Origin of the sequence: Streptomyces sp. B15, assembly GCF_018070605.1 — a bacterium.
GTDB lineage: Bacteria > Actinomycetota > Actinomycetes > Streptomycetales > Streptomycetaceae > Streptomyces > Streptomyces smyrnaeus.
The window spans coordinates 1-53875 of sequence record NZ_JAGPXJ010000051.1 but is presented as its reverse complement, the minus strand read 5'-3'; the positions used below and the strand labels follow the sequence as shown (position 1 = coordinate 53875).

At 71.7% G+C, this 53875-nt stretch carries 45 protein-coding genes, 2 tRNA genes and 3 pseudogenes; 34 read left to right on the top strand and 16 right to left on the bottom strand.

Features of this window, described 5'->3' with window-relative positions; translation table 11 throughout:
• From KBY19_RS22290 to KBY19_RS22265, 6 genes and pseudogenes are all read left to right on the top strand, one after another.
• Nucleotides 1–426 (top strand): alpha/beta hydrolase (locus tag KBY19_RS22290; RefSeq protein ID WP_247691277.1); only part of this gene is annotated, 426 nt, incomplete at its 5' end.
• Nucleotides 427–545: 119 nt separating this feature from the next.
• Nucleotides 546–1424 carry a DUF4429 domain-containing protein gene (locus tag KBY19_RS22285; protein ID WP_210966538.1) on the top strand — a complete coding sequence of 293 codons (879 nt, stop codon included), beginning with the start codon at nucleotides 546–548 and terminating at the stop codon, nucleotides 1422–1424.
• 11 nt (nucleotides 1425–1435) lie between these two features.
• Nucleotides 1436–2959, top strand: coding sequence for a sensor histidine kinase (locus KBY19_RS22280; protein WP_307843583.1), 1524 nt, complete (start codon nucleotides 1436–1438; stop codon nucleotides 2957–2959).
• Complete coding sequence (locus tag KBY19_RS22275) at nucleotides 2956–3690, top strand: response regulator transcription factor (RefSeq protein WP_180289628.1); 735 nt, start codon at nucleotides 2956–2958, stop codon at nucleotides 3688–3690. Before KBY19_RS22280 ends, KBY19_RS22275 begins: the two co-directional genes overlap by 4 nt.
• Nucleotides 3691–3888: 198 nt before the next feature.
• Entirely contained in the window at nucleotides 3889–5076 is a 1188-nt protein-coding gene (locus tag KBY19_RS22270; protein ID WP_210966536.1) for an alpha/beta hydrolase, read from the top strand.
• Nucleotides 5066–6404: pseudogene (locus KBY19_RS22265) on the top strand (acyltransferase). Before KBY19_RS22270 ends, KBY19_RS22265 begins: the two are co-directional and overlap by 11 nt.
• On the opposite strand, the gene KBY19_RS22260 reads toward KBY19_RS22265, so the two are convergent.
• Nucleotides 6383–6868 (bottom strand): MerR family transcriptional regulator, encoded by a 486-nt coding sequence (locus tag KBY19_RS22260; protein WP_245225378.1) that lies wholly within the window; start codon nucleotides 6866–6868, stop codon nucleotides 6383–6385. The pseudogene KBY19_RS22265 and the gene KBY19_RS22260 overlap by 22 nt on opposite strands.
• Before the next feature lie 123 nt (nucleotides 6869–6991).
• Here KBY19_RS22260 and KBY19_RS22255 point away from each other — a divergent pair, with 123 nt between their 5' ends.
• Nucleotides 6992–7807: a serine hydrolase gene (locus KBY19_RS22255; protein WP_210966535.1), complete on the top strand. Its 816-nt coding sequence runs from the start codon at nucleotides 6992–6994 to the stop codon at nucleotides 7805–7807.
• Between the two features lie 14 nt (nucleotides 7808–7821).
• On the opposite strand, the gene KBY19_RS22250 is transcribed toward KBY19_RS22255, so the two are convergent.
• Nucleotides 7822–8499 (bottom strand): pirin-like bicupin family protein, encoded by a 678-nt coding sequence (locus KBY19_RS22250; RefSeq protein WP_099880487.1) that lies wholly within the window; start codon nucleotides 8497–8499, stop codon nucleotides 7822–7824.
• 115 nt (nucleotides 8500–8614) lie between these two features.
• Between KBY19_RS22250 and KBY19_RS22245 the strand changes: the two genes are divergently transcribed.
• The 5 genes from KBY19_RS22245 (at nucleotide 8615) to KBY19_RS22225 (ending at nucleotide 13572) form a co-directional block, all read left to right on the top strand.
• Nucleotides 8615–9802, top strand: a complete 1188-nt coding sequence (locus KBY19_RS22245) for a CdaR family transcriptional regulator (protein WP_099880489.1) — start codon at nucleotides 8615–8617, stop codon at nucleotides 9800–9802.
• Nucleotides 9803–9902: 100 nt separating this feature from the next.
• Nucleotides 9903–10850, top strand: coding sequence for an ACP S-malonyltransferase (locus KBY19_RS22240; RefSeq protein WP_210955370.1), 948 nt, complete (start codon nucleotides 9903–9905; stop codon nucleotides 10848–10850).
• A 22-nt stretch (nucleotides 10851–10872) separates the two neighbouring features.
• Nucleotides 10873–11907 (top strand): ketoacyl-ACP synthase III, encoded by a 1035-nt coding sequence (locus tag KBY19_RS22235; protein ID WP_099880494.1) that lies wholly within the window; start codon nucleotides 10873–10875, stop codon nucleotides 11905–11907.
• 71 nt (nucleotides 11908–11978) lie between these two features.
• The gene (locus KBY19_RS22230; protein WP_099880496.1) at nucleotides 11979–12227 is read left to right on the top strand and encodes an acyl carrier protein; all 249 of its coding nucleotides are present in this window, start codon (nucleotides 11979–11981) and stop codon (nucleotides 12225–12227) included.
• 79 nt (nucleotides 12228–12306) lie between these two features.
• Complete coding sequence (locus tag KBY19_RS22225; protein ID WP_099880498.1) at nucleotides 12307–13572, top strand: beta-ketoacyl synthase; 1266 nt, start codon at nucleotides 12307–12309, stop codon at nucleotides 13570–13572.
• Between the two features lie 115 nt (nucleotides 13573–13687).
• On the opposite strand, the pseudogene KBY19_RS22220 reads toward KBY19_RS22225, so the two are convergent.
• Nucleotides 13688–14608, bottom strand: a pseudogene (locus KBY19_RS22220) (NAD(P)-dependent oxidoreductase); the annotation flags it as partial.
• 93 nt (nucleotides 14609–14701) lie between these two features.
• Nucleotides 14702–15196 (bottom strand): DUF3145 domain-containing protein, encoded by a 495-nt coding sequence (locus tag KBY19_RS22215; RefSeq protein WP_099880502.1) that lies wholly within the window; start codon nucleotides 15194–15196, stop codon nucleotides 14702–14704.
• Nucleotides 15197–15518: 322 nt separating this feature from the next.
• On the opposite strand from KBY19_RS22215, the gene KBY19_RS22210 reads away from it, so the two are divergent.
• On the top strand, nucleotides 15519–16487 hold the full coding sequence (locus KBY19_RS22210) for an SGNH/GDSL hydrolase family protein (RefSeq protein WP_180289629.1): 969 nt from the start codon (nucleotides 15519–15521) through the stop codon (nucleotides 16485–16487).
• A gap of 187 nt (nucleotides 16488–16674) precedes the next feature.
• On the opposite strand, the gene KBY19_RS22205 is transcribed toward KBY19_RS22210, so the two are convergent.
• Both KBY19_RS22205 and KBY19_RS22200 read right to left on the bottom strand, forming a co-directional pair.
• Nucleotides 16675–17103: an organic hydroperoxide resistance protein gene (locus KBY19_RS22205; protein ID WP_099880504.1), complete on the bottom strand. Its 429-nt coding sequence runs from the start codon at nucleotides 17101–17103 to the stop codon at nucleotides 16675–16677.
• A 119-nt stretch (nucleotides 17104–17222) separates the two neighbouring features.
• Nucleotides 17223–18272 (bottom strand): NADP-dependent oxidoreductase, encoded by a 1050-nt coding sequence (locus tag KBY19_RS22200; RefSeq protein WP_210966533.1) that lies wholly within the window; start codon nucleotides 18270–18272, stop codon nucleotides 17223–17225.
• 88 nt (nucleotides 18273–18360) lie between these two features.
• On the opposite strand from KBY19_RS22200, the gene KBY19_RS22195 reads away from it, so the two are divergent.
• Nucleotides 18361–18804 (top strand): MarR family winged helix-turn-helix transcriptional regulator, encoded by a 444-nt coding sequence (locus tag KBY19_RS22195; RefSeq protein ID WP_099880508.1) that lies wholly within the window; start codon nucleotides 18361–18363, stop codon nucleotides 18802–18804.
• Here the strand turns inward: KBY19_RS22195 and KBY19_RS22190 are convergent.
• Entirely contained in the window at nucleotides 18773–19423 is a 651-nt protein-coding gene (locus KBY19_RS22190; protein ID WP_099880510.1) for a TetR/AcrR family transcriptional regulator, read from the bottom strand. The genes KBY19_RS22195 and KBY19_RS22190 overlap by 32 nt on opposite strands.
• Nucleotides 19424–19549: 126 nt before the next feature.
• On the opposite strand from KBY19_RS22190, the gene KBY19_RS22185 reads away from it, so the two are divergent.
• Entirely contained in the window at nucleotides 19550–19942 is a 393-nt protein-coding gene (locus tag KBY19_RS22185; protein WP_210966532.1) for a cupin, read from the top strand.
• A gap of 38 nt (nucleotides 19943–19980) precedes the next feature.
• Here the strand turns inward: KBY19_RS22185 and KBY19_RS22180 are convergent, their stop codons facing one another.
• Both KBY19_RS22180 and KBY19_RS22175 read right to left on the bottom strand, forming a co-directional pair.
• Nucleotides 19981–21207 carry a PucR family transcriptional regulator gene (locus KBY19_RS22180; protein WP_307842307.1) on the bottom strand — a complete coding sequence of 409 codons (1227 nt, stop codon included), beginning with the start codon at nucleotides 21205–21207 and terminating at the stop codon, nucleotides 19981–19983.
• 2 nt (nucleotides 21208–21209) lie between these two features.
• Nucleotides 21210–21575: a hypothetical protein gene (locus tag KBY19_RS22175; RefSeq protein WP_185019674.1), complete on the bottom strand. Its 366-nt coding sequence runs from the start codon at nucleotides 21573–21575 to the stop codon at nucleotides 21210–21212.
• Nucleotides 21576–21884: 309 nt separating this feature from the next.
• Here KBY19_RS22175 and KBY19_RS22170 point away from each other — a divergent pair, with 309 nt between their 5' ends.
• The 9 genes from KBY19_RS22170 (at nucleotide 21885) to KBY19_RS22130 (ending at nucleotide 34435) form a co-directional block, all read left to right on the top strand.
• The gene (locus KBY19_RS22170; protein WP_099880517.1) at nucleotides 21885–22868 is read left to right on the top strand and encodes a DUF3068 domain-containing protein; all 984 of its coding nucleotides are present in this window, start codon (nucleotides 21885–21887) and stop codon (nucleotides 22866–22868) included.
• Between the two features lie 509 nt (nucleotides 22869–23377).
• Nucleotides 23378–24649: a glycosyltransferase family 4 protein gene (locus KBY19_RS22165; protein WP_210966531.1), complete on the top strand. Its 1272-nt coding sequence runs from the start codon at nucleotides 23378–23380 to the stop codon at nucleotides 24647–24649.
• Between the two features lie 6 nt (nucleotides 24650–24655).
• Nucleotides 24656–25384 (top strand): class I SAM-dependent methyltransferase, encoded by a 729-nt coding sequence (locus tag KBY19_RS22160; protein WP_099880521.1) that lies wholly within the window; start codon nucleotides 24656–24658, stop codon nucleotides 25382–25384.
• Nucleotides 25381–29943: an alpha-(1->3)-arabinofuranosyltransferase family protein gene (locus KBY19_RS22155; RefSeq protein ID WP_185016792.1), complete on the top strand. Its 4563-nt coding sequence runs from the start codon at nucleotides 25381–25383 to the stop codon at nucleotides 29941–29943. Before KBY19_RS22160 ends, KBY19_RS22155 begins: the two co-directional genes overlap by 4 nt.
• Nucleotides 29940–31556, top strand: a complete 1617-nt coding sequence (locus tag KBY19_RS22150) for a condensation protein (protein ID WP_099880525.1) — start codon at nucleotides 29940–29942, stop codon at nucleotides 31554–31556. Before KBY19_RS22155 ends, KBY19_RS22150 begins: the two co-directional genes overlap by 4 nt.
• Entirely contained in the window at nucleotides 31553–32377 is an 825-nt protein-coding gene (locus tag KBY19_RS22145; protein WP_099880527.1) for a bifunctional 2-polyprenyl-6-hydroxyphenol methylase/3-demethylubiquinol 3-O-methyltransferase UbiG, read from the top strand. Before KBY19_RS22150 ends, KBY19_RS22145 begins: the two co-directional genes overlap by 4 nt.
• Nucleotides 32377–33417 carry a DMT family transporter gene (locus KBY19_RS22140; protein ID WP_099880529.1) on the top strand — a complete coding sequence of 347 codons (1041 nt, stop codon included), beginning with the start codon at nucleotides 32377–32379 and terminating at the stop codon, nucleotides 33415–33417. Before KBY19_RS22145 ends, KBY19_RS22140 begins: the two co-directional genes overlap by 1 nt.
• 2 nt (nucleotides 33418–33419) lie before the next feature.
• On the top strand, nucleotides 33420–33653 hold the full coding sequence (locus KBY19_RS22135) for a Trm112 family protein (protein WP_099880531.1): 234 nt from the start codon (nucleotides 33420–33422) through the stop codon (nucleotides 33651–33653).
• Nucleotides 33653–34435 carry an FkbM family methyltransferase gene (locus KBY19_RS22130; protein WP_180289630.1) on the top strand — a complete coding sequence of 261 codons (783 nt, stop codon included), beginning with the start codon at nucleotides 33653–33655 and terminating at the stop codon, nucleotides 34433–34435. The genes KBY19_RS22135 and KBY19_RS22130 overlap by 1 nt, the downstream gene beginning before the upstream one ends.
• Before the next feature lie 126 nt (nucleotides 34436–34561).
• Here KBY19_RS22130 and KBY19_RS22125 read toward each other — a convergent pair whose 3' ends face one another.
• Entirely contained in the window at nucleotides 34562–35647 is a 1086-nt protein-coding gene (locus tag KBY19_RS22125; RefSeq protein ID WP_210966530.1) for a Ku protein, read from the bottom strand.
• Nucleotides 35648–35677: 30 nt separating this feature from the next.
• Here KBY19_RS22125 and ligD point away from each other — a divergent pair, with 30 nt between their 5' ends.
• The gene (gene ligD, locus KBY19_RS22120) at nucleotides 35678–36580 is read left to right on the top strand and encodes a non-homologous end-joining DNA ligase (RefSeq protein WP_185016794.1); all 903 of its coding nucleotides are present in this window, start codon (nucleotides 35678–35680) and stop codon (nucleotides 36578–36580) included.
• A 101-nt stretch (nucleotides 36581–36681) separates the two neighbouring features.
• Here ligD and KBY19_RS22115 read toward each other — a convergent pair whose 3' ends face one another.
• A complete protein-coding gene (locus KBY19_RS22115; protein ID WP_099880540.1) occupies nucleotides 36682–36972 on the bottom strand; it encodes a hypothetical protein in 291 nt (96 codons plus the stop codon).
• Between the two features lie 190 nt (nucleotides 36973–37162).
• Here KBY19_RS22115 and KBY19_RS22110 point away from each other — a divergent pair.
• The 9 genes and pseudogenes from KBY19_RS22110 (at nucleotide 37163) to KBY19_RS22070 (ending at nucleotide 45925) form a co-directional block, all read left to right on the top strand.
• Nucleotides 37163–37235, top strand: a tRNA-Asn gene (locus tag KBY19_RS22110).
• A gap of 232 nt (nucleotides 37236–37467) precedes the next feature.
• Nucleotides 37468–37541 (top strand) — tRNA-Ile (locus tag KBY19_RS22105).
• A 325-nt stretch (nucleotides 37542–37866) separates the two neighbouring features.
• Complete coding sequence (locus tag KBY19_RS22100; protein WP_247691276.1) at nucleotides 37867–38109, top strand: hypothetical protein; 243 nt, start codon at nucleotides 37867–37869, stop codon at nucleotides 38107–38109.
• Between the two features lie 5 nt (nucleotides 38110–38114).
• Entirely contained in the window at nucleotides 38115–38708 is a 594-nt protein-coding gene (locus tag KBY19_RS22095; protein WP_210955364.1) for a Clp protease N-terminal domain-containing protein, read from the top strand.
• A gap of 258 nt (nucleotides 38709–38966) precedes the next feature.
• Nucleotides 38967–39503, top strand: a complete 537-nt coding sequence (locus KBY19_RS22090; protein WP_099880547.1) for a hypothetical protein — start codon at nucleotides 38967–38969, stop codon at nucleotides 39501–39503.
• A 310-nt stretch (nucleotides 39504–39813) separates the two neighbouring features.
• Entirely contained in the window at nucleotides 39814–40350 is a 537-nt protein-coding gene (locus tag KBY19_RS22085; RefSeq protein ID WP_099880549.1) for a hypothetical protein, read from the top strand.
• A 127-nt stretch (nucleotides 40351–40477) separates the two neighbouring features.
• Complete coding sequence (locus KBY19_RS22080) at nucleotides 40478–41908, top strand: FGGY family carbohydrate kinase (protein WP_210966529.1); 1431 nt, start codon at nucleotides 40478–40480, stop codon at nucleotides 41906–41908.
• A 217-nt stretch (nucleotides 41909–42125) separates the two neighbouring features.
• Nucleotides 42126–43871: pseudogene (locus KBY19_RS22075) on the top strand (ABC transporter ATP-binding protein); the annotation flags it as partial.
• A gap of 92 nt (nucleotides 43872–43963) precedes the next feature.
• A complete protein-coding gene (locus KBY19_RS22070) occupies nucleotides 43964–45925 on the top strand; it encodes an ABC transporter ATP-binding protein (RefSeq protein ID WP_185016798.1) in 1962 nt (653 codons plus the stop codon).
• Between the two features lie 119 nt (nucleotides 45926–46044).
• Here KBY19_RS22070 and KBY19_RS22065 read toward each other — a convergent pair whose 3' ends face one another.
• From KBY19_RS22065 to KBY19_RS22045, 5 genes are all read right to left on the bottom strand, one after another.
• Nucleotides 46045–46866, bottom strand: a complete 822-nt coding sequence (locus KBY19_RS22065; RefSeq protein WP_210966528.1) for a trypsin-like serine protease — start codon at nucleotides 46864–46866, stop codon at nucleotides 46045–46047.
• A 232-nt stretch (nucleotides 46867–47098) separates the two neighbouring features.
• A complete protein-coding gene (locus tag KBY19_RS22060; protein ID WP_210966527.1) occupies nucleotides 47099–48514 on the bottom strand; it encodes an RNA polymerase sigma factor in 1416 nt (471 codons plus the stop codon).
• A 251-nt stretch (nucleotides 48515–48765) separates the two neighbouring features.
• Nucleotides 48766–50685, bottom strand: coding sequence for a DNA primase (dnaG, locus tag KBY19_RS22055; RefSeq protein WP_210955361.1), 1920 nt, complete (start codon nucleotides 50683–50685; stop codon nucleotides 48766–48768).
• 215 nt (nucleotides 50686–50900) lie between these two features.
• The gene (locus KBY19_RS22050) at nucleotides 50901–52643 is read right to left on the bottom strand and encodes a pyruvate dehydrogenase (RefSeq protein ID WP_099880561.1); all 1743 of its coding nucleotides are present in this window, start codon (nucleotides 52641–52643) and stop codon (nucleotides 50901–50903) included.
• A 157-nt stretch (nucleotides 52644–52800) separates the two neighbouring features.
• Nucleotides 52801–53850 carry an FAD-dependent oxidoreductase gene (locus KBY19_RS22045; protein ID WP_307843582.1) on the bottom strand — a complete coding sequence of 350 codons (1050 nt, stop codon included), beginning with the start codon at nucleotides 53848–53850 and terminating at the stop codon, nucleotides 52801–52803.
• Nucleotides 53851–53875 lie beyond the last annotated feature (25 nt).

The following is a 53875-nucleotide window of genomic DNA, read 5'->3' as shown; positions in this document are numbered from 1 at the left end:
GCCGCCGCCTCCCCCAAGGTGGCGCTGTTCTGCCACAGCTACGGCTCGGTGGTGTGCGGGGTGGCGGCACCCGAGCTGCCCGGCAGCGTCACCGACATCGCCGTCGCCGGCAGTCCCGGGATGCGCGCCGACAACGTGGCACAGCTCGGCACCCGCGCCCGCGTCTGGGCGATGCGGGACCGTGACGACTGGATCGCCGATGTGCCCCATATGGACGTAGGGGGGCTCGGACACGGTGCCGACCCCGTCGCGGACGCCTTCGGCGCCCGGCATCTGTCGGCCCGGGGCGCCGTCGGCCACACCGGCTACTTCGTGCCGCACACCCGCAGCCTCGACAACTTCGCCGCGATCGGCACCGGCTCCTACGAGGACATCACGTGCGACTCCTCCGACCCGCACTGCTCCTTCGTTCCTGGCGTTTCCTGACATCACGCCAAGGCGCCGGAGCGCTCCCGGGGCGCCGTACCCACCGAATCAGCGCGCGTAGCGTCACGGAGGGCGGCGGAGGGGGGACGGACAGGCGGCTGCCGCATACGATGACCCACATGGGTGACGTACTGGCTGGAATTCACTCCACCTGGGAGTTCGAATCGGACTCCGTGCTCATCCGCTTCGAACGGGGGATCCGCACACCGAAGCTCTTCCAGGTGCTCGGGGAACGGCGTATTCCGTACGAGGCGCTGAGCGCTGTCGAGCTGGCCCCGGGCGGCAAACGCGGCACCGTGGTGCTGCGTGCCGTGCCCCGCGAGGGCGCCGACCCGCTGCTGGAAGCGGCCGCCGGACAGCTCAAGGAAAGCAGCGACCCCTACCGCCTGGTGCTGCCCGCGGAGCGCGAGACACTGGCGGACTACTACGCGACCGAATTGCGGGCCGCGCTGCCCGAGGAGGCGGCCAAACCCGCCGAGCACCATCTGGTCGCCGCACCGGCGGCACCGCAGAGCTTCAAGGCGTACGACGGCAAGGCCTCCTTCGACGGCAAGGTCGTCGCCTTCCGCTGGTTCTGGACCGGCGCCTCCACCGCCAAATGGAAAGCCGGCGACCAGTTCTTCCCCGTGGGCGGAGCCGAAGACGTCGAATGGCGCTCCCCGGAGGGCCTCAGCGGCCACCTGCGGCTCCGCCCACGCGGGGCCGAGATGCTCGCGGAGGCCGACCAGGACCCGGCCTCCGTGGTGTTCGGTCTCGGCTACGGCCCCGTCTACGAATCGCTGCCCTTCGCCGCCTCGGTCCTGGAGGCGGTACGCGCGGCGGACCCGGTGCGGGAGCTGGAGAGCGTCCGTACGGCCCCGGCGGCACCGCAGCCGCACCGCTCGGACCCGGCCGACGTGGCCGAACGCATCCGGCACCTGGGCGAACTGCACGACGCCGGGCTGCTGACCGACGAGGAGTTCACCGCCAAGAAGGCCGAGCTGCTGGCGGAACTGTGACCCTACGCTCCGTGGTCCCCGACCTGCGGGACGGACTGCGCTCGCTGGGGACCGCACTGGCCACGCCCGCCGCCTCCCACGAGCCGCTGCTCGGCCATGCCTCGTCCCGACTTGTGCAGCGGCTGCCCTACGTGCTGGCCTTCGCCTTCACCGTCGTCCTCCTCCCGTCCACCGTCCAGTTGCTCACGAACGACTACAAGATGCCGGGCGGCCTGGCCGGTGCGCTCGGTGTCGCACAGACCGCACCGCTGCTGCTGGCCGTCACCAGGCCGCTGCCCTCCTGGTGGATCGTTTACACCGCCGACCTGGTGGGCGCCCTCACCCTGCTGGCGGCGGACGGGACCGCAGGCCGCCCCTGGCCGTGGCCGCCGACGGTGATCGTGGGCTATCTGGTGCTGTGCCTGGCGCTGGCACTGCGCGAGAGCCGCCGCACCCTGCTGGCCGTCTGGCTCGCCACGGTGACCGCGTCCATCACACTGGGGTTCGTCGCTCCTGAGCGCAGCGAGGGCACCAATGTCCTGCTGATCGTGCTGAGCGGTGCCGTGCTGCTGCTCGGCGCCACGCTGCGGGAGCGCGCGGAGGCGCAGCGGCGGCTGGCCGAGCAGGAGACCATCAGCGAGGCGGAACGCGCCCAGCGCACCCTGCTGGAGGAGCGCGCCCGTATCGCGCGGGAACTGCACGACGTCGTCGCGCACCATATGTCGGTCATCACCGTCCAGGCCGACAGCGCCCCCTACCGGATCGCCGAGATGTCCCCGGAAACCCGCGAGGAGTTCGGCTCCATCGCCGCCACGGCCCGCGAGTCGCTGACCGAGATGCGCCGCCTGCTGGGCGTTCTCCGGAGCGAGCACAGCCGCGGGGAGCGCGACCCCCAGCCCGGTCTGGAGAGGCTGGAGCAGCTGGTGGAGGCGACCGTACGGGCCGGCGTACCCACCGAGCTGAGCGTCTCCCTCCCCGGGGACGAGGGTGAGGACGGCACAACGGTCGGGGGCCCCGGGCCGGCGCCGGCCGTGACCCTGTCGGCGTACCGGATCGTGCAGGAGGCGCTCGCCAACGTCGTCAGGCACGCACCCGGTGCGCGGACCCGGATCTCGGTGACGGCACCGGAGGACCAGTTGTCCGTCCTGGTGGTCAACGGACCCTCTCCCGAACCGGAGGCCGCACCGCTGGAGACAGCCGGTACCGGACACGGGCTGGTGGGGATGCGGGAACGCGTGCGGCTGGTCGGCGGCAGCCTGGAGGTCGGCCCGCTGCCCGACGGGGGCTTCCGCGTCGCCGCCCGGCTCCCGTTGAACCCGCCCGTCACGGCCCTGGAAGAGCCGCAGGAGACCGCCGGGAACGGCACGGACGGTGCGGTCGGCACGGACGGTGCGGACGGCACGGACGGCGAGAACCCCGGGAACGCCGGGAACGAGAAAGCCGCGGACGCCGGCGAGGCGAAGGGCGGCGGGCTGTACACGAAGGACCGGCAGGACACGACAGACCGGCAGGACACGAAGAGCCGGCAGGACACGAAGGGCTCCGCGACCGGATGAACGGCATGGGCGCGCCCGGCGCTTCCTCCACGGACGGGGTGACCCGTGTGGTCATCGTCGACGACCAGGCCATGGTCCGCGCGGGGTTCGCCGCCCTGCTGGCCGCCCAGAGCGACATCGATGTGGTCGGCGAGGCACCCGACGGCGTGACGGGAGTCGAGCTGTGCCGCCGCACCCACCCGGACGTCGTCCTGATGGACGTGCGGATGCCCCGGCTGAACGGCCTGGAGGCGGCGCAGCAGCTCCTCGATCCGCCACCGGGCGTCACCCACCAGCCCAAGGTGCTGATGCTGACCACGTTCGACGTGGACGACTACGTGTACGAAGCGCTGCGACTGGGCGCCAGCGGCTTCCTGCTCAAGGACGCGCCGCCGGCCGACCTGATCGCCGCGGTACGGGTGGTGGCCGAGGGCGAGGCGCTGCTGGCGCCGTCGGTGACCCGGCGGCTGATCGCGGAGTTCGCCCGGCAGCGGTCCGGCACCGCCCCGCGCAAGGGGCGCACCTCGGCACCCGAGCTGCGACTCAAGGCACTGACCGAGCGGGAGACCGAGGTGCTGGAGCTCGTGGCGCGCGGGCAGTCCAACACCGAGATCGCCGCATCCCTCGTGCTGGCCGAACAAACGGTGAAGACCCATGTGAGCCGCATCTTCGCCAAGCTGGGCCTGCGCGACCGCGCCCAGGCGGTCATCTTCGCCTACGAGTCGGGGCTCGTCGCACCAGGCGACCAGTAGACGCGGCCCCGCCGAGCAGTGACCCGCCCGGCGCGCTGTCCGCGCGCTGCCTGACCTCCCTGCTCTCCTCCACCCCCTACCCCGGTAGCACCCGGCGATTGGCTCCGCGGTGTGACGCCCCGCGTACGGCCGGGACCGCACTCTCCCTCTGCCGCCGCCGGAGATTCCGGGCGGGCGGCGGGAGGAGGGACACCACGTATGAAGCGCCGCCGCAAGCGCGCACTGCTCGCTGCCCCGCTCATGGCGGCCGTCTTCGCCACGACAGCGGGCGTCACCAGTGCGACGGAGCAGACCCCGGTCACCGGCCCCCCGCCGGGCGCCGCCGCCTGGCGCGCCGACCATTCGCTGGGGCGCTCGCTGCCGGACCCCGCAACCGCGAGCCCCGAACGGGTCGCCGCGTTCTTCGCGGGCTTGAACCGGAGCGAGCGGCAGGGACTGGTGCGGCGCCATGCGCTGACGGTGGGGAATCTGGACGGCGCCCCCCTGGAAGTCCGATACCAGGCGAACCGGGTGGCGCTCAAGGAGGAGCGGCGGGTGCAGTTGGCGCGGGCGCGGGATGCCGGTCTGACGCCGGAGGACCACCGGGAGGCCGACAGGAAGGCCGAGCGGTACGCCGAACTGCTCGCTCCCGGACGGCAGATCCTCGCCTTCGATCCACGCGGCCGGGGACAGGTCGCCGAGGTCTACGGGGATCTGGCGCACGCCACCCGCACCGCTGTCGTCGTCCCCGGTTCCGACATCGACCTGGCCGGCTATGACGGCGGCGGCGAGAACCGGTACGGGAAGCCCGCCGGAATGGCCACCGCGCTGCTCCGGCGGATGAGCGAACGGGCGCCGCACGCCCGCGTCGCGGTCGTCGCCTGGGTCGGCTACACCACACCTGTGGGCCTCGGCCCGGACGCCGCCACCGGACGGCTCGCCGAGGCGGGCGCACCGCGACTGGTGCGCCTCCTGGACGGGCTGGCGCAGATTGGGGTGCCCGCTCCCGCCGTGTTGTGCCACAGCTACGGCTCGGTCGTGTGCGGCCGGGCGGCGTCCCGGCTCGACAGGTCCGAAGCCGCCGGCCTGATCGTCTTCGGCTCCCCCGGGATGCGCACCGGCTCGGTGGCGGCACTGCACACCCGGGTGCCGGTGTGGGCGGCGCGCGCCGCCGCGGACTGGATCGGCCGCGTACCCAACGTCGAGGTGCTGGGGCTGGGTCACGGCGCCGACCCGACGAGCGCCCAGTTCGGTGCCCGCGTCGTCACCGCGAACGAGGCCGACGGACACAGCGGCTATCTGGAGCCGGGCACCGACTCGCTCGACAATTTCGCCTCCATCGCGCTGCGCGCCTACGGCTCGGTGGAGTGCGCTCCCACCTCCCAGGAGTGCGCCCATGCCCACTGAGACGCAGCCGATGCACTCCCGCACGCATCAGACCACTACGCGACGGCCCACCGGGACGCGGCAGCCTGGAGCAGCCGGGCTCCGCCGCCCCACCGCTCCGGGCCGCCGCTCCCTGCGGTACAAGGTCCGGGCCGCCGTCCGGGCGGTCGAGGAGCGCACTCCCCCGCACCGCGACCGGGCCGTGGACGGGCTGCGTGCGCTGGCGCTGCTCGCCGTTCCGCTGGGGCACTGGATGCTGGGTGGGTTCACCCGCGGACCGCAGGGCGCCCTGCACAACGCGAGCCCGCTCGCGACACTGGGTTTTTTCGCGCCACTGAGCTGGATGCTGCAACTGCTGGGCATCTTCTTCCTGGTGGGCGGCTGCGCCTCGGTGCTGTCGCTGCAGCGCGCGACCGCACGCGGGCAGACGGCCGGGCACTGGCTGCGCGGCCGGCTGGTGCGACTGGGCCGTCCCGTGCTGGGCGTCACCGCCGTGTGGGCCGCGCTGCTGCCGGTGCTGGCGCTGTGCGGCGTGCCCGAGACGACGCTGCGGACCGGGGCCGTGCTGGTGGTGCAGCCACTGTGGTTCGTCGCCGTCTACGCGGGCGTCACCGCGCTGACGCCGTACTGCGTGCGTGTGGCGAGGCGGTGGGGAGCGTGGAGTGCTGTGCCACTGCTGTCAGTGGTCGCGGTGGTGGACCTTCTGCGGTACGGGCCGTTCGCGCAGCAGGTGCCTTCCTGGACAGGGCTGGTCAATCTGCTGCCGGGCTGGCTGTTCGGCTATCAACTCGGTGTCTGCTGGGGCGCGGGCAGGCTGCGCCGCAGGGCTGCTGCCGTGCTGTGCGCGGGTGGCGGGGTGCTGTTCGCCGTGCTGCTGGTCGTCTTCGACTATCCGGCGTCCATGGTGGGTGTTCCCGGGCAGTCGCGTACCAACTCGCATCCCCCGTCGCTGCTCGTGCTGGCACTCGCGTCCGTGCAGTGCGGTGCCGCCGTCCTGTTGCGCGAGCGGATCGGTCGCGCGCTGCGGCGCCCGGCGCTGTGGGCACCTGTGGTGGCGATCAATCTGTCGGCGATGACGATCCTTTGCTGGCACCAGACGGCGATGCTGGCCGCGGCCGTGCCCGGCGCGGCACTGGGTGCGGTGCCCGGTCTGACGACGGCCCCCGACTCGCTGGGCTGGGTGCTCGCCCGGCTGGCGTGGCTGCCCGTGTTCGCCGTGTCACTGGTGGCGATCGGCAGTGTCACCCGCCGGTTCGAGACGCCGTGGCGGGGGGGCCGGGCGGGGTGCGCGGGCGGTGGCCGGAGCGCTGGCCGCCGCGTTCGCGCTCTACGCGTTCGCCGTGGTGTGAGCCGCGGCATCCCGGGCGGCGGGGGGCGTGACGGCACGGGTCGCCGGCAGTTCTCCGGTCTTCCGGGAGTAGTGGTCGATCTTGTAGTCGAGCACGGCGAGGGTGTCGTGCAGTTCCGCGATCCGTGCGAGCACGTCCTTGCGGGTGGTCTCCAGGAGCGCCTGGCGTTCCGCGACCGTCGTCTCGCCCTGGCGCACCATCTCGGCGTAGCGCACCATGTCCGCGACGGGCATGCCGGTCAGCCGCAGTTTGCCGACGAACTCCAGCCAGTCCAGGTCGCGGTTGGAGAAGCGCCGCTGTCCGGTGTGGGATCTGTCGACATGCGGCATCAGGCCGATCCGCTCGTACCAGCGCAGGGTGTGCGCGCTCAGGCCGCTGAACGCGGCCACCTCGCTGATGGTGTACCTGTCCTGGCCGTCCGGCCTGCGGAGGGCGTCACTGCCGGCGGCGCACTGCGCCGGCAGTTCGGGCTCCGACGTGCGTGGTCTCTCGGTCTGCGTCACGGTCACAAGTGAACGCTACGGAGTTGGAGTGCGCTCGAAGCAAGGGCAAAATCCGCGGAAAATCGTGACCGTTAGGCTCGTTCCATGGACAGCCTGCGGATGATCGAGACCTGGCCGGTGCCCACAGCGGCGGCGGCCGTCGTACGTGCCGACGGCACGGTGGCCGGGACGCACGGTCCGGCCGCGCAGCGCTTCGCGCTGGCCTCCGTCACCAAGCTGCTGACCGCCTACGCGGCGCTGATGGCGCTGGAGGAAGGCGCCGTGGAGCTGGACGAGCCGGCCGGTCCAGAGGGGTCGACGGTGCGGCATCTGCTGGCGCACACCTCCGGGCTCGTCTTCGACGAGCACCGTTCGATGGCCGAGCCCGGTACCCGCAGGATCTACTCGAACGCGGGCTTCGAGGTCTTGGCCGACCATCTCGCCAAGGCGACCGAGATGCCCTTTCCGCAGTACCTGCGCGAAGGGGTGCTCGATCCGCTGGGCATGGCCGCCACCGAGCTGGAGGGCTCGGCCGCCAAGGACGCCGTCTCGACGGCGGCGGACCTGACCCGGTTCGCCGCCGAGCTGCAGTCCCCCGCGCTGCTGGACCCCTCGACGGTGCGGGAGGCGACCTCGGTGGTCTTCCCGGGGGTCAGCGGGGTGCTGCCCGGATACGGCCACCAGAAGCCGAACGACTGGGGCCTGGGCTTCGAGATCCGCGGCAGCAAGTCCCCGCACTGGACGGGGGAGACCTCCTCGTCCGGCACCTTCGGGCACTTCGGCCAGTCGGGGACGTTCCTGTGGGTCGACCCGCAGGCGGGCGCCGCCTGTGTGGCGCTCACCGACCGCGCTTTCGGCCCGTGGGCCGTGGAGGCGTGGACACCGTTCACCGACGCGGTCCTGGCCGAACTGCGCCAGTGACCGGCCGGCGGGGCTCAGCCGTAGACGGGCTCCGCGTGCATCTCCCACAGCAGCACTTCGGCGCCGCCCTCGGCACGCAGCTCCCGGCCGCCCCGCTCGTCGGTCAGCCGCGCTGCGTCGCCCTGGTGCAGCGTCGTACCGTCCAGCAGTGCCCTGCCGCGCGCCACATGGACGTAGACGAAAGCGGCGTCCGGCACCGCCGTACGTGCGCCGTCGGCCAGTCGCCGCACGTGCAGCACGGCTTCCGTGCGCGGCAGTGCGAAGGGGGTGTTGTCCGCGATACCGCGGACGATCTCGTACTCGGGCTCCGTGCCGAACGTGCCCGGCACCAGCCACATCTGGACGAAGCGCAGCGGGGCGTCCCCCGCGTTGCGCTCGGTGTGCCGTACGCCGCTGCCCGCGCCGAGCCGCTGCACGTCCCCGGGGCGTACGACGGTGGAGTGCCCGGCCGAGTCGCGGTGTTCCAGTTCGCCTTCGACGACCCAGGTGACGATCTCCACGTCGCGGTGCGGGTGCTCCTCGAACCCGGCGCCCGGCGCGAGGCGCTCCTCGTTGCAGGCCACCAGCAGTCCGAAACCGACGTTGTCGGGGTCGTAGAAGCCGGAGAACGAGAAGGCGTGCCGGGTGTCGATCCCGGCCTGCTGGTCGCCGCCCCGGTACCGGTCCTCGGCCCGCCACACCACCTGTGCCATGCGCTCCACGGTAGCCCCGGCGGGGTGCGCCGCCGGCGGCCCGGGCCCGGTCCCCCGTACGGGGCCCGTCAGCCCCCGCGCCCGAAGAGGGCATCCGGTAAGGCAGGCTTGTCCCGTGCCCGAAGCCACAGATCCACCACCCCAGCATCCACACCTGGCCACCCTGCGCCGTCTGGAGCAGTCCTCCGGCAAGCTCGCCGCCGCCGCCATCGCGCGCATGGACGAGCAGCTGCCCTGGTACCGCGCGATGCCGCCGGAGAACCGTTCCTGGATCGGCCTGGTCGCCCAGGCGGGCATCGCGGCCTTCACCGAGTGGTTCCGGCACCCGGAGACGCCGCAGGCCATCAGCACGGACGTGTTCGGCACCGCGCCGCGCGAGCTGACACGGGCGATCACGCTGCGGCAGACAGTGGAGATGGTGCGGACCACGATCGAGGTCGTCGAGGCGGCCATCGACGAGGTCGCGGCGCCCGGCGACGAGGCGGTGCTGCGGGAGGCGCTGCTGGTGTACGCGCGGGAGATCGCCTTCGCCACCGCGCAGGTGTACGCGCAGGCCGCCGAGGCACGCGGCGCGTGGGACGCCCGGCTGGAGTCGCTGGTGGTCAACGCGGTGCTCTCCGGTGAGGCGGACGAGGGCGCCGTCTCCCGCGCCGCCGCGCTGGGCTGGAACTCCCCCGAACATGTGGCCGTCGTGCTGGGCACCGCCCCGGACGGCGACAACGAGCTGACGGTGGAGGCGATCCGCCGCGCCTCCCGGCACGCCAAACTGCAGGTGCTCACCGGGGTGCTCGGCAGTCGGCTGGTGGTCATCGCGGGCGGTTCCAACGATCCGCTGAAGGCGGCCAAGTCACTGATCGGCCCGTTCGCGGCGGGACCGGTGGTGGCCGGTCCCGTGGTGGGCGATCTGCTGGCGGCCACCCGCTCGGCACAGGCCGCGATGGCGGGGCTGAAGGCGTGCGCGGCCTGGCCGGACGCCCCCCGCCCGGTGCTGGCCGACGATCTGCTTCCCGAGCGTGCGATGGCGGGCGACCCGGCCGCGCGGGAGCTGTTGGTGGAGGAGATCTACAGACCGCTGGAGGAGGCCGGGTCGGCGCTGCTGGAGACCCTCAGCGTCTATCTGGAACAGGCGAGTAGCCTGGAGGGTGCCGCGCGGATGCTGTTCGTGCACCCCAACACCGTCCGCTACCGGCTGCGACGTGTGACGGACGTCACCGGTTGGTCGCCTTCGGATGTGCGTTCCGCTTTTACGCTGCGTATCGCGCTGATCCTGGGGCGTCTCGCCGACTTCTCGGGTCAGCCGTAAGCTGACGGGCGTCTTTTGTCGAGGGTCCACAATTCCCCTCACTGTTCTTCGTCTCGGTCCCCACCGGCCGAGACCCCGGCACACAGGAGAGAGTGAAAGAGTGCTCGTACTCGTCGCTCCCGGCCAAGGCGCCCAGAAGCCTGGCCTGCTGACCCCCTGGCTCGAACTCCCCGGAGTCGCCGACCGGCTCGCCCAGTGGTCGGCCGCCATCGATCTGGACCTGGTGCACTACGGCACCGAGGCGGACGCCGACGCGATCCGTGACACGGCCGTGGCCCAGCCGCTGCTGGTGGCCACCAGTCTGCTGTCCGCCTACGAACTGCTGGAGGGCGAGCCCACGCAGGACGCGCCCGGCCGGGCCGCCGCCGTCGGCGCGTTCGCCGGCCACAGCGTGGGCGAGCTGGCCGCCGCGGCGCTGACCGGTGTACTCACCCCGCTGGAGGCGCTGCGCATCGTCCGCGCCCGGGGCACGGCGATGGCCGAGGCCGCCGCCGTGACCGAGACGGGGATGTCCGCCGTGCTGGGCGGCGACCCGGAGATCGTCACCGGCCATCTGGACAAGCTCGGCCTGGCCCCCGCGAACATGAACGGCGCGGGCCAGATCGTTGCCGCCGGTACCGCCGAACAGCTCGCCGGACTGTCGGAGGACCGCCCCGAGAAGGCCCGGGTGGTGCCGCTGAAGGTTGCCGGTGCCTTCCACACCGAGCACATGGCGAGCGCGCTGCCCGCCATGGAGGCGGCCGTCGAGGGCGTCGCGCCCGGCACCCCGCTCACCCGGTACGTCTCCAACTTCGACGGCCAGGTCGTGGAATCGGGCCCGGAGGTCGTCCGCCGCCTGGTGAACCAGATCTCGGCTCCGGTGCGCTGGGACCTGTGCATGGAGACCTTCCAGCAACTGGGCGCCACGGCCCTGATCGAGCTGTGCCCCGGCGGCACCCTGACCGGCCTGGCCAAGCGCGCCCTGCCGGACGTACGGACGCTGGCGCTGAAGTCGCCCGACGACCTCGCCGCGGCACGGGACCTCGTCGCCGCTCACACGTCCGCCTGACCTCCAAGGAGCCCCGAGAAGCATGACCGCGAAGATCAAGCCCGCGCAGGGCTCGCCGTATGCGCGCATTCTCGGCGTCGGCGGATACCGACCGACCCGCGTCGTACCGAACGAGGAGATCCTCAAGCACATCGACTCCTCCGACGAGTGGATCCGCTCCCGTTCGGGCATCGCCACCCGGCACTGGGCGAACGAGGAGGAGACGGTCGCCGAAATGACCCTGGAGGCCGCGGGCAAGGCCGTGGCCGGCGCCGGGATCACCCCCGACCAGGTGGGCGCGGTCATCATCTCGACCGTCTCGCACTTCAAGCAGACCCCCGCGGTCGCCACCGAGATCGCCGACCGGATGGGCGCCGGCAAGGCGGCTGCCTTCGACATCAACGCGGGCTGCGCGGGCTTCGGCTACGGCCTCACCCTCGCCAAGAGCCTGATCGTCGAGGGCAGCGCGGAGTACGTGCTGGTGGTCGGCGCCGAGCGGCTGTCGGACCTGACGGATCTGACCGACCGCTCCACGGCGTTCCTGTTCGGCGACGGCGCCGGTGCCGTCATCGTCGGGCCGTCCGACGAGCCCGGCATCGGACCGTCGATCTGGGGTTCGGAGGGCGACAAGCGGGACGTCATCTCGCAGACCATCCCCTGGAACGACTTCCGGGTGGGCGACGTCGCCCAGCTGCCGGTGGCCGAGGACGGGGCGGTGAAGTTCCCCGCACTGCGTCAGGAGGGCCAGACGGTCTTCCGCTGGGCGGTCTTCGAGATGGCCAAGGTCGCCCAGCAGGCCCTGGACGCGGCCGGGATAACGGCCGAAGACCTGGACGTCTTCATTCCGCACCAGGCGAACATGCGGATCATCGACTCGATGGTGAAGACCCTCAAACTGCCCGAACACGTCACGGTCGCCCGTGATGTGGAGACCACGGGCAACACCTCGGCTGCCTCCATCCCACTGGCGATGGAGCGGCTGCTGGCGACGGGGAAGGCGAAGAGCGGCGACACCGCCCTCGTCATCGGCTTCGGGGCGGGTCTCGTCTACGCCGCCACTGTCGTTACCCTCCCCTAGTCAAGATCCGAGCAGCCCCGTACGACAGGGTCGGGCGCTGCGGACTCACCGCTATACGAAGGAGCGCCGCAATGGCCGCCACTCAGGAAGAGATCGTCTCGGGCCTCGCCGAGATCGTGAACGAGATCGCCGGTATCCCGACCGAGGACGTCCAGCTGGAGAAGTCCTTCACGGACGACCTGGACGTGGACTCGCTGTCCATGGTCGAGGTTGTCGTCGCCGCCGAGGAGCGCTTCGGCGTCAAGATCCCGGACGACGACGTCAAGAACCTCAAGACCGTCGGCGACGCGACCGAGTACATCCTCAAGCACCAGAGCTGAGACATCCGTTGACGCGTTTGTCGCCACCCGGCGTATGGGTGGCTCAAACGAGTCACCCCCTACCGTGGAGAGAATTCCAGTGAACGCGACCAATGACTCCGTGGTCGTCACCGGTATCGGCGCAACCACACCGCTGGGTGGCGACAGCGCATCGACCTGGGAAGGGCTCGTCGCCGGGCGCTCGGGCGCCGCACTCCTCGACGAGGAGTGGGCCGCCGACATGCCGGTACGCATCGCGGCGCGGGCCGCGGTCGAGCCGGGGGAGATCATTCCCCGCCCCCAGGCCAGGCGACTGGACCGCTCGGCGCAGTTCGCGCTGATCGCGGCCCGGGAGGCGTGGGCCGACGCGGGCTTCAGCGCCCGGGCCGGTGAGGACGCCTCCGTCAACCCGGACCGGCTCGGTGCCGTCGTGGCGTCCGGTATCGGCGGCGTCACCACGCTGCTGGACCAGTACGACGTGCTGCGCGAGAAGGGCGTCCGCCGCGTCTCGCCGCACACGGTGCCGATGCTGATGCCGAACGGCCCCTCGGCCAACGTCGGCCTCGAGGTCAACGCCAGGGCCGGGGTGCACACCCCGGTCAGCGCCTGTGCCTCCGGCTCCGAGGCGGTGGGGTACGCGATCGAGATGATCCGCACCGGCCGCGCCGACATCGTCGTCGCCGGTGGCACCGAGGCGGCCATCCACCCGCTGCCGATCGCCGCGTTCGGCAACATGATGGCGATGTCCAAGAACAACGAGGACCCGCGGGGCGCCTCCCGCCCCTTCGACGTGGACCGCAACGGGTTCGTGCTGGGCGAGGGCGCCGGGGTGATCGTGCTGGAGTCCGCCGAGCACGCCAGGCGGCGCGGGGCGCGGATCTACGCCGAGGCGGTGGGCCAGGGCATCTCCGCCGACAGCCACGACATCGTGCAGCCGGAGCCCTCGGGCAACGGCATCGCGCACGCGCTGCAGAATCTGGCCTCCCGGACCGATCTGGACCCGGCCGAGATCATGCACATCAACGCGCACGCCACCTCCACCCCGCAGGGTGACCTGGCGGAGCTGAAGGCGCTGCGCAAGGTGTTCGGCGACGACGTGGAGCACATGGGCATCTCGGCGACCAAGTCGATGACCGGCCATCTGCTGGGTGGCGCCGGTGGTGTCGAGACGGTGGCCACGCTGCTGGCGCTGCACCACCGCACGGCTCCGCCGACCATCAACATCGACAACCTCGACCCGGAGGCCGACGGCGACATCGTGCGCGACACCGCACGGGAGCTGCCGGGCGAGGGCCGTATCGCCGCGCTGAACAACTCCTTCGGTTTCGGCGGCCACAACGTGGTGCTGGCATTCCGCACGATGTGATTCCGGTCAGGTGCTGGTGAGGGGCGGCCTCCATCGGAGGCCGCCCCTCACTTGTGCACCGGGATGACAGGCACACTCGTGGGCCCTGCGTGCGCTGCGTGCGCTGCGTGCGCTCCTACGCGGAGCCCCGGGCGTCGCCTCTGCCATAGTCGGAGGTCTCGTAGCTGGCGAAGAACGAGGCCGCCGCATCGTCCCTGCCGTGCCCCTGCGCCTCGGCGCGCCTCAGCCGCTCGGCCATCGCCGGAGTGGCGTCGAGCCGCACCCCGGCGTCCCGTGCCGCACGGGTGATGAGTTCGGCGTCCTTGCGTGCGCCGGAGAGCGGGAAGCTGGCCTCGTAGGCGCCCTCCAGGATCAGCTTGGCCTTCGCCTGCAGATAGGGCGCGTCCAGCGGGCCGCCGGCGACGGCGCCGAGGAAGTCGCCGGCTTCGACACCGAGCCCTTCGGCGAGGGCGAGTGTCTCGGCGGTGCCGTTGATGAGGGTGAGCACCCAGTTGTTGACCACCAGCTTGAGACGGCTGGCGGCGCCGGGTTCGTCGCCGAGCCACAGCGTCTTCGCGCCGATGGCGTCGAGTACGGGGGCGACCCGCTCGCGTACGAGTGGGCTGCCGGAGCCGCCGGACACCAGCACGGTCAGCTCTCCCGCCTCGGCGGGCGCCTTGGTGCCCAGTACGGGCGCGTCCAGCAGTCTCAGCCCGTGCGCCTGGGCGAACTCGGCCAGCGGCGCGAGCCCGTCCGGCCCGACGGTGCTGGCCTGGACCCACACGGTGCCCTCCGCCAGGCCCGGCGCCGCGGCACGCATAGCCGCCAGCACGGCGGGACCGTCGTGGAGGGAGGTCAGCACAGTGCCGGCACCGCGTACGGCCTCGGCCGCCTCGTCCGTGACGGTGACGCCGTGGCCGGCCAGCGGCTCGGCCCTGGCACGGGTGCGGTTCCAGGCGCGGACCGGGAGCCCGGCGGCGGAGAGATTGCGGGCCATGGCGGCCCCGATGGTGCCGGTTCCGAGCACTGCGACCGAGTTTTCGTCAGGCATGCGGGAACGGTAGGCGTTCGAGCGCCCTCGAAGGCAAGCGGCACGCGGTTCGGCCGACCTCGGCCGGCCCCCGACGACCTGGTCTCAGACGACCTGGTCTCAGACGACCTGGTGCAGCCAGCGGACGGGCGCGCCCTCTCCGGCGTAGCGGAAGGGCTCCAGCTCGTCGTCCCAGGGCTTGCCCAGCAGCTTGGAGATCTCGGCCTCCAACTCGCTCTCGCCGCGCCCCGCGCGGGCGACGGCGGCCCGCAGCCGGTCCTCCGGAATGAGGATGTCACCGTGCATGCCGGTGACCGCGTGGAAGATGCCGAGGTCGGGTGTGGAGCTGTACCGCTCGCCCTCCGCCGTCGCGCACGGCTCGGCAGTCACCTCGAAGCGGAGCAGGTGCCAGCCGCGCAGCGCGGAGGCGAGCTTGGAGGCGGTGCCCGGATCGCCCTGCCAGGAGAACTCGGCACGCCAGGTGCCGGGCGAGGCGGGCTGTCTGATCCAGTCGAGGTTGACGCGGGCGCCCAGCACGCCCGCGACGGCCCACTCGACGTGCGGGCACAGGGCGCGGGGCGCCGAGTGGACGTACAGAACTCCACGTGTCGTCACCGGGACCTCCAGTGCGCTCCGAGGGTCGCCACCGGGCGGCCTCGATCACCTACCGGTCACGCGCCGGAAAAGCGCCTGACATTTTTGCACCACCGGTCACTTCCCTACAGCTCCCGAGGTTACGAATAGTAAACACCATTGCGCCCAATTCTCCCCGAAAGGGACAGGAAGTGACGCGAGGTAATATTTACCAGTCGCTGTGCCGATCGGCTCAGCCACGCACCGACCACGGCACAAACACCGACCACGGCACAAGCTATCGCGCGGCGGCGCACGGTGGGTGACGTACCGTCGGTCGGGCACGGGTGAAACAGGGGGTCGGATGACGGAGAGCCACGAGCCGGGGAACGCACGTCCAGCGCGTCCGCGCCCCGGCGCGCCGAAACGGTCCCGCACCGTCGCGATCTGCGCTTTCATCCTGATGACCGTAGCGGGCCTGATCCTCGCCGTGGCGTGTGGCGGCTCCTCGGGTGGAGGCGACAAGCGCGGCGAGCAGCGCGCCGAAGGCTCCTCACGCCCCCACCCCGAACCCACCCCACGGCGGATCTGGGACCGCAGCCCGGACTCGCTGGCAGCGGTCGGCGACTCCATCACCCGCGGGTTCGACGCCTGTTCCCTGCTCGCCGACTGCACCAAGGTGTCGTGGGCCACCGGCACGGCAGCCGGTGTCGACAGCCTCGCGCGGCGGCTGCTGAGCGACCCGAAGAAGGAGAGCTGGAACTACGCGGCCAGCGGCGCGGTCATGGCCGACCTGCCGGAGCAGATGCGCAAGGCCGCGGCCCACAAGCCGGACATGGTGACCGTCATGAGCGGAGCCAACGACGCCTGCCGCCCCACGGTCGGGCAGATGACGTCCGTCGAGCAGTTCCGTGCCGACTTCCGTGCGGGGCTGCAGGCACTGCGCACCGAAGCACCCAAGACGCAGGTGTACGTCTCCAGCGTCCCCAACCTCAAGCGGCTGTGGCGGGAGGGCAGGAAGAACCCGATAGGGCAGCGGGTGTGGGGGCTGGGCATCTGCCAGTCGATGCTCAAGGACCCGCAGTCGACGGACGCGGCCGACCAGGAGCGGCGGCAGGAGGTCCACGACCGGGTGATTGCCTACAACACCGTGCTCAAGAAGGAGTGCGCCAAGGATCTGCGCTGCCGCTACGACAACGGGGCGGTCTTCAACTACCGCTTCACGGGGGCCGAGCTGAGCAACTGGGACTGGTTCCATCCCAGCAAGGAGGGTCAGCGCAGCCTCGCGGAACTGGCATACGGGCAGATCACCGCACGGCGCTCCGCCGACTAGCGCCTCTGCGGGGAATCGGACACCGCACCGGGCCGAAGCCGCTGCCGCGAGGCCACCTGGAGCGGGACCCGGGTACGGAGGCCGGGGCCGGGTGGCCGGATACGGAACCCAGGGCTCCGGAGGCCGGGCCCGGAGCCCGGGCCGCGGAGCGCCGCCCACGCTGCGGCGCCCGCGGCCCGGGGCAGCGTCAGGCGACCTGCAGTGTGACCTCGATGTTTCCGCGCGTGGCGTTGGAGTACGGGCAGACCTGGTGGGCCTTCTCCAGCAGCTCCTTGGCCGTGGCCTCGTCCACGTTCGGAATCCGGGCCCGCAGGGCGACGGTGAGACCGAAGCCGCCCTCCGGCGTGTTGCCTATGCCGACCTCGGCGGTGACGGTCGAGCCGGATATGTCGGCGCCCTCCTTGCGGGCCACCACGCCGAGCGCACCCTGGAAGCAGGCGCTGTACCCCGCGGCGAAGAGCTGCTCGGGGTTGGTGCCCGCCCCGCTGCCGCCCATCGCCTTGGGCGGGTTGACGACGACGTCGAGCTGGCCGTCGTCGCTTGCCACGCGGCCGTCACGGCCGTTCTCAGCGGTGGCGACGGCGGTGTACTTGACGTCGATCGGCTGTATTGCCATGGATGTCCTCCTGTTGATGGCACGACCGGGGGAACTCGCGCCCGTGTTCCCGCCGGTACGTGCACCAGCGTATGTGTTCGACCCGGAGGCGGGGCAGGGAGCCCGGTCGAGACCGCGGCTCAGTCGCCGAGAGTGACGATCATCTTCCCCACGTTCTCGCCGCGCAGCAGGCCCAGGAAGGCGTCCAGGGCGTTGTCGATGCCCTCGACCACGGTCTCCCGGTACTTCAGCTCGCCCGAGCGCACCCAGGGGGCCACTTCCTCGACGAACTTCGGCTGGAGGTCGTAGTGGTCCATGACCAGGAGCCCTTCCATCCGGAAGCGCTTGGCGATGATCTGGGCCAGATTGCGCGGGGCCGGGGTCGGCTCGGTGGCGTTGTACTGGGAGATCATCCCGCACACGGCGATGCGGCCGTGCAGATTCATGGCGGCGATGGCGGCTTCCAGGTGATCACCGCCGACATTGTCGAAGTAGACGTCGATACCGCTCGGCGCCGCCTCCTTCAGCCGCTCGGCGACCGGACCGTTCTTGTAGTTGAAGGCCGCGTCGAAGCCGTACTCGTCGGTCAGCACCTTGACCTTCTCGTCGGAGCCGGCCGAGCCGATCACCCTGGAGGCGCCCTTCAGCCGAGCGAGCTGTCCGACTTCGCTGCCGACCGCGCCGGCCGCCCCGGAGACGAACACGGCGTCGCCGGGCTTGAAGTCGGCCACCCTCAGCAGACCGGCGTAGGCGGTCAGGCCCGGCATGCCCAGCACTCCGAGGTAGGTGGACAGCGGGGCCGCCTCGGCGTCGACCTTGGTGGCGTACTTGGCCCGCAGCGTGGCGTACTCCCGCCAGCCCAGGTCGTGCAGCACATGGTCACCGGGCGCGAATCCGGGGTCCTCCGAGGCGAGGACGACACCGATGGCACCGCCGGTCATGGGCTCGTTGAGCTTGAACGGCTCCACATACGACTTCGCCGCGCTCATCCTGCCGCGCATGTACGGGTCCACGGACAGGTGGATGTTCCGCACCAGGATCTGTCCCTCGGCCGGGGCCTGGACCGGCTCCTCCCGGAGGGCGAAGCCGTCCGGGGTCGGCCAGCCCTGCGGCCGCTCGGTCAGATGCCAGGCCCGTCCGGTGGCCGGGATCCGGCTCTCGGCGGAGTGGGCGGATACGGATGAGGTCACGGTGTCGCCTCCTGGAATTGCTTCAGGTACTGAAACAACCATGCTCCTGCATATTTCATGTTGTCAAGCATTGCGCTAGGCTAGTCGTATGGCAGCAGCAGAGAGTCGCGCCCCGGACGCGCTCACCGTCGAGGTGGCCGAGCTGATCGGCACGGTGGTCGCGCGCTATCACGAGGAGTACGAACTGGCTGCTGCCGAGCACGCTCTGACCGGCGCCCAGGCCCGGGTCCTCACCCTGCTGGCGCGAGAGCCCGCACCGATGCGGCAGCTCGCCCGCCACCTCAAGTGCGAACCCTCGAACGTGACGGGCATAGTCGACCGCCTGGAGTCGCGCGGCCTGGTCGAGCGCAGACCCGATCCCGCTGACCGCCGCGTCAAGATCGCGGCCGCCACCGAGGAGGGGCGGGCGACAGCGGCCCGACTGCGCGGCGAGCTGGATTTCGCCGGGGAACCCCTCCAGGGGCTCACCCTCGCCGAGCGAAGGCTCCTGCGCGATCTGCTCAAGCGGATGCTGGGCGAGTCCCCGCACTGAGCCCCGCCACCAGCAGGTCGAGGCCCGCCCGGAACTCCTCGGCGCGGTCCCCCTGGGCCGAGGCCGTGGCGATCTCCACCACCCGCGGATAGCGCTCGACCGGAAGCGTCCGCCCGCGCTCGATCACCTCGTCCGCCGAACCACCAGCGGGGCTGAGGGCCCGGGCTCCGGCCTCGCCCTGCGCGAAGCCGATGATGAACCCGACCACCAGCCGGAAGGCCACCAGCAGTTCCCGGCCCGATCTGCCGCTCCTGGCCAGCGCCTCCAGCATCCGCTCCCCGAACTCCAGGGTCGGTTCGTCCGTCGTACGGCGCGCCACGATCAGCGGCACGACCTGGGGATGCCTGCGGATGGTGGTCCAGTACGACTCCGCGAGCGTGCGGACCTCCTCGCGCCAGTCGGCCGCGGGCCGGGGATATGCGGCGTGCCGGACGACGGCTTCGATGACCAGCGACTCCAGCCCGTCGCGCCCGTCCACGTAGTTGTAGAGCGTCATCGGCCCCGTGCCCAGCCGCGCCGCCAGTGCACGCATCGAGAGGGCGTCCAGCCCCTTCTCGTCGGCCAACTCAAGAGCCGCCGAGGCGAGTTGATCCCTGCTGAACTTCTTCGGTGCGGGCACCGGACATCCGCCTTTCCGCCGATCCGCCCGGGCTCACACTCGGGAGCCGGGCCTTGACCACGTACGGCGTACGTGTTCCACTGACAATCGTTCACGTACACCGTACTTGATGATGAGGGGGCGGCTATGACCGCGGTGGATCTGTTCTCTTCGATGTTCCGGCTCGGCCCGGCAGGTGACGTACACACCGAGCAGCGCCGGATGTCGCCCGACCTCGCCGGCTGGACGGTGATGACACTGCACGTCGACAGCGACGCCGACGCACATCCCGAGTCCTGGGAGCAGCACTCGGACGGCGAGGAGGTGCTGTGCGTGCTGACCGGCGCTGTGCGGGTGTACTTGCGCAAGGAGGACGATCCTCAGGACCCGGACGGTGAGTTGGTGGCCAGGCTCACCCCGGGAACGGCCTACGTCGTACCCCGAGGCCGATGGCACCGCACGACGGTCGAGGAGCCGAGCGACATCATGGCGTTCTCCCGGATCGCCGGGACGTGGATGGAGCGCCGCACCGGGTGGTGAGCGGCAGCACGGGCAGCGCGAGCGCCACCGGCTGCCCGCTAGTGCGGCCCCAGCTCGCCGCGCAACCGCATCGAGCGCAGCACCAGTTCGAGTTCGAAGCGGCTGTCGGGGTCGTCGATCTCGTCGCCCCACAGTTCCCGGATCTGGCGCAGCCGGTAGCGCACCGTCTGCGGGTGGACGCCCAGCCGCCCCGCCACCTCCGGAGCGCCGCCGCGGGTCTCCAGCCAGGCCAGCAGCGTCTCGGCCAGCCGACGGCTGTGGGCGGGGCCGCACGACTCCAGGGGTGCCAGCCGGCGCCGTGACAGGCCGGCGATCAGTTCCTCGGGCGGCAGCAGCACCAGTGCTTCGGTGTGCTCGGTGCAGTAGAGCAACTCGCCGCCCGGCAGCAGCCCGCGCTCCATCAGGGCGACAGCGGACTGGGCCCAGCGCAGCGACTTGACGGCGTCGGCCAGCGGCACCGGAGGCCCCACTGCGCCCGACCAGCCGGCGGTGGCCCGGCGCAGCAACTCCGGTCTGCCGGCCGCCTCCGGCTCGGGCACCACCATGCGGGGCTGCTCGCATTCCATGTCGAGCAGCACCTCGTCGCCCACGGCGGGCGGAACGGCGGAGCGGGCAGGGCGCACCAGCACCGCGACGGCCACCGTCTGCGGCATCCGCCAGCCGATGCGGGCGGCACGGTCGGCCAGCAGGTCGGCACGGTCGCCGCCGCCGCGCGGCGGATGCTCGGACAGCAGCAGGTCCAGCAGCCGGCGCTGCAGCCGCAGCCGCTCACCGGCCTGCCGTGCCGCCGCCTCCGCGTAGCCACGCACGGACTCGGCCACCAGGCCGTCGAGGTACTGGAAGCCGGATTCGGCCAGCTCGTACATCGCGGGCGCCGGGATCTCCATCTGGGTGCCGATCTCGGCGAACCGGCGCCAGGCCAGCCGGATGCCGAGCCGGTAGATGGCCTGCAGCGAGTCGAGGCTGCGCCCTTGGAGGACCTCGCCCCGGCCGAACTCCTGGAAGACCTGCGGGGGGACGTGCGGGGCCTCCAGCCCGGTGGCCAGGTTCTCCACGAAGTGCTCCAGGGCGCGCCGGATACCGATGAGCGCCATCGACTCGCCCGAGTCGTCCAGCACCTGCGGCAGGGCGGGGTATTCGCGCCGGATCGCGGTCAGGATGTCGTGGGCGAGCACCGGCACCTCGGCCATGGCGCGCTCGGCGAACTGGCGTACCCGCAGCGGCGGTACGTCCTGCCAGGCCGAGCGGGCGGGCGCGGATGTCACCGTCACTCCCTTGGCGTGGCGGAGGCGGCAGGCTCGTCCGCTCCCCGGGAACTGCCCGCGGCACCGGGCGAGGCCGACGAAGCGGCACCGCCGTCATCGGCTCCGGGGGACTCCTCCGACCGCTCGGCGGCGCCGGAGTCGTGGGAGGCGCCGCTCCGGGACGGACTCGCCGAATCGCTGGGCGAGGCCGAGGGCGACGCGGACTCATCGAGGCCGGGGACCTCGTCCGGTGACGAGTGGAAGTGCACCAGCGGCACGTTGGGCTGCTCCGGTGCGGCATTGAGCGCGGCGACGATGCCGAAGCCCGCGCCGACGGCGAGACCGGCGGCGACCACGCAGGTGAGCGCGGCGGCGAGGAGTCTGTGCATGGCGGAGGCGAACCTCTCTTGTCGGTGCCGTGGTGGCCGTACCCGCCACGCGGAAACATGACGGTTCGGTGCGACGGCCCCGCCCCAGGAGCCAACCCCTTGTGAGGTGCCGAGTGTCGACGGGCATTGACTCGGTGTCAAGAGACGGCCTACGGTTTCCGGCCCATACGGACCGTCCAGACGAACTGACCGTTCCCTTCACGTGGTCGGGCGGCCCATCATCGAACGTGCACTTCCCCGTCGTAGCGCCGCACCTGCCGCAGGATCGCCCCTGCGTGCGGGCCAAGACCACCCTCGGAGTGCCCCGCCATGCGCCGTACCGCATCGCCTCTCGCCCTGATCCTGCTGGGCCTCGGCGTCTTCCTGCTCGTGCTCTCGCCGATGCTCGCCTGGTACGTCGAACCACGGGCGAAGCGCACTCCCACCGATGTGAACATCACCTCGGTCTTCACCGGCACGGGCAAATACTTCGACCAACAGGAACTCAAGACCAAGAGCGGCCAGAAGCTCACCGTCACCCGGCGCGTGCTGGGGGATGTCGCGGCCAGTGAGAAGAGCGGGCGGGCCGTGTGGAACGTCTCACAGACCATCGACAACCCCAAGACCCGCAAACTGGACGACCCGCGCAAGTCGTTCCAGTGGACGACCGAGCGCCTGGTGACCGACCGCAAGAGCAACCGGCCGGTGAACTGCTGCCGCTCCAAGCCGAAGGACATCGCCGGAGAGGCGTATCTGAAGTGGCCGTTCGACGTGGAGAAGCGCGATTACTCCTGGTGGGACAGCAGCCTGGGAGCCACCGTCCCGCTGCGCTACAAGGGCGAGGCGAAGGTGCGCGGCCACGAGGGGCTGCGCTTCACCGGGACGGTGAAGCCCACCCGGGCCGGCACCCGACAGGTGCCCGGGCTGCTCGTGGACCGGCCCAAGAGCGGCCAGGTCAACGCCGAGGAGTGGTACTCGAATTCGGGCCTGGACTTCATCGTCGACCAGCGCACCGGCCGCATCCTGTACGCGGCGACGGGGCCGAAGCTGGTACTGCGCGCACCTGGCGGCAAGGACGACAAGGTGACGCTGCTGCAGAGCGACAAGCTGGCCTTCACCAAGAAGACCCAGCAGGAGGCCGTCGACCTGGCCGAGGACGACAACTCGCGGCTACGGCTGGTCGGCAGTGTCGCCCCCATCGGCGCGGTGACGGCCGGCGGGGTGTGCGCGGTGGCGGGGGCCGTACTGGTCGCCAGGGGCCGCCCCACCGCGAGCCGGGCACGGCACGCCCCGGACGGCCGGGCCGAGGGATGAGGGTGGCAGGTGCGCACGGTTGAGCATCGGCGGTCCCGGCTCATCCCGGGCGGGAATGGTTGAACACGCGACAGAGCGCGAAGTGATGAAGCATCAGGCTCATTCCGGAGCAAAATTGTCACTCCGGTGAGTAGCCACCCGCGAACACTGCGGCAAACACTGAGCCATCCGACGCGCACCGCCCCGCACACCCCGCGCGCACGGCCCCCGCAGAGCCTTCGCATCTCCTGCGCAAGGCGAGGCAACGCACTGCCACGCACGAGATCCACTGCAAACGCACCGCAACGCACAGGTCCCACGGCAAACGCACCGCAAACGCACCGCAATGCAACAGCAACGGCTTCACCGCCACGCACGACCCCCGCACCGCACAGCTCCCCACCCGCCCCACGACCAATTCACCAGCCCCACCGACCCACCGACCCCACAAGCCTCACCGAGACGACCTCCGCCGAGACGGCCCCCACCGCATCGGTTCCTACCGCACCCTGAGACGAGTTGGAGCACCAATGCCCCAGCACGTACGACCCTCCCTGGGCCCCCCACACGGCCAGCACACCGCCCTCGCGCCTGCCCCCACCACCGGGCAGGGCTCCGCCCCGCGCAGGCAGCGTCCGGCCGATCCAGGGTCTCCCCGCCGCATCGTCTTCCTGGCCCGGCGCGACCTCGGCAACCCGGCCGCAGGCGGCTCCGAGCTGCTGATCGACCGGATCGCCGAAGGCCTCACCCTCCACGGCCACCAAGTCACCCTGCTGTGCGGCGGTCCCGCCGCCTACCGCGACTACCGCGTCGTGTCGGCGGGGAGCGACACCACCCACTTCCTGCGCGCCCGCAGCGCCTTCGCCCGGCAGATCGGCGACTGCGATCTCCTGGTGGAGGTCTGCAACGGCATGCCGTACCTCGCGCCCCTGTGGCACCGCGGACCGACGCTCTGCTTCGTCAACCACGTGCACACCGACCTGTGGGGCATGCGCTATCCGGCTCCTGCCGCGCGGCTGGGCCGGCAGCTCGAACACTGGGCGCTGGCCCGCAACCACCGGCACAACCTGAAGGTCGCCGTCTCCGGGTCGACCGCGCGGGCGCTGACCGGGATCGGGGTGCCCGAGGAGGAGATCCGCATCGTCCACAACGGTGTCGAGGAGCCGGGTCCGCCGCACCCCAAGTCGCCCGAGCCGCTGTTCCTGGCCATGGGGCGACTTGTCGAGTACAAGCGGATCGATCTGCTGCTGCGCCTGTGGGAGCGGGTCAGGCCGGTCACCGGCGGCCGGCTGGTCATCGTCGGCGACGGCCCGGAGCGGCCGGCGCTGGAGGCCATGGCCGGACCCGGCGTCACCTTCACCGGGCACATCAGTGAGGGCGAGAAGCACCGGCTGCTGTGCCGTTCCTGGATGCTGCTGCACCCCTCCCTGGTGGAAGGGTGGGGGCTGGTCGTCATGGAGGCCGCGGCGCGCGGCACCCCCGCGGTCGGGTTCGACATCCCCGGGCTGCGCGACTCGGTCGAGGACGGGGTGACCGGCCTGCTGGCGCGCGGCGAGAGTTCGTTCGCCGCGCACTGGTGCGCACTGGCGCTGTCGGCCGAACGCCGGCTGGCGCTGGGCCGCGCGGCGGAGCGCAGGGCGGCCCGGTTCCGCTGGGCGCACACCGTGCGCGGTTTCCGGGCGGTCGCGGCAGAGGCGTACGCCCGCGCCGTCGGCTCGCCCTCGACGCCCGCTCCCGGCCGCACCGACCCGGGCGGGGACTCCGCCCATCCGGTCCCCGGTCCCGTTCCCGTGGGGTGGTGACAGGGCGTGCGGGACCCCTCCATCAGACGATCCGTCGCGCTCTTCCGGGCCTTCCTGCGCGAGCAGTCGGACCCGGAGCACTGCTACGGCCTGCTCGCGCGGGACGCGGTGCAACAGGTGGCGCGCTTGGTTCCGCTGGAGGGCCGCACAGTAGTGGACGTCGGCGGCGGCAGCGGGCACTTCACCGAGGAGTTCCGCCGCCGGCAGGCGCACTGCTACCTGTTCGAGCCCGATCCGCGGGAACTGCACGCGGGCGGCCGCAAACCGGAAGGCGCGGTCGTGGCCGACGGCTATCTGCTGCCGCTGGCCGACGGGGTGGCGGACGTGTGCTTCTCGTCCAATGTGCTCGAACACGTCGCCGATCCGCAGACCTTCCTGTCCGAGATGATCCGCGTGACCCGCCCCGGCGGGCTGATCTACGTGTCGTTCACCAACTGGTACTCCCCCTGGGGCGGCCATGAGACCGCCCCCTGGCACTACCTGGGGGCCGAACGCGCCCGCGCCCGCTACCGGCGCCGTACCGGCCGCCCCGCCAAGCACACCCTCGGCGAGAACCTGTTCGCCGTGCACATCGGACCCACCCTCCGTCACGTGCGCGCCCGGGACGACGTGGAGCTCGTTACTGCCCGCTCCCGCTACTGGCCGTTCCTCGCGGGTGCCATCACCCGCGTCCCCGGGCTGCGCGAGTTCGCCACCTGGAACCTCCTCCTCATCCTCCGGCGGTGTCCCACATGACCACGACCGTCCAGGCGCCACCCCAGGCCCCGGCTCCGTCCCCGCGGCCCGCTCCCCCTCCGGAGCGCCCAAGGGGGCGGCGCTGGCTGTTCGGCTTCTGGGCGGTCGTGCTGGTCGCCTTCCTCGCCAAGTCGCCGGGGAAGATGACGTTCGAGACCAAGCTGGGCGTGGCGGCCGACCCCTGGCAGTTCCTGGGTGACCTGGGGCAGCTGTGGCACGACCGGGGCGGGTTCGGGGGGATCGCCGACCAGTACGTCGGCTATCTCTTCCCCGCGCTGCCGTACTACGGGCTGACCGATCTGCTCCAGATACCGACCTGGCTGGCCGAGCGGCTGTGGATGTCGCTGATCGTCTCCGCGGCCTTCTGGGGGGCGCTGCGGCTGGCCGAACGGCTCGGGGTGGGCACGAGCGCCACCAGGCTGCTCGCCGCGGTGGTCTACGCCCTGTGGCCCACCTACACCATCGTGATCGGCTCCACCTCGGCCGCCGCGCTGCCGGGTGCCGTACTGCCGTGGGTGCTGCTGCCGCTGACCGGCACCCTGGTGGCACCCCGGGTGGCGGCCGCCCGCTCGGCGCTGGCGATCCCTTTCATGGGCGGCGTCAACGCGGCCTCCACGCTCGCCGCGCTGCTGCCCGCGCTGCTGTACGTCGCCACCCGCACCGGACGCACCCGCCGCACCCTGCTGGCCTGGTGGCTGCCGGGCGTCGTGCTGGCCACCATCTGGTGGTGGGTGCCGCTGCTGCTGCTCGGCACGTACGGCGAGGACTTCATGCCGTACGTGGAGAACGCCGAGACCACCACAGGCACCATGTCGGCCACCGAGATGCTGCGCGGCAGCGGCAACTGGACGGCCTATCTGAACTTCGGCGAACCATGGCTGCCCGCTGGATGGACGGTGGCGGCCGGCTGGTTGGCCGTTCTCGGCGGAGCCTTCGCCGCCGCGCTGGGGCTGGCCGGGCTGGCCCGCCGCGATCTGCCGGAGCGCCGCTGGCTGCTGCTGACGACGGTGACCGTCACCGGCATCATGCTCGCCGGGTACGCGGGAGCGCTGGGCGCACCGTTCGCCGAGCAGATCCAAGGCTGGCTGGACGGCTGGCTGCGCCCGTTCCGCAACATCTACAAGTTCCAGCCGGGGCTCGCCCTCGCGCTCAGCTTCGGCCTCGCCCATCTGACGGCTGTCGCCCTCAGCACCCGGGGAACCAGGGCACTGCCGGGCCGCAGACTGCTGCTGTGGGCGGCGACGCTTGCCGTACTGCCCGGGTTGTGCCTGCCGTACGTCAACGGGGACATCCTGCAGCCGGGCGCTTTCGACAAGCTGCCCAAGCACTGGCAGCAGACGGCCGACTGGCTGAAGAAGCGCAGCCCGCACACCCGCGCCTATGTCACCCCGGCGACAGCGCACGGCATCTACAGCTGGGGCTCTCCCATCGACCAGCCGCTGGATGTGCTCGCCGAGTCCCCCTGGGCGCAGCGCGACTACGTGCCGTTCGGCACCCCGGGCAACCGCAGGGCGACCGACGCGGTGGAACAGGCGTTGCTGAGCGGCGGCGAAGTACCCGGGCTGGCCGACTTCCTGGCCCGCGCGGGCCTCTACGACGTCGTCGTACGCAACGACCTGGACCCGGACCAGTTGGGCTATGTCCCGCCGCAGATCGTCAAACGCACCCTGGAGGCCTCCGGCTACCGGAAGGTGAAGGCGTTCGGTCCGACACTGACCGCAGGCCGTATCCCCGAGGACACCCCCGTGCAGGTGGCGGGCTTCTACCCGCGCCAGCGGGCGGTGGAGATCTACGAGCCGACGGACACCGCACGTCCCAAGAGGGTGGCGCTCAAGCCCGTCTCGCGGACAGCTCAGGTCAGCGGCGGCCCCGAGGCCCTGCTGCCGCTGGCGGCCGACGAGCGGATCAAGGGCAGGCCGACCGTGCTGACCGGCGACAACCACCCGGGCCTGGGAACCCCGTCCCTCCAGGTCAAGGGCGACGGGCTGCGGCGCGCCGACACCCGCTTCGGCCTCGTCAACACCAACACCTCCTACACCTACACCGCCGACGAGCGGAACCATCCCGACAGCCTCCAGCAGCCCGGCGAGAAGCCGAAGCAGATCCTGCCGATCGAGGGCACCAGGCACCAGACGACGTCGGTGCTGCGCGGCGCGAAGTCCGTGACGGCTTCCAGCAGCGGCAACTGGCTCTTCCACCTGCCGCAGTACGAACCGGTGGGAGCCTTCGACGGCAATCCGGACACCGCCTGGGCCGAGGGCTCGGCAGGCGAGCCCGAAGGACAGTGGATCAAGGCCGAGTTCCGGGGCGCTGTGGACATCCCCCGGCAGATCGAGGTGGTTCCGCTGCCCGGGGACGCCACCCGTGCGGCACCCACCCGCGTACGGGTGGAGACCGACCGGGGCACCGCCTCCAGCTTCCTGCGGCCCACCGGGGAACGGCAGAAGATCAAGGCACCGCGGGGCGCGGCACGGTGGCTGAAGCTGACCATCACCGACGCGCAGCCGCCCCGGGCCGGACTCTCCGGCGCCGGGTTCTCGGAGATCGACATTCCTGATGTGCAGGTGACCCGGCTGCTGAAGCTTCCGACGGACGCCGGGAACGCCCGTACGGACAGTGAGCTGGTCTCGCTGCACCGGGGGGACGACCCGGGCGGCCTCTCACCGGTCTCCTCGGAGGTCGGGCTGCACCGCAAGTTCAGCACTGCCGCGCGCTCCGACCACGACGTGCGGGCACGTGCGCTGCCCGTACCGGGCGGCGAACTCGACCGGTTGCTGGACGAGGCAGCACCCGGGTCGCGCGACCGGATCACGGCGTCGGTCGACTCGACGGCCAAGACCGGCACCTCGCTGAGCGCGCGCAATCTGGTGGACGGGAACCTGTCCACCGCGTGGATCGCGGGCGACAAGCCGACCATCCGGCTCAAGTGGCCCGAGAAGCGGGAGATCGGCGAGATCGTCCTCGCCCCGGCAGGCGGTATCTCCACGGCGGCCGAGGAGGTGCGGATCAGCTCGCCGGACGGCGCGACGACAGCCGAGGTCGACAAGAACGGCCAGGCGCGCTTCGAACCGATCGAGACGGACCGAATGACGCTGACGGTCACCAGAACCAAGCCGCTGACCGTCCACAACCCCGTTGCCGACCGGAAGCTCCAGCTGCCCGTCGGGCTCAACGAGGTCTATCTGCCGGCACTGGACGACTTCCGGGTACCCGCCCCCGACGCCGACCAGAAGTTCGAGCTGCCCTGCGGCAAGGGCCCGGCGCTCGCCGTCGACGGCACGCTGCACACGACCAAGGCGTCCGGGAAGGTCCGCGATCTGACCGAGCGGCGCCCCATCGACGTGGAACTGTGCGCGGGCGAGGCCAAGGACGGCAGCCTGGAGCTGGACGCCGGGGCCCACACCGTGGAAGCCGGTGACACCGGACCGCTGGCGATCACCGATGTCACCCTGGGCAGCGGCGACCAGGGCGCCGCCCCGAAGGCCGCAGCAGACGGCCCGGCTGCCGACGACGCCCGGCAGTCCGACGCCGCGCAGTCCGCCGACTCCGGTGACCGCGAGAGCGTCGCCCGCGACTGGGCGGGCGACGAGCGCACCGTCGAGGTGGGAGACGGTCCCGCCGCCTACCTCCAGACGCACGAGAACGCCAACGACGGCTGGAAGGCCACCCTCAACGGCAAGGAGCTGCGTCCGCTGCGGCTCGACGGCTGGCAGCAGGGCTTCCTCGTCCCGGCGGGCGAGACGGGCACGGTCAAGCTGGAGTACGAACCCGCCACCTGGTACACGGCCGGGCTCGTCGGGGGCGGACTGGGCATCGCCGCCCTGCTGTGCCTGGCCTTCATCGGTGCGCGGCGCGGTACGCCGCTGGGAGCCGGGGACGACCGTGATCCGGTGCCCGCGCCCGGCTGGGTCCTCGGCGCCGCGGCGCTCACCCTGGTGGTCGCGCTGGTCGCGGGTCCGTACGCACTGGTCGTGCCCGCGCTGGCGGTGGCCGCCCGGCTGCGGCCCGGCGTACTGGCGCCGGTGGCGCTGGTGGCCATGGCGGGTGCCGGGGTGGTCGCGGCTCTGGGGGCCGGGTCGACGCTCGCGGACGGTCGGGGCGCCTTCGGGCACACGGCACAGGCGCTCGCCCTGCTGGCGCTGGCCGCCGCGGTGGTGACGCTGCCCGCACGGCACGAGTCCGCCCACGCCCACGCCCACGCCGGCGAGCCGGGGCCGTGGGGGCCCGAGCCGGGGCCGCCAACCGCGTCCGCGCCACCTGTGCCGCCCCACCCGCAGCAGCCCCGGCAGCCGCAGGAGCAGCAGCACTCGGTGTACGGCTCGGAGGCCGCGACGGCACAGCTGCCGCCGGTGCCGCCCGCCCCGTACGGCGGCCACTCACCGACCCTCCCGGACACCCCCGCCGCAGGCGGGGCCGGATCGCCCGGCGGAGCTGCGCCCGGCGATCCGGGCCAGGAGCCGCACACACGGCCTGCCCACAGCCCGCCCGACGACCAGCGGCACGACCCGCACCAGGGCCAACGGCCCAACCCGCACGAGGGGGAGGAACCCGCCCCATGACACCACCCCACAAGGGCGCGAGCACCACACCCGCACCGGACAGCCCGCTCGGAGCGGACGGTTCGCACGGCGCCGGGGCGCACGGTCCGCACGGCGCCGGAGCGGCCCCGGCGGACGGCGCTGCCGAGGAGGGCGGCGGTGCCGTGTCCCGGGCGCGGCGTGCGGCCGGGAGCAGCGACACGAGGGACGCCGACGGGATGTCCGAGTCCGCTGTCGTCTCGGGTGGGGCCGCGCAGCAGGCCGGCCCCACCCCGGTGGCGCCCGGCGGCCCCGCCGGGGAGCGCCGCATCCCCTTCCCCACCGTCGACGAGATCACCCGGCACTGTCTGGACGACGACGAGCCGGAGACGGTGCATGTGGAGATCCATCTGCCCGCGCTGCCCGACCCGAAGCGGTTGCGGGCCGCGTTCGCCGAGGCGATGCGGCGGCATCCGCGCATCCTGCTGCGGCAGGCGCCCACCCGCTGGTGGCGTCCCCGCTACGAATGGGTGCTGACCGACGGGCCGGACCGGGACCCGGTCTCCTTCCCGGGCGGCACCCTGGAGGAGGCACGGCGGCGGGCCCTGGCCCGGTGCCCGTCCTTGGACGCCTCGCCCCCGTTCCGCGCCGAGGTGATCGAGCACGGGGGCGAGGGCGGCTGCGTGCTGCTGGTGACGATCAACCACACGGCGCTCGACGGTCCGGCGTGCCTGCGGGTCGTCGCCAGCGCGGCCGAGTTGTACGGCGGGGCCGACAACTCACCCGCGCCACCGCCCGTCCGGCCCCCCGGCGAACCGCGCGGCACACAGCCGGAGTCGGCGCCGGGCTCGCGCCCCTGGACGCGCCCGGCCCGCGTCGCGGCGGACACCTGCCACCCGGGAGCGCCCGGGAACGGCATGCTGATCGCCGAGCTGCCGGTACCTGACCGTCCGCCCCGCGCTGCGGACGAGCCGGCCGCCTACACCGTCAACGACCAGCTGCTGGTGGCGACCTGGCTGATGGTGGCCCGCTGGAACGGCGCGCACGAGGAGCCCGTACGGCCGGTGCGGATCACCATGCCGGTCGACGACCGGCCCCGCACCGCGGACATGCCCATCGGGAACGGCACCCGGCTGGTGGAGGTCACCTTCGGAGCGCAGGAGCGCGAGATGCACCGGGCTCTGACGGCTCCGGGCGCACCCGACCGGGAGGCGATCGGGCGACTGCTGCGAACGACCGCCGCACGCACCCGCGCCCTCAAGTCCGTCGACCGTCCGCAACTCGGCTTCAGCGGCGATCTGCTGACCACTCCGCTGCTGCCCGTGGGGTTGCGCGCGGCCGGTATCCGCACGCTGCGCAGGGCGGCGGGCCCTTGGGCGTCCACCACCCTGCTGTCCAACATCGGCCGTGTCCCCTACCCGCTGGACTTCGGCGACGCGGGGCGCGCCCGGGCCGTCTGGTTCTCGGCGCCCGCCAAAGTGCCGCGCGGCCTGTCGGTGACGACCGTGTCGACCGGCGGGCGGCTCCAGTTGGCGCTCCGCTGGTCGCACGCCCGGCTGGACGACAGCGCGGGCGAACGGCTGGGGGCGCTCTTCGCCGAGTCGCTGGCCGCCACCTCGTACACCCCGGCGGAGTCGGACGAGGGGCACTCGTGAGCGGCGGCACAGCGCACGCCCAGGACGGTGCCGCGGGCCCGGAGCCGGGAACGGGAGCGGCGGAGCCGACCAGCAGCCTCCAGCAGCTCTACGAGGATCCCGCGACACCGGTCGCCTCCGGGCCCGACCGTGCGCGCCGCCAGGCGGCGATACTGGCGCGCGCCCTGGGCCCCACCCCGTCCACCGTGCTGGACATCGGCTGCGGCGACGGCAGTGCGGCGGCCACCGCCGCACAAGCACTGCCCAGGCACCGCCTGGTGGGCGTCGACTGGTCGCAGGACGCGCTGCGCCGCGCCTCGGCGCGGTTGACGGCCGTACGGGGCGAACTGTCCGCACCCGGACTGCCGTTCGCCACCGGGTCGGCCGACGCGGTGCTCTTCTCGGAGGTGATCGAGCACCTGGTCGATCCGGACGCCGCGCTGGACGAACTGCACCGGGTGCTGCGTCCGGGCGGGCATCTGCTGCTGTCCACTCCGAACCTGGCGGCCTGGTACAACCGTGCGCTGCTGCTGATGGGCACCCAGCCCGTCTTCTCCGAGGTGTCGCTGCGCGGCATCCACGGGCGTCCGGGCTCGCAGGTAGTGGGCCATCTGCGGCTGTTCACGGCGCGTGCACTGCGCTCGATGCTGCCCGCGGCCGGTTTCCGCGTCGTACGGATCACCGGGGCGCCCTACCACGACGTGCCCCGACCGCTGCGTCCGCTGGACCGTGCCGCCTGTCACGTGCCGTCCCTCGCCTCCATCCTGCTGGTGCACGCGCGCGCGGTCCCGCGGCGCGACGGGGCACCGCGCCGTGAGCCGCCCGGGGAGGAGGGCAGCTGATGCTCTGGGGCGTCGCGGCGGCGCTGGTGGCCAACCTGCTGTTCAGTGCGGGCTTCGTCATCGAGAAGCGGGCGCTGTCCGCGCTGCCGCCGCTCTCCGCCGGGCACCCCGCCCGCCTTGTGCTGCATCTGTTGCGCAGTCCGCTGTGGATGGCGGGTGCCGCCTCGCTGCTGCTGGGTTTCGCCGCGCAGCTCGCCGTCTACCGCACGCTGCCCCTGGTCGCCGCGCAGGGGCTGTTCGTCACCGGGTTGGTGATGCTTCTGCTGCTGTCGACGCTCTTCCTGGGCGAACGCTCCAGCGGACGCGAGCGGCAGGGGATGGTGGCCATCCTGGCGGCACTGCTGATGATCGTCTTCTCGCTGCACGACAGTTCCGAGACGATCAGCAAACTGGCGCCCGTCCCCGTACTGCTCGTCATCTGCCTGCCGTCCCTGGCGCTGGGCCTGGTGCTCTTCCTGTCGGCCGAACGGCGCTCCAGGCGGCGGCACCGGCTGCCGACCGCAGGGGTGCCCTACGGAGTGGCGGTGGGCTTCCTGTACGGAGTCAGCTCGCTGGCCATCAAGGGCGTCGCCGGGCTGCTCGATCCGGGCGACCCGGGCGGTACCGCCCTGGCCCTGCTCGCCTCCCCGTACCCGTACCTCCTGCTGTTCACCGGCTCGACGGGGCTGGTGCTGTCGCAGACGGCGCTGCAGCGGTGCCGCGCCTCACTGGTGGTACCGGTCTGCACGACGGTGAACTTCCTGTTCGCGACGGTCAGCGGCACCATCGCCTTCGCCGAGCCGCTGCCCGACGAGCCGCTGCGGCTCGCCCTGCGGCTGGGCGGCGCGGCACTCGCCGTCTGTGTGCTCGTCGCGCTGCCCCGCCACGATCCCGACGCCGCACCGCCGCACCCGGACACCGCCCGCGAACCGGACCCGGAAGCGGCCCCCGGGCCGGGTACCGCACCGGAATCCCCGCCCAAGGCCCTTCCACCCGCCGGGCGCCCGCTGTCGGCGACGCTGCCGCCCGCGCGCCCCGAAGACGCACCCGAAAGGCAGTGACCATGTCCCAGTTCTCCGCGGAGGACCCTCTCCTGAAGATCCTCGCCTGTCCGTTGGACAAGGGCCCGCTCACCCTGCTCCAGCCCGAGGAAGCGCTGTACAACCCGCGCCTGCGCCGCCGCTACCCCATCGTGGACGGGATTCCGCAGCTGCTCCCTTCCTCGGGCGAACAGGTCGGTGACGAGGAGCACCAGCGGCTGCTGAAACGCCTCTCCGAACCGGAGGCCCCCTCCTGATGACCCTCGCCTCCCGGATCGGACCGCATCTGCCCGCGCGGCTGCTGACGGCCGCCTGCGACCTCCTGTACCCGCGCTTCGAGCCGGAGCTGGGGCGGCTGGCCGACTTCTGCCCGTACGGCGGCACAGCGGTCGACGTCGGCGGCTGGTACGGGCCGTGGACCCGCCGGCTGGCACGCCGCGCCGACCGTGTGGTCACCTTGGAGCCCGTCCCCCATCTGGCACTCCGCCTGCGTGCTGCGGCCCCGCCGCACACGGAGGTCCTGCAGGCGGCGGCCAGCGACCACTCGGGGACGGCGACGCTGTGGCTGCCGCCCGACGGGCGCGGCGACCGCGGCGTCTCCTCACTGGTGCGGCGCGAGGTGCACCAGGCGACGCTCGATGTGCCCTGTCTGCCGCTGGACGAACTGGGCCTGACCGACGTCACCCTGCTCAAGATCGATGTGGACGGCAGCGAGCTCGCCGTGCTGCACGGCGCCGAGGCCACCGTCACACGTGAGCGGCCCGCCCTCTTCATCGAGCTGGAGCTGCGCATCCAGCCGCTCGCACCGGTGCTCTCCCTGCTCTCCTCACTCGGCTACGCCGGCTGGGTGCTGCCCGCGCGCAGCTGGGTGCCGCTGGCCGACTTCGATCTGGCGGCACACCAGCGGCGCACCGCGCACGTCGCGGAGCACGGACTGCTGCGCCGTTCGCTGGCACCGCACCGGCGGTATGTGAACTCGGTGCTCTTCCTCCCGGCCGGCCGCAGACCGGGCCGGTGGGACGGGGCGGGCGCGGGCTGACCTTGCCGACGCCGGCTGACCGGCTCCGGTTCCGGTTGGCCTCCGGCTCCGGCTGACCGCCCGGCTCCGGCTCCGGTCGACCGCGCAACGTCCATCAGCGGGCCGTCTGCGTCCGTCAGCGTCCGTTCAGGCGGTTTTGCGGGGCCGGGCGGACTTCTTCGCGGCCGTCTTCTTCGCGGCCGTCTTCGCTGTCGTCTCCTGGGCGGACGCCTTCTTGGCGGCGGACTTCTTCGAGGCGGCCGCCTTGGAGCCCGTCTTCTTGACAGCCGTCTTCCCGGTGGACTTCTCGGCGGACTTCGAACCCGTCCTGGCGGCTGTCCGCTTGGAGGCGGACGCCGTCTTCCTGGCCGCCGCCTTCTTGGCGGGCCGTTGTGCCGCGTCCGTCCGGCGGTTCGACAGCTCGTGGACGGTCGCCTCGCCCTCCTGGCGCCCGCTCCTGGCCTCCTGGACGCTGCGCTCCAGTACGGACATCAGATCGACCAGCTTGCCGCCGCCCTCCTCGGTCCTGCGGCGCAGCTCCTCGGGCGGCGGCTCGACGCCCTCCGCCTTGGCCCGCACGAGCTCTTCGAGCGCCTCCCGGTACTCGTCGCGCAGCTCGCTCCAGTCCAGCTCGCCGAGCGTCTCCATCAGGGTGTCCGCCAGATCGAGCTCGGCGTCCCGCACCGCGACGTCCCCCTCGGGCGCGACCCCGCTGACCGAGCGGATCTCATCGGGCCACAGCATGGTGTGCAGCGCCAGCGCGTCCTCGTACACGCGCAGCATCCCCAGGCTCTCCCGGGCCCGCAGAGCCAGCTTGGCCACCGCGACCTTGCCGGATCTTCGCAGCGCCTCGCGCAGCAGCACATACGGTTTGTCGGCGCGTTTGCCGTCGGCGGCCAGGTAGTAGGAGCGGTCGAGCTGGAAGGGGTCGATCTCCTCGGCGGGTACGAAGCCGAGGATCTCCACGGTCTTGGCGGTGGGGAGGGGGAGGGCTGCCATGTCGTCGTCGGTCAGCAGCACGGTGCGGCCCTCTTCGGTCTCGAAGCCACGGCCGATCTCCTCGCGCGGCACCTCCTCCTCGTCCAACTCGCACACCTTGCGGTAGCGGATTCGGCCCCCGTCGGCCGTGTGCACCTGGTGGAAGGAGACGCTGTGGTTCTCGGTGGCGGCCACCACCTTGATCGGGATCGAGACCAGCCCGAAGGAAATGGTCCCTTTCCAGATTGAACGCATACTTTGTCCCTTCTATGGGACTCTCAGGGTATGCCGCACACGGAGATCGGGGGCCACCGTCTGGCCCTCAGCAACCTCGACAAGGTGCTCTATCCGGCGACGGGTTTCACCAAGGGCGAGGCGATCCACTACTACGCCTCGATCGCCGATGTCCTCCTGCCCCACCTCGACGGACGCCCCCTCTCCTTCCTGCGCTTCCCGGACGGCGTGGAGGGCGAGAAGTTCTTCACCAAGCACGTTCCGCCCGGCACCCCCAGCTGGGTGACGACGCGCAAGATCTCCGTGGTCAGCAAGACCCCGCTGAACCAGGTTCTGATCCAGGACGAGGCGACGCTGGTGTGGGCCGCGAATCTGGCGGCGCTGGAGCTGCACACCCCGCAGTGGCAGTCGGACCACCAGGCGAAGGCGGACCGCCTGGTCTTCGACCTCGACCCGGGCGAGGGCGCCGACATCCTGGACTGCCGCCGGATCGCCGACTGGCTGCGCGAGCGTGCGGACGCCGACGGCATCATCCTGCTGCCGAAGACCTCCGGTTCCAAGGGCCTGCACCTGATCGCGCCGATCGAGCGCACACCCTCCGACCAGGTCTCGGCGTACGCCAAGAAGCTCGCGCAGGAGGCCGAGGCGGATCTGCCCGAGCACGCGGTCAGCAAGATGGCCAAGAACCTGCGCCCGGGGAAGGTCTTCGTCGACTGGTCGCAGAACAACCAGGCCAAGACCACGGCAGCCCCCTACACGCTGCGTGCCAAGGACCGCCCCACCGTCTCCACCCCGCTGACCTGGGACGAGCTGGCCGCCGCCCGGAAGGTGAAGGACCTGGTCTTCCTCAGCTCGGATCTGCCGCAGCGGATCGAGGAGCGCGGCGACCTGCTGGCACCGCTGCTGAAGAAGGGCAGCGGGCGGAAGAGCGGCCAGGGCCGCATCCCCGGCTAGGGCGGGCGGACCCGGACCGCCGGGGCCGGCATCCGGTCAGCGACCGCTACCCCCGGATGCGGCCCCGGCCCGGATGCCGGCCCCGGTTCCTGCCGGGGTGCTCAGTGCGGCGCCTCTGCGCCCCAGTCGCTGCCCGCGCGGGCGCGGTAGTCACGGGCCGTACGGAAGCGGTCGCCCACCGAGGAGGGGAGCCGGCCCTGGACGGCGTCGGCCGCCTTGCTCGCCGCCTGCCGTCCGCTGAGCGCCGCGGCCTCCCCCGCGTTGCGTACCGCCGGGTTCTCGGCGATCCTGCGCACGCCCTTGATGATCTGCTCGTAGCGCTCGCGTCCCGCGCGGGCGCCGAGTACGTAGCCGACGGCCAGTCCGGACACGAATGTGAGCCGGTAGCGCATAGCTTGCCCCTTCTCTCGGCTGGTGGTCCTGCTGCCGGTGCCCCGGCGGCGAACGCCGTCGGGGTGCCTTGAGGGGGTACCGCGTACGGGCGGCGGCAATACCGATTTCGGAGCACCCCCTGGCATGCGCTAATGTATTCATCGCCGCAAGGGAGCGCCCCGGGGTTCCGGAGCGCGACCGACGAGACGGTCCCGTGTAGCTCAATCGGCAGAGCAGCCGGCTGTTAACCGGCAGGTTACTGGTTCGAGTCCAGTCGCGGGAGCAGTAGCGGAGAGGGCCCCTTCTTGGGGCCCTTTTTCCGTGCCTGTCACTCGTCCGGGGTCTCAGCCGGGCGTTCTTCCGTGATCTGTACGGAAGTTGGCCCCGAGCGGGAACCGATCACCCTTGGTTCGTGGTCCTCACCTGCGTAGATCTCCCCCGGCGCGGGCGGCAGATCCTATGAACGGTTATGCTGCGGCAGACGGCGCGCACAGATGTGCGCGGTGCGCCGTTACGGGGCGGTAGCTCAGCCGGTTAGAGCAGCGGACTCATAATCCGTCGGCCGTGGGTTCGAGTCCCACCCGCCCCACCTCAGCACAACCCAGCAGAAACGTTCCACGCTGGACCTACGGCGGGGCGCTCCGGACAACCGGGCGCCCCGTCCGGCGTATCGGCGGCGCCCCGGGCGGCCGATACGCCCGATCCCGGACCCCCCACCTCTCGCCCGTTCGGGCGCGCCCCGCCCGCGCGGGCCCCGGTACCCGCCGCGGGCGCCGCGCGAGCCACCCGGAACGGCGCCGACGCGGGGCCGCGCGCCCTCCCCGAAGATCCCCACCGGACCGCTCGTACGACCCGCGCACCCCGAGGCGTCAACATTGGTTGACAGAATCACCTTGTCATCCTAAGTTGACACCATGGCAGGAACGGAACCGGAGGAAACCGGTGAAGCGGTGCACACCGCCCAGGCTGCCCTGCATGGCGATCCGGCGGTCGGGCTGCGGGCGGTCGCCGCGCTGCGGCGGCTCGCGGAGGGCCTGGAAGCGCTGCAGGTCGAGCGCGCACGCAGCCAGGGGTGGTCGTGGGACGAGATCGGCGCGGCCCTCGGGGTCAGCAGGCAGGCCGTTCACAAGAAGCACATGAAGCGGACGGGGAGGTAGAGCCGATGTTCGAACGGTTCAGCAGGGAAGCGCGGGACGTGGTGGTCCGCGCGCAGGACGAGGCCAACAAGCTGGGGCACGATTGGATCGGCACCGAGCATCTGCTGCTCGCGGCGCTGCACCACCCCGAGCAGCCCGGCGCGGCGACGCTCGCCCGGCTCGGCGTCACCCCGGCCTCGTGCCGGGCGGCGGTCGCGGGCGTGCTGCCGGGAGCCGGGGAAGGTCTCGGCCCCCAGGACGCGGAGGCGCTGCGGGCGTTCGGGATCGACCTGGAGGAGGTGCGCAGGCGCGCGGACGAGTCCTTCGGCGAAGGGGCGCTGGACGCGGCGCCGGGCTCCGGCCGTACGAAGCGGGGACGCGGCAGGGCCGCCGGCCCGGTCACCCGGCACGTCCCGTTCGCCGCTCGGGCGAAGAAGGTGCTCAAACAAGCGCTGCGGGAGGCGGTGGCGCGCAAGGACCGGGGCATCGGCGTGGAACATGTGGTGCTCGGGATGCTGCGCTGCGAGGACAACATCTCCCTCGCGGTCTTCTCCCGGCTCGGCATCGAGCCGGGGGTGGTGCGCGAGCTGGTGCTCGACGATCTGCGGAGCGCGGCCTGACGGCGGCTCCCCTGCCGACCGCTTCGGGGTCCGGGACGGCCGCTCCGGTGGACCGTCGACGCGGCGGAGACAGCCGTGACGGGTGGGGCGGAAGTTGCTGATGCATCGTCAACTCAGCGCAACACGAGGGGTGGTGGCGTACAACCCCGCACGGCATCAACGTGTCGTACTGGGTATCCCACGCATCGAGCTCATGCCCGTGATGCCTCGGATATCTCACATGAGAGCGTTCATCGCCAAAGAGGGGGAAAAATCACTATGCGTTCCATCCGCTTCTCCAAGAGCACACTGGTCGCCGCGACCTCGGCACTGGTGCTGCTTCCCGCCGGCGCGGCGTACGCCGGCAGCGGCCCGGCCACTCCGCCGTCCCACTCGCAGAAGCTGGCCGGCTCCACGGCCCCCTCTCCCGAGGGGAATCCGGCGAGCAGGCTGGCGCAGGCCGCGGGCGTCTGCGACGACGCCGTGCCGATCGGTACCCGCGGGCTGATCAAGCGGGGCTCGGAGACGATTGCCTCGGTCAAGCAGTTCTACTCGAAGAAGTGCAACGAGAACTACGGCTATGTGTGGGTGTGGGAGAGCTTCCGCAAGACCGCGGCTCCCTACGACGTCACCACCGGCGTCTACAGCTACAGCGACGACTCGGTCCACGCGGCCAAGGCATGGAAGGCCACCAAGCAGCAGGAGTTCTGGACGGACGGCGCCAACACCGTCGACCACTGCACCTCCGGGGTGGGCAGCCTGCGCCCGGCGGGCTCACCGCACAGCCTCCAGGCGTACTCCGAGAAGCGCTGCTGACCACCGACGGCGGTCACCCGTTCCGGGCGCCGCCCGACACCGCGGAGCGCTGACCTCCAGCAGCGCCACCGCATCAGCCGGCGATCGGCCGCCGCATCAGCCGCGGCATCAGCCGCGGCGGGGCCGACCGCGGCGGACGGGGAGCCGCAAGACCCGGGTCCCGGCGTCACCTTCGTGGCGCCGGGGCCCTTTCCGTACGACCCGCCGTCGCGCGCGAATACCCACCCTGGGCGCCCGGGCCTTTTACTGTGAGGCCCCCCGGTCTGACCGATATGACCGGAAAATCACCTTCTTCCCCTGGAGGAGATCTATGCGCACCCTTTCTCCCGTCAAGGGCGTCCTCGTCACGGCGGCCTGCGCCATGGCGATGCTGCCCGCCGGAGCTGCCCAGGCCGGCGACGGCGCGGGCCTGCCCCCCACCTCGGCCCAGGCCGGTGAGGCGACCGCCACCACCGCCGCCCCCGAGGAGGACGCGGCGAGCCGGGACTCCCGGGCCGCCCGCATGTGCAGCGACGCGTACCAGATCGGCTCGACCGGCCACATCAAGCGCAAGGGCTACACCATCGCCTCGGTCAAGCAGTTCTACTCGCCCCGCTGCCACCGCAACTACGGCTACCTGTACGTGTGGAAGGGCTTCCGCCAGCACCACAAGAGGTACGCGACCAACGTCGGCGTCTACGACTTCCACGCCAAGAAGCTGCTCGGGCTGCGCATCTGGCGCAACACCTCGGCGGCGTCCTTCTGGTCCTACCCCACGAACACCGTGCACCACTGCACGGCCGCACGTGGTGCCGTGACGGTGCCCGGGGAGCACAAGCACTACGCCTACTCCTCGAAGCGCTGCTGACCCCTCCTCCGAGCTTTTGCGAGGACGAGCCGGACCCGGCCGTGCCGAAAGGCCACGGCCGGGTCTCGTCCGGTCGGGAACGGGGCCCCGGGCCCGGTACGGGCGGCTATGAGGCATCATTCCCGCCATGGGGATAGTCGCCGGACTGGACAGTTCAGCCGAGTACACAAGCATCGTCGTCTGCGACACCGAGACGGGGGCGGTCGTCAGGCACGGCCACGCCGAACATCCCGGTGAGCGCGACGACCCGCAGTCGTGGCTGCTCTCCCTCGGCACGGCGGCGGGCGGCGGGCAGCTCGCGGAGGTGCAGGCGATCGGCGTCTCCGCGCAGCAGCAGGGCCTCGTCGCGCTGGACGGCGCGGGCAACCCGGTCGGCCCCGCGCTGCTGGGCAACGACCAGCGGATGCAGACGGCGGCGGCCGAACTGGTGGACGCGCTCGGCGGGCGCGAGGCGTGGGCGCAGGCCGTCGGCACCGTCCCACAGGCCGGGCACCCGGTCTCCAAGCTGCGCTGGCTGGCCCGCGAGCAGCCGGAGGCGGCACGGGGAGTCACCGAGATCATGCAGCCGCACGACTGGCTGGTCTGGCAGCTGCTGGGCGGTCCGGCGCGGCGGATCACCGACCGCGGGGACGCGTCGGGCACCGGGTACTGGTCGGCGGCGACCGAGTCCTACCGCACGGACCTGGTCGAGCTGGCACTCGGCCACCAGGTGGGACTCCCGGAGGTGGTCGGTCCGGCGCAGCCCGCCGGGCACACCCCGGAAGGGCTGCTGATCTCCGCCGGTACGGGCCAGACGATGGCCGCCGCCTTCGGGCTCGGCGTCGGCCTCGGAGACGTGGTGATCTCGCTCGGCGCGACGGGTTCCGTGTGCGCCGTCCACCACGAGGCGCTCATCGACCCCACCGGCATCATCACCTCTTACGCCGACGCGACCGGACTGCATCTGCCGGTGGTACGCACCCTCAATGCGACCCGCGTGCTGCGCGGCGCCGCCGGGATGCTCGGCACCGATCTGGAGGGCCTCTCCGAACTGGCGCTGACCTCCACGCCCGGCTCCTCGGGACTGGTGCTGCTGCCGTATCTGGAGGGTGAGCAGACGCCGCAGCTCCCGCACACCGCGGGCTCGCTGCACGGGCTGCGGCGCGAGAGCATGAAGCCCGAATTCCTGGCGCGGGCCGCCGTCGAGGGGATGCTGTGCGGGCTGGCGGACGCCCTGGAGGTGCTGCGCAACCGCGGGGTGTCCGTACGGCGGGTCTTCCTGCTGGGCCAGGCGGCAGGGCTGGCCGCTGTCCGGGACGCGGCGCCCGCGCTGCTGGACGCGCAGGTCGTGGTGCCCGAGCCCGCCGACTACGCCGCGATCGGCGCTGCCCGTCAGGCGGCGTGGGCGCTGTCCGGATCCGGCTATCCGCCCCAGTGGCCCGCCGCGGCCTGCCAGGTGTTCGAGGCGGGCGACCAGCGCGCCGTCGGGCAGGCCGTGCGCCAGCAGTACGCGACCGTGCGCGAGGAGATGTATCCGGGGGCCCTGTCGCAGGCGTATCCGGGAGCCCTGCCCGCATAGCCCGAGCCGTGTGCGACGCTCCGCCCGGCGGCGCCTCCGGGGCGCGGGGCGGAGCCGTGCGCGCGCCCTCCCGCGAAGCGGGCCAGGACTCGGCCGTGGCGGCAGCGGAAACAATCAAAACCACAGGCGGGATCGAGCCGCACACTTGTACGCTCTTTCACTTCCGCCGTCGCCGTCCTCATCCCGCACCCCGCACTGATCGACCGAGGAACTCCGTGTGCTGATCCGCCTCCTACGCGCCCGGCTGCGCCAGTACCAGCGGCCGATCGCGCTGCTGGTGCTGCTGCAACTCATACAGACGAGCGCAACGCTCTATCTGCCCACCCTCAACGCCGACATCATCGACAACGGTGTCGTACTCGGCGACACGGGCTACATACTGCGCCACGGCAGCCTCATGCTGGCCGTCTCGGTGGTGCAGGTGGTGTGCAACATCGGCGCCGTCCACCTGGGTGCGCGTACCGCGGCGGCGGTCGGCCGGGACATCCGGGCGGGCGTCTTCGACCGTGTGCAGTCCTTCTCCAAGCTGCGCTGGCTGGCCCGCGAGGTCGGACAGTTCGGCGCCCCGTCCCTGATCACCCGCACCACCAACGACGTGCTGCAGGTGCAGATGGTGACGCTGATGGCCTTCACCCTCATGGTCACCGCGCCGATCATGTGCTTCGGCGGCATCTTCATGGCGCTCGGGCAGGACGTGCCGCTCTCCGCGGTGCTGCTGGGCGTGGTGCCGGTGCTCGGTGTCACCGTCGGCCTGATCGTGCGCCGGATGCGGCCGCTGTTCCGCTCCATGCAGGAGCGGCTGGACAGCGTCAACCGCATCCTGCGCGAGCAGATTACCGGGGTCCGCGTCATCCGCGCCTTCGTCAAGGACGACTACGAGCGCCGCCGCTTCCACGGGGCCAACACCGATCTGACGCAGGTGCAGCTGCGCACCGGCCAGTTGATGGCGTTGATGTTCCCCGTCGTGATGACCGTGGTGAACGTCTCCAGCGTCGTCGTGGTCTGGTTCGGGGCGCACCGCATCAGCAGTGGTGACATGGAGATCGGTGCGCTGACCGCGTTCCTCGCCTATCTGATGCAGATCGTGATGTCGGTGATGATGGCCACCTTCATGTTCATGATGGTGCCCCGCGCCGAGGTGTGCGCCGAGCGCATACAGGAGGTGCTGGCGACCGACTCCAGTGTCGTACCGCCCACGGCGCCGGTCACCACACTGCGCCGGCACGGCCATCTGGAGCTGCGCGGGGCCGGGTTCGGCTACCCGGGCGCCGAGGCGCCCGTGCTGCGCGGCATCGACCTGGTGGCGCGCCCCGGGGAGACCACCGCCGTGATCGGCTCCACGGGCAGCGGCAAGTCGACGCTGCTGGGCCTGGTGCCCCGGCTGTTCGACGCGACGGAGGGGCAGGTCCTCGTGGACGGCGAGGACGTACGCACCCTCGATCCTCAGTTGCTGGCGAGCACCGTCGGTCTCGTACCGCAGCGCCCGTACCTCTTCTCCGGGACGGTCGCCTCCAATCTGCGCTACGGCCGCCCCGACGCGAGCGACGAGGAACTGTGGCAGGCCCTGGAGGTCGCCCAGGCCAAGGCGTTCGTGGAGCAGATGGAAGGCGGCCTTCAGGCGGCCATCACCCAAGGCGGCAGCAACGTCTCCGGCGGGCAGCGGCAGCGGCTGGCCATCGCACGGGTGCTGGTGCACCGGCCGGAGATCTATCTGTTCGACGACTCCTTCTCCGCGCTGGACTACACCACCGACGCGGCGTTGCGGGCGGCACTCGCCAGACAGACGGCCAAGGCGACGGTGGTCATCGTCGCCCAGCGCGTCGCGACCATCCGGGACGCCGACCGCATCCTCGTGCTGGACGAAGGCCGCGCGGTGGGCATGGGACGGCATCACGAGCTGATGGAGAACAACGGGACCTACCGGGAGATCGTGCTCTCGCAGCTGACCGAGAGCGAGGCGGCGGGCGACGCGGGGACAACCGCCCGGTTGCAGACCACAGCGACAGCCGCACCGGCGCGTCGTGCGGGTGGAGGAGCCGACGAGAAGGGCACAGCATGAGCGGGCCGGGGGGAATGGCGGGAGGACCGCCCCGGCGGTCCATGGACTTCACCGGCTCGGGCAAGCGACTGCTGCGGCAGTTCCGGCCGGAGCGCGGCCTGCTGCTCCTGATGCTGGCCGTGCTCGTGGTCAGCGTCGGTCTGAGCGTCGTCGGCCCGAAGCTCCTCGGCCGGGCGACGGACCTGGTCTTCGCCGGTTTCATCGGTGCGAAGCTGCCCGAAGGACCCACCAGGGAACAGGCGCTGGAGAACCTGCGGCAGCGCGGGGACGACGGCGTGGCCGACATGCTCTCCGGAATGGATTTCACCCCCGGCCAGGGCATCGACTTCGGCGCTGTCGGCAGGGTGCTGCTGGTGGTGGTGGCGGTCTATGCCGCAGCCGGGCTGCTGATGCTGTGGGCCGGGCGGATCTCCACCCGCGTCATCACCCGTACCGTCTTCCGGCTGCGCGAACGGGTGCAGGAGAAGCTGGGCCGGCTGCCGCTGTCCTATCTGGACGGCCAGTCGCGCGGTGAGGTGCTCTCGCGGGTCACCAACGACATCGACAACCTCGGCCAGACGCTGCAGCAGACCATGGGCCAGTTGATCAGCTCGCTGCTGACGATAGTCGGTGTGCTGGCCGTGATGTTCTGGATCTCACCGCTGCTGGCATTGGTCGCGCTGGTGACGGTGCCGCTGTCGGCGCTGGTCGCCACACGGGTCGGCAAGCGGGCGCAGCCGCAGTTCGTCGACCAGTGGAAGTCGACCGGCGCACTGAACGCGCACATAGAGGAGATGTACACCGGGCACGCTCTGGTGAAGGTCTTCGGGCGGCAGCGGGAGTCGGCGCAGGTCTTCGCCGAGCAGAACGAGAAGCTGTACAAGGCCGGGTTCAAGGCGCAGTTCATCAGCGGGATCATGCAGCCCGCGATGATGTTCGTCGGCAACCTCAACTACGTCCTGGTGGCGGTCGTCGGCGGGCTGCGGGTGGCCTCCGGGGCGCTGTCGATCGGTGATGTGCAGGCGTTCGTGCAGTACTCGCGGCAGTTCAGCCAGCCGCTCACCCAGGTCGCCTCGATGGCCAACCTCGTACAGTCCGGCGTGGCCTCGGCCGAGCGGGTCTTCGAGATCCTGGACGCCGAGGAGCAGTCGCCCGACCCCGACGAGGCGCACGCCGAACGGCCGTCCGCGCTGCGCGGCCGGGTGGAGCTGGAGAACGTCTCCTTCCGCTACAGCGAGGACAAACCGCTGATCGAGAATCTGTCGCTGGCGGTCGAGCCCGGCCAGACGGTGGCCATCGTCGGCCCGACCGGTGCGGGCAAGACCACCCTGGTCAACCTGCTGCTGCGGTTCTACGAGGTACGGGACGGCCGCATCCTGCTGGACGGCACGGACATCGCCGCCATGTCACGGGAGGAGCTGCGCGCGGGCATCGGCATGGTGCTCCAGGACACCTGGCTGTTCGGCGGCACCATCGCCGAGAACATCGCCTACGGGGCGGAGGCAGGGGCGGAAGCCGGGGGAGACGGCGCGGGGAGTGCGGGCGCGACCCGCGAACAGGTCGAGGAGGCGGCGCGGGCCGCCCACGCCGACCGGTTCATCCGCACCCTGCCGGACGGCTACGACACGGTGCTGGACGCCGAGGGCGACAGCGTCAGCGCGGGTGAGAAGCAGCTCATCACCATTGCCCGCGCCTTTCTCTCGAACCCGGTGATCCTGGTCCTGGACGAGGCCACCAGTTCCGTCGACACCCGCACGGAGGTGCTGATCCAGCGGGCGATGGAGCGGCTGGCCTCGGAGCGCACCAGCTTTGTGATCGCTCACCGTCTCTCCACCATCCGGGGCGCGGACGTCATCCTGGTGATGGAGAACGGCTCCATCGTCGAACAGGGCACCCACGAGAGCCTGCTGGCGAGGGAGGGTGCCTACGCGCGCCTGTACCGGTCCCAGTTCGCCGGAGCGGTGGCGGAGGTGGACTGAGAGACGCCCGCTGTCCGGCCGCAACGGGCCGGCACCGAGAACACGCGATCGGCGGCGCAGGACCGGCCGTGACCGGGGCAGCGTCACCCGCGGGCCACGGCCGGAACAAATGCGGCAGGTCAGCCACCGAGCTTGCCGGCCGCTGCCCGAATGTCCGAGGCGAAGGTGCTGACCTCGGTGTACACGCCGGGCTTGCCCGGCCTGGCGCAGCCGTCGCCCCAGCTCACGATGCCGACCTGGACCCACTTGTCGGCGTCGTCCTTGCGGAACATCGGGCCGCCCGAGTCACCCTGGCAGGTGTCGACACCACCGGTGTCCATCTTGCCCGCGCACAGTTCCTCGTCCTCGACGAGGTTGGAGTAGGCGGTCTTGCAGGTGGCGTCGTCCACGAAGGGCACCTGCGCCTTGAGCAGATACCGCTGCTGCCGGCCGCCCTCCCGGTCGGCGCCCCATCCGGCGATGGTGAAGTCGCCCTTGTTGTAGGAGGCGTCCTCGGCCAGGGCCAGGGTGGGCTGGTCGATGGGCTCGGCCAGCTTGACGAGGGCCCAGTCCTTGCCGTTGCCGTCGTAGCCGGGTGCCTGGACGACCTCGGTGGACCTGGCCGTCTTGGCGGCCGGGTCCTCCAGGTCCACGACGCCGCCGGTGGCGGTGATGCTGGTGTCGGGGCCGCTGCCGTCCACGCAGTGGGCGGCGGTGAGCACGATGTCCTTGGTGAGCAGCGAGCCGCCGCAGCCCATGGACAGTCGCACCATGAACGGGAATTCGCCCTGCTGGGCCTTGGTGCCGCCGACGACGGTCGCGCCCGGCTCGTCCTGGCCGCCGGGGCCGTCGGTCGGCATCGCGGAGGCGACCGACGGGCCGAGGCTGAAGGCGGCGAGTGCGACTGCGCCGATGGCGGTGATTCTCTTGAGGCGCTTGCTGGTGTCCTTCGCGGTGGTCATCCCGGAGTGCTTCAACGGGCGTCCTCTCGTGGGGGGTTGCTCGCGCACCCGCACCCGCCCGGTTCAGCACGACTACAGCGCTCACGTCATGCCCATGCCAAGTGCTGCCGACAGCAGTGGGCAGGGCAGCACGCACCGCCAGACGTCCTGTCGCAGGAGGCCGGTCCGCGAGATACTGCCGCGATTATGGAGAGGCCTCGAACAAACTGACAAGGGCGCGTCGAACGAGTGATCAGTCCAGATAGCCGCGCAGTTGGTCGGCGAAGGCGTGGTCCCGCAGCTTGGTGAGGGTCTTGGACTCGATCTGCCGGATGCGCTCCCGTGTGACGCCGAAGAGCCGGCCGATCTCCTCCAGCGTGCGCGGCCTGCCGTCGATCAGTCCGTACCGCAGCTGCACCACCTTGCGTTCACGCTCGCCGAGCGTGGAGAGCACCGCCTCCAGATGCTCGCGCAGCAGCAGAAAGGCCGCCGACTCCACAGGAGAGGGCGCGTCGCCGTCCTCGATGAGGTCGCCGAGGTTGACGTCGTCCTCCTCACCGACCGGCGCGTGCAGCGACACCGGCTCCTGGGCGAGCCGCAGCACCTCGGTCACCCGCTCCTCGGTCAGGTCGAGTTGGGCGGCCACCTCCTCGGCCGTGGGTTCGTAGCCGCGCTCCTGGAGCATGCGGCGCTGCACCCGCACCACCCGGTTGATCAGTTCCACGACATGCACCGGCACCCGGATCGTGCGCGCCTGGTCGGCCAGCGCCCGGGACATCGCCTGGCGGATCCACCAGGTCGCATACGTCGAGAACTTGTAGCCGCGCGCGTAGTCGAACTTCTCCACCGCGCGGATCAGCCCGAGGTTGCCCTCCTGGACGAGGTCGAGCATGGTCAGACCACGGCCCACATAGCGCTTGGCCACGGAGACCACCAGCCGCAGGTTCGCTTCTATGAGCCTGCGCTTGGCGAGCCTGCCGCGCACCACCAGCCGGTCGAGGTCGAGCGCGAGCTGCCCGTCCAGACTGGGCGAGCCCGCCAGCTTCTCCTCGGCGAACAGCCCCGCCTCCACACTGCGGGCCAGCTCCACCTCTTCGGCGGCGGTCAGCAGCGGGATACGGCCGATCTCGCGCAGATACTGGCGGAAAAGGTCCGCCGAAGGGCCGGTGGCGGGCGCCTCCCGCTGCGGTACCGCCGGCTCGGCCTCCACCTCCACCTCCGCCTCGGGCACCCCGCCCTGCTCCGGCACGGTCTCGGCCGGTGCGGTGTCGGCCGGTGCGGTGTCGGAAGGCGCGCTGTCGGAAGGCGCGCTGTCGGCCGGTGCGGTCCGGCCGGTCGCCGCGTCGGCGGGGTCGGCGGGGGCCGGTACGGGCGCGGGCGGCTCGAAGGCGGGCGGCTCCGGCGCAAGGGGTTGTCCCGTACGTGCGGGGGGCGGCGACGGCGCGGGGCGCGTGGCCACAGGAGCGGTCGGGGCGGCGAGAAGCGCCGCTTTCAGGGTCCGGGTCTGCACGGGGGCGACCTCCAGTGTGATCGCTGCCGGTTCGGGGGCGGCGTGCGAGACGGGGACGGCTGCGGCCGGGCCGCGCTCCATCCCGTACGAAACGTGCGGATCCGCGGGGGAGTTCGGCCCGTCCTGGCCAGCACCGCCCCGCTCCGAGGACTCAGGCACCGCCCACCAGTGTGGGGTACGACACACGCCCGCCACGAGAGGCGTGCGGGCAGTTTTTCCGCCAAAACGTAACCCTCAGCGCACGATCCACTACGCATGACAGAGGCTGCAGGGACCGCTGTTGAGGCTGTTCGAGGAGTGACGGCGCATCGCGCCCCTCCCCGCGAGGGAGCGCACCGGGCCCCACCTGGGAGTGCACCGGGAAGCGGACGGCCCCCGCGTACTGCCGGGCGAGTGCGCCCGGCGCACCGTCACAGCGCCGCCGCGCCCCGCTCGCGCAGCGCGATGCCGTACTGCTGGAGCGTCCAGATCTGCTGGCGCACGCCCGCCGACTGCTCGTACTCCTGTCGGGCCTCCAGCCGCCGGGCCGTGCCCTCCAGCTCACCGATACGGGCGTTGACGGCGGCCCGGCGCACGGCCACCAACTGCTCGCCCGCATACGCCTCGTCGACCTCGCGGTTGCGGGCGCTGCGCAGCGGCTCCACGGCCAGCTCGGTGATCAGCGAGCGCACCGTGTCGTCCGGCGCCGCGTCCCGGACCCGGCCCAGATAGCCGCTGTCCCCGATCCCGGCCTCGGCACCGCCCGCCGCCTCCAGCGCCATCCTGACCACCGCGTACGGCGGCCCGGTGAACTCGTCGGCACCATAGGCGTCGAAGGCGGGCGAGACCAGCTCCGGGCGCTGGAGCGCAAGCTTGAGCAGTTCCCGCTCGACGCGGTGCGCGGGGCTGCGCAGATTCAGATCGGGGCCGCGGGGCACGAACGGTGCCTGCACGGCGGGCGACTCCGCGGCGGCACGGGAGGCGCGGGCCGCCGAACGCGGGGACGCCTGGCCGCGCTCGCGCGCCCACCGGGCGAGCTGTGCGACACGGCGGACGACGAACTCCTCGTCCACGATGCCGAGCAGCCCTGCCAGCCGTACCGCGTAGCCGCGCCGGATGGAGGGGTCCTTGATCTGGGTGATGACCGGCGCGACCTCCTCCAGCGCGGCCGAACGGCCCTCCGCCGTGTCGATGTTGTGCCGGTCGACGATCGAGCGGATGGCGAAGTCGAAGAGCGGGGTACGGCTCTCGACGACCTTGGCCACCGCCTCGTCACCCTGCGCGAGCCGCAGATCGCACGGGTCCATACCGCCCGGCGTCAGCGCGATCCAGGTGCGGGCGGCGAACTTCTGGTCGTCCTCGAAGGCACGCAGCGCCGCTTTCTGGCCCGCCGCGTCACCGTCGAAGGTGAAGACGACCTCCGACTGGGCGTTGTCCATCAGCACCCGGCGCAGGATCTTCACATGCTCCCCGCCGAAGGCGGTGCCGCAGGTGGCGATGGCCGTGGTGACGCCGGCCAGATGGCAGGCCATCACGTCCGTGTAGCCCTCCACCACGACGGCGCGGTTGGCCTTGGCGATCTCGCGCTTGGCCAGATCGATGCCGTAGAGCACCTGGGACTTGCGGTAGATGGGGGTCTCGGGGGTGTTGAGGTACTTCGGCCCCTGGTCGTCCTCGCGCAGCTTGCGCGCGCCGAAGCCGACGACATCCCCGGTGATGTCCCGGATCGGCCACATCAGCCTGCCCCGGAAGCGATCGATGGGCCGCCCGTTGCGGGCCTCCTGGGCGAGCCCGGAGAGCGTCATCTCCTTGTCGGTGAAGCCCTGCCCGCGCAGATGGCGCACCAGGTGGTCCCAGCCGGCCGGGGAGTAGCCGATGCCGAAGTGCCGGGCCGCCTCCTGGTCGAACCCGCGGTCGGCCAGGAAGCGCCGCCCGATCTCGGCCTCGGGCCCGTCGAGCTGCTCGGCGTAGAACCGCGCCGCGATCTTGTGCGCCTCCACCAGGCGGGTGCGCTCGCCCTGCTGGGAGGCGCGGCCGTAGCCGCCCTCCTCGTAGCGCAGCGTGATGCCGGCGCGGGCCGCGAGCCGCTCGACGGACTCGGAGAAGGACAGGTGGTCGACCTTCATCACGAAGTCGAGCGTGTCCCCACCCTCCTGGCAGCCGAAACAGTGGTAGAGCCCCTTGCTCGGGCTCACATGGAAGGAAGGGGACTTCTCGTCATGAAAAGGGCAGAGCCCCTTGAGGTTGCCGCCGCCCGCGTTACGGAGCTGGAGGTACTCGGACACCACGGAGTCGATCGGGACCGCGTCCCTGACCGCCTTCACGTCCTCGTCGTTGATCCTCCCAGCCACGCCACGAGTCTACGGGCCGCCGCTGACATGGTTACCCCCTCCCGGGAGGGCCCCGTTCCCGGTGCGAGGGTGCCCCTGTGTCCCGGTGAGGGGGCGCCCCGGGCGTCGGTTGCGGGCTGCGGGTGTGTTGTGGCTGTGGGGGCACCTCCCGGCCGAAGGCTGGGGGAGCGCCGTTCCCCGCGCCCCTTCGGGGCGCACCCTTCGGGGCGCGCCTGCTACGGTCGCGGGACGTTGCGGAGGTTGGAGCGAGCCATCTGCACCATCCGCCCCACTCCCCCGTCCAGCACGGTCTTGCCGGCGGAGAGAGCGAAGCCGCTCAGCTGCTCCCGGGTGATCTTCGGCGGGAGGGAGAGCGCGTGCGGGTCGGTCACGATGTCGATCAGCGCGGGCCCCGGGTGGTCCAGGACGCCGCGCAGGGCCTCGCGCAGCTGCTGGGGCTGCTCCACCCGGACGGCGTACGCGCCCGCCGCCTGGGCGAGGGCCGCGAAATCGGGGTTGCGGTTGTGCGTGCCATGCGCGGGCATGCCGTCGACCATCATCTCCAGCTCGACCATCCCGAGCGAGGAGTTGTTGAAGAGCACGACCTTGACCGGCAGGTCGTACTGGACCATCGTCAGGAACTCCCCCATCAGCATGGTGAAGCCGCCGTCCCCGGACATCGAGACGACCTGACGGTCCCGGTCCAGAAACTGGGCGCCGATGGCCTGCGGCACGGCGTTGGCCATCGAGCCGTGGCTGAACGAGCCGATCACCCGGCGCCGCCCGTTCGGGGTGATGTAGCGGGCCGCCCACACGTTGCACATGCCGGTGTCGACGGTGAAGACGGCGTCGTCGGCCGCCTCCTCGTCCAGCACGGACGCCACGTACTCGGGATGGATGGGGATGTGCTTGTCGACGTTGCGGGTGTACGCCTTGACGACGCCCTCCAGCGTGTCGGCGTGCCTTTTGAGCATCCGGTCCAGGAACCTGCGGTTCGCCCTCTCGGGCACGCGCGGGGTGAGACAGCGCAGGGTCTCGCGGACGTCGCCCCAGACCGCGAGGTCGAGGCTGGTGCGGCGGCCGAGGTGCTCGGGACGCACATCGACCTGGACGATCTTGCAGTTCTTGGGCAGGAACGCGTTGTACGGGAAATCGGTGCCCAGCAGGATCAGCAGATCGCACTCATGGGTGGCCTCGTAGGCGGCGCCGTAGCCGAGCAGCCCGCTCATGCCGACGTCATAGGGGTTGTCGTACTGGATCCATTCCTTGCCGCGCAGCGCGTGGCCCACCGGGGACTTGAGCCGCCCGGCGAACTCCATGACCTCCTCGTGCGCGCCCGCGGTGCCGGCGCCGCAGAACAGGGTGATCTTCTCCGCGTCGCCGATCATGCGCACCAGCGCGTCGATCTCCGCGTCCCCGGGGCGCACGGTGGGGCGCGAGGTGACCAGCGCGTGCTCGACGGGGCTCTCGGGGGCGGGCTCGGAGGCCAGATCGCCGGGGAGGGCGACCACGCTGACGCCCTGCTGGCCGACGGCGTGCTGGATGGCGGTCTGCAGCACCCTGGGCATCTGCTGCTCGCTGGAGATCAGCTCGCTGTAGTGGCTGCACTCGACGAAGAGCCGTTCGGGGTGCGTCTCCTGGAAGAAGCTGGTGCCGATCTCACTGCTGGGAATGTGGGAGGCCAGCGCGAGGACGGGCGCCATGGAGCGGTGCGCGTCGAAGAGCCCGTTGATCAGATGCAGGTTCCCCGGGCCGCAGGAACCCGCGCACGCGGCGAGCTTCCCGGTGAGCTGCGCCTCGGCGCCGGCCGCGAAGGCGGCGGCCTCCTCGTGGCGGACCTGGATCCACTCGATGGCCGGGGTGCGCCGGATGGCGTCGACGATCGGGTTGAGGCTGTCCCCCACCACGCCGTAGAGGCGCTCCACCCCACAGCGCACCAGGGTGTCGACGAACTGCTCGGCCACCGTCTGCTTCGCCATCGCTCACTCGTCCTTAGCTCGCCGCATGCGGGAGGGCGGCGGTACGGGGCAACGCTCCTGCGCAAGGCACTCACGCGAAGCTCTTACGCAGAGCTCTTACGGTGAACGTATTCCCCAAACGCCGCCCTGGCATCACGCGAATCTCCCGCCCCAGCGGCTACGCGGGATCGGCGGCCCCTCCGGCTGCACCCGTCGCCCCGGCCGCTCCCGCACCCCTCGGGGTGCCCAGCGACTCGAGCGGCACACCGGGGTCGGCCAGCGCGTGCGGGTCCACCCGGACGCCGGAGCGGACCAGGTCCTGGATGGGTCCGGTCACATCCCACACATTGGCGTTCAGCCCGGCCAGCACCTGGTTGTCGCGCAGCCAGAAGGCGATGAACTCGCGCTTGCCCACGTCTCCCCGGCACACCACCTGGTCGTAGGAGCCGGGCGGAGCGTAGCCGGAGTACTCCATACCCAGGTCGTACTGGTCGGAGAAGAAGTACGGCACCCGGTCGTAGGACACGTCCTTGCCCAGCATGGCGCGCGCCGCAGCCGGACCGCCGTTGAGGGCGTTGGCCCAGTGCTCCACCCGCAGTCGCTCGCCGAGCAGCGGGTGGGCCACGGCAGCAACGTCGCCGGTGGCGTAGATGTCCGGGTCGCTGGTGCGCAGCGCGGCGTCCACCGCGATGCCACCGCCCGGCCCGGCGAACAGCTCCAGTCCCGCCGCCTCTGCCAGCGCGGTGCGCGGGGCCGCGCCGATGGCGGCGAGCACGTCGTGCGCGGGGTGCTCGTCACCGTCGTCGGTGCGCACGCTGACCACCATGCCGTCGGTCCCGGTGATCTCGGTCAGCCGGGCACCGAAGTGGAAGCGGACCCCGTGCTCGCGGTGCAGGTCGGCGAAGAGCGAGCCCAGCTCGGGGCCGAGCACCGTGTGCAGCGGTGTGGGCTCCGGCTCGATGACGGTGACCTCGGCACCGTACGTCCGCGCCGCGGCGGCCACCTCCAGCCCGATCCAGCCCGCCCCGGCGATCACCAGATGGCCGTTCTCCTGGCCGAGCGCGCTCAGCACCCCGCGCAGCCGGTCGGCGTGCGCCAGTCTGCGCAGATGGTGCACGCCCGCCAGATCGGTGCCGGGGACCTCCAGGCGGCGCGGCTCGGCACCGGTGGCCAGCAGCAGCTTGTCGTAGTGGACCCGGGTGCCGTCGGGTGCTCGCCGCGCCGCCACGGGTACTTGCTGTCTCTTATACACA

Bases quoted from the DNA above. Each gene is read 5' to 3' on its own strand.
- KBY19_RS22285 (WP_210966538.1), top strand. From the start codon at position 546: ATGGGTGACGTACTGGCTGGAATTCACTCCACCTGGGAGTTCGAATCG.
- KBY19_RS22275 (WP_180289628.1), top strand. From the start codon at position 2,956: ATGAACGGCATGGGCGCGCCCGGCGCTTCCTCCACGGACGGGGTGACC.
- KBY19_RS22270 (WP_210966536.1), top strand. From the start codon at position 3,889: ATGAAGCGCCGCCGCAAGCGCGCACTGCTCGCTGCCCCGCTCATGGCG.
- KBY19_RS22255 (WP_210966535.1), top strand. From the start codon at position 6,992: ATGGACAGCCTGCGGATGATCGAGACCTGGCCGGTGCCCACAGCGGCG.
- KBY19_RS22250 (WP_099880487.1), bottom strand. From the start codon at position 8,499: ATGGCACAGGTGGTGTGGCGGGCCGAGGACCGGTACCGGGGCGGCGAC.
- KBY19_RS22235 (WP_099880494.1), top strand. From the start codon at position 10,873: ATGACCGCGAAGATCAAGCCCGCGCAGGGCTCGCCGTATGCGCGCATT.
- KBY19_RS22230 (WP_099880496.1), top strand. From the start codon at position 11,979: ATGGCCGCCACTCAGGAAGAGATCGTCTCGGGCCTCGCCGAGATCGTG.
- KBY19_RS22210 (WP_180289629.1), top strand. From the start codon at position 15,519: ATGACGGAGAGCCACGAGCCGGGGAACGCACGTCCAGCGCGTCCGCGC.
- KBY19_RS22205 (WP_099880504.1), bottom strand. From the start codon at position 17,103: ATGGCAATACAGCCGATCGACGTCAAGTACACCGCCGTCGCCACCGCT.
- KBY19_RS22195 (WP_099880508.1), top strand. From the start codon at position 18,361: ATGGCAGCAGCAGAGAGTCGCGCCCCGGACGCGCTCACCGTCGAGGTG.
- KBY19_RS22185 (WP_210966532.1), top strand. From the start codon at position 19,550: ATGACCGCGGTGGATCTGTTCTCTTCGATGTTCCGGCTCGGCCCGGCA.
- KBY19_RS22175 (WP_185019674.1), bottom strand. From the start codon at position 21,575: ATGCACAGACTCCTCGCCGCCGCGCTCACCTGCGTGGTCGCCGCCGGT.
- KBY19_RS22170 (WP_099880517.1), top strand. From the start codon at position 21,885: ATGCGCCGTACCGCATCGCCTCTCGCCCTGATCCTGCTGGGCCTCGGC.
- KBY19_RS22165 (WP_210966531.1), top strand. From the start codon at position 23,378: ATGCCCCAGCACGTACGACCCTCCCTGGGCCCCCCACACGGCCAGCAC.
- KBY19_RS22155 (WP_185016792.1), top strand. From the start codon at position 25,381: ATGACCACGACCGTCCAGGCGCCACCCCAGGCCCCGGCTCCGTCCCCG.
- KBY19_RS22150 (WP_099880525.1), top strand. From the start codon at position 29,940: ATGACACCACCCCACAAGGGCGCGAGCACCACACCCGCACCGGACAGC.
- KBY19_RS22140 (WP_099880529.1), top strand. From the start codon at position 32,377: ATGCTCTGGGGCGTCGCGGCGGCGCTGGTGGCCAACCTGCTGTTCAGT.
- KBY19_RS22135 (WP_099880531.1), top strand. From the start codon at position 33,420: ATGTCCCAGTTCTCCGCGGAGGACCCTCTCCTGAAGATCCTCGCCTGT.
- KBY19_RS22130 (WP_180289630.1), top strand. From the start codon at position 33,653: ATGACCCTCGCCTCCCGGATCGGACCGCATCTGCCCGCGCGGCTGCTG.
- KBY19_RS22125 (WP_210966530.1), bottom strand. From the start codon at position 35,647: ATGCGTTCAATCTGGAAAGGGACCATTTCCTTCGGGCTGGTCTCGATC.
- ligD (WP_185016794.1), top strand. From the start codon at position 35,678: ATGCCGCACACGGAGATCGGGGGCCACCGTCTGGCCCTCAGCAACCTC.
- KBY19_RS22115 (WP_099880540.1), bottom strand. From the start codon at position 36,972: ATGCGCTACCGGCTCACATTCGTGTCCGGACTGGCCGTCGGCTACGTA.
- KBY19_RS22100 (WP_247691276.1), top strand. From the start codon at position 37,867: ATGGCAGGAACGGAACCGGAGGAAACCGGTGAAGCGGTGCACACCGCC.
- KBY19_RS22095 (WP_210955364.1), top strand. From the start codon at position 38,115: ATGTTCGAACGGTTCAGCAGGGAAGCGCGGGACGTGGTGGTCCGCGCG.
- KBY19_RS22090 (WP_099880547.1), top strand. From the start codon at position 38,967: ATGCGTTCCATCCGCTTCTCCAAGAGCACACTGGTCGCCGCGACCTCG.
- KBY19_RS22085 (WP_099880549.1), top strand. From the start codon at position 39,814: ATGCGCACCCTTTCTCCCGTCAAGGGCGTCCTCGTCACGGCGGCCTGC.
- KBY19_RS22080 (WP_210966529.1), top strand. From the start codon at position 40,478: ATGGGGATAGTCGCCGGACTGGACAGTTCAGCCGAGTACACAAGCATC.
- KBY19_RS22070 (WP_185016798.1), top strand. From the start codon at position 43,964: ATGAGCGGGCCGGGGGGAATGGCGGGAGGACCGCCCCGGCGGTCCATG.
- KBY19_RS22065 (WP_210966528.1), bottom strand. From the start codon at position 46,866: ATGACCACCGCGAAGGACACCAGCAAGCGCCTCAAGAGAATCACCGCC.
- KBY19_RS22050 (WP_099880561.1), bottom strand. From the start codon at position 52,643: ATGGCGAAGCAGACGGTGGCCGAGCAGTTCGTCGACACCCTGGTGCGC.